Origin of the sequence: Pseudomonas sp. NPDC087598, assembly GCF_044743525.1 — a bacterium.
Taxonomy (GTDB): Bacteria; Pseudomonadota; Gammaproteobacteria; order Pseudomonadales; family Pseudomonadaceae; genus Aquipseudomonas.
Genome location: NZ_JBIUWQ010000044.1, coordinates 1 through 52787 on the forward strand (window position 1 = coordinate 1; position 52787 = coordinate 52787).

General features: G+C 59.2%; 52 protein-coding genes and 1 riboswitch. Of the genes, 36 read left to right on the forward strand and 16 right to left on the reverse strand.

What is annotated here, in order from left to right:
• The 4 genes from ACIOWE_RS21390 to ACIOWE_RS21405 all read left to right on the forward strand — a co-directional run.
• Positions 1–92 (forward strand): hypothetical protein (locus tag ACIOWE_RS21390; protein ID WP_400755829.1); only part of this gene is annotated, 92 nt, incomplete at its 5' end.
• Positions 93–555: 463 nt separating this feature from the next.
• Complete coding sequence (brnQ, locus tag ACIOWE_RS21395; RefSeq protein WP_401395499.1) at positions 556–1869, forward strand: branched-chain amino acid transport system II carrier protein; 1314 nt, start codon at positions 556–558, stop codon at positions 1867–1869.
• 187 nt (positions 1870–2056) lie between these two features.
• On the forward strand, positions 2057–2794 hold the full coding sequence (locus tag ACIOWE_RS21400) for a DUF599 domain-containing protein (protein ID WP_401395502.1): 738 nt from the start codon (positions 2057–2059) through the stop codon (positions 2792–2794).
• Entirely contained in the window at positions 2794–3195 is a 402-nt protein-coding gene (locus ACIOWE_RS21405; protein ID WP_401395505.1) for an MAPEG family protein, read from the forward strand. The genes ACIOWE_RS21400 and ACIOWE_RS21405 overlap by 1 nt, the downstream gene beginning before the upstream one ends.
• Positions 3196–3272: 77 nt before the next feature.
• Here ACIOWE_RS21405 and ACIOWE_RS21410 read toward each other — a convergent pair whose 3' ends face one another.
• A complete protein-coding gene (locus tag ACIOWE_RS21410) occupies positions 3273–3509 on the reverse strand; it encodes a hypothetical protein (protein ID WP_401395508.1) in 237 nt (78 codons plus the stop codon).
• A gap of 158 nt (positions 3510–3667) precedes the next feature.
• Here ACIOWE_RS21410 and ACIOWE_RS21415 point away from each other — a divergent pair, with 158 nt between their 5' ends.
• From ACIOWE_RS21415 to ACIOWE_RS21430, 4 genes are all read left to right on the forward strand, one after another.
• Positions 3668–4144 carry a PaaI family thioesterase gene (locus ACIOWE_RS21415; RefSeq protein WP_401395511.1) on the forward strand — a complete coding sequence of 159 codons (477 nt, stop codon included), beginning with the start codon at positions 3668–3670 and terminating at the stop codon, positions 4142–4144.
• Positions 4141–4593, forward strand: coding sequence for a PaaI family thioesterase (locus ACIOWE_RS21420; protein ID WP_401395514.1), 453 nt, complete (start codon positions 4141–4143; stop codon positions 4591–4593). The genes ACIOWE_RS21415 and ACIOWE_RS21420 overlap by 4 nt, the downstream gene beginning before the upstream one ends.
• An 81-nt stretch (positions 4594–4674) precedes the next feature.
• Positions 4675–6579 (forward strand): molecular chaperone HtpG, encoded by a 1905-nt coding sequence (gene htpG / locus ACIOWE_RS21425; RefSeq protein WP_201239320.1) that lies wholly within the window; start codon positions 4675–4677, stop codon positions 6577–6579.
• Positions 6580–6647: 68 nt separating this feature from the next.
• Positions 6648–7376, forward strand: a complete 729-nt coding sequence (locus ACIOWE_RS21430; protein ID WP_401395517.1) for a dienelactone hydrolase family protein — start codon at positions 6648–6650, stop codon at positions 7374–7376.
• A 133-nt stretch (positions 7377–7509) separates the two neighbouring features.
• On the opposite strand, the gene ACIOWE_RS21435 is transcribed toward ACIOWE_RS21430, so the two are convergent.
• Together ACIOWE_RS21435 and ACIOWE_RS21440 are read right to left on the reverse strand one after the other, a co-directional pair.
• Positions 7510–8373 (reverse strand): pirin family protein, encoded by an 864-nt coding sequence (locus ACIOWE_RS21435; protein WP_401395520.1) that lies wholly within the window; start codon positions 8371–8373, stop codon positions 7510–7512.
• A gap of 61 nt (positions 8374–8434) precedes the next feature.
• Entirely contained in the window at positions 8435–8851 is a 417-nt protein-coding gene (locus ACIOWE_RS21440; RefSeq protein ID WP_401395522.1) for an OsmC family protein, read from the reverse strand.
• A gap of 128 nt (positions 8852–8979) precedes the next feature.
• Between ACIOWE_RS21440 and ACIOWE_RS21445 the strand changes: the two genes are divergently transcribed.
• Positions 8980–10035, forward strand: a complete 1056-nt coding sequence (locus ACIOWE_RS21445) for an amidohydrolase family protein (RefSeq protein ID WP_401395525.1) — start codon at positions 8980–8982, stop codon at positions 10033–10035.
• A 130-nt stretch (positions 10036–10165) separates the two neighbouring features.
• A complete protein-coding gene (locus ACIOWE_RS21450) occupies positions 10166–11791 on the forward strand; it encodes a methyl-accepting chemotaxis protein (RefSeq protein ID WP_401395527.1) in 1626 nt (541 codons plus the stop codon).
• A gap of 192 nt (positions 11792–11983) precedes the next feature.
• Here ACIOWE_RS21450 and ACIOWE_RS21455 read toward each other — a convergent pair whose 3' ends face one another.
• The 3 genes from ACIOWE_RS21455 to purM are packed head-to-tail and all read right to left on the reverse strand — an operon-like array spanning position 11984 to position 14414.
• On the reverse strand, positions 11984–12697 hold the full coding sequence (locus ACIOWE_RS21455; protein WP_201239324.1) for a DUF3108 domain-containing protein: 714 nt from the start codon (positions 12695–12697) through the stop codon (positions 11984–11986).
• An 8-nt stretch (positions 12698–12705) separates the two neighbouring features.
• The gene (gene purN, locus ACIOWE_RS21460; protein ID WP_201239325.1) at positions 12706–13356 is read right to left on the reverse strand and encodes a phosphoribosylglycinamide formyltransferase; all 651 of its coding nucleotides are present in this window, start codon (positions 13354–13356) and stop codon (positions 12706–12708) included.
• On the reverse strand, positions 13356–14414 hold the full coding sequence (purM, locus tag ACIOWE_RS21465; protein ID WP_103306611.1) for a phosphoribosylformylglycinamidine cyclo-ligase: 1059 nt from the start codon (positions 14412–14414) through the stop codon (positions 13356–13358). The genes purN and purM overlap by 1 nt, the downstream gene beginning before the upstream one ends.
• A gap of 373 nt (positions 14415–14787) precedes the next feature.
• On the opposite strand from purM, the gene ACIOWE_RS21470 reads away from it, so the two are divergent.
• The 5 genes from ACIOWE_RS21470 (at position 14788) to ACIOWE_RS21490 (ending at position 19464) form a co-directional block, all read left to right on the forward strand.
• A complete protein-coding gene (locus ACIOWE_RS21470) occupies positions 14788–15846 on the forward strand; it encodes a DUF2066 domain-containing protein (protein ID WP_401395532.1) in 1059 nt (352 codons plus the stop codon).
• Positions 15847–15880: 34 nt separating this feature from the next.
• A complete protein-coding gene (locus ACIOWE_RS21475; protein WP_401395534.1) occupies positions 15881–16951 on the forward strand; it encodes an AI-2E family transporter in 1071 nt (356 codons plus the stop codon).
• A gap of 207 nt (positions 16952–17158) precedes the next feature.
• Positions 17159–17863 carry a DnaA regulatory inactivator Hda gene (hda, locus tag ACIOWE_RS21480; protein WP_003223042.1) on the forward strand — a complete coding sequence of 235 codons (705 nt, stop codon included), beginning with the start codon at positions 17159–17161 and terminating at the stop codon, positions 17861–17863.
• Positions 17864–18089: 226 nt separating this feature from the next.
• Complete coding sequence (locus ACIOWE_RS21485; RefSeq protein WP_201239329.1) at positions 18090–18707, forward strand: C40 family peptidase; 618 nt, start codon at positions 18090–18092, stop codon at positions 18705–18707.
• A 220-nt stretch (positions 18708–18927) separates the two neighbouring features.
• Positions 18928–19464, forward strand: a complete 537-nt coding sequence (locus ACIOWE_RS21490) for a C40 family peptidase (protein WP_103306924.1) — start codon at positions 18928–18930, stop codon at positions 19462–19464.
• A 133-nt stretch (positions 19465–19597) separates the two neighbouring features.
• Here the strand turns inward: ACIOWE_RS21490 and ACIOWE_RS21495 are convergent, their stop codons facing one another.
• Together ACIOWE_RS21495 and ACIOWE_RS21500 are read right to left on the reverse strand one after the other, a co-directional pair.
• On the reverse strand, positions 19598–20911 hold the full coding sequence (locus tag ACIOWE_RS21495; protein WP_401395538.1) for a PQQ-dependent sugar dehydrogenase: 1314 nt from the start codon (positions 20909–20911) through the stop codon (positions 19598–19600).
• Positions 20912–20977: 66 nt separating this feature from the next.
• Entirely contained in the window at positions 20978–21562 is a 585-nt protein-coding gene (locus ACIOWE_RS21500; RefSeq protein ID WP_401395541.1) for a hypothetical protein, read from the reverse strand.
• A 162-nt stretch (positions 21563–21724) separates the two neighbouring features.
• Positions 21725–21956: riboswitch (cobalamin riboswitch) on the forward strand.
• An 80-nt stretch (positions 21957–22036) separates the two neighbouring features.
• Between ACIOWE_RS21500 and cobO the strand changes: the two genes are divergently transcribed.
• The 14 genes from cobO (at position 22037) to ACIOWE_RS21570 (ending at position 33634) form a co-directional block, all read left to right on the forward strand.
• Complete coding sequence (gene cobO, locus ACIOWE_RS21505) at positions 22037–22648, forward strand: cob(I)yrinic acid a,c-diamide adenosyltransferase (RefSeq protein ID WP_003223053.1); 612 nt, start codon at positions 22037–22039, stop codon at positions 22646–22648.
• The gene (locus tag ACIOWE_RS21510; RefSeq protein WP_401395544.1) at positions 22645–24045 is read left to right on the forward strand and encodes a cobyrinate a,c-diamide synthase; all 1401 of its coding nucleotides are present in this window, start codon (positions 22645–22647) and stop codon (positions 24043–24045) included. The genes cobO and ACIOWE_RS21510 overlap by 4 nt, the downstream gene beginning before the upstream one ends.
• A complete protein-coding gene (gene bluB, locus ACIOWE_RS21515; protein WP_401395547.1) occupies positions 24042–24692 on the forward strand; it encodes a 5,6-dimethylbenzimidazole synthase in 651 nt (216 codons plus the stop codon). The genes ACIOWE_RS21510 and bluB overlap by 4 nt, the downstream gene beginning before the upstream one ends.
• Positions 24689–25597, forward strand: a complete 909-nt coding sequence (gene cbiB, locus ACIOWE_RS21520; protein ID WP_401395550.1) for an adenosylcobinamide-phosphate synthase CbiB — start codon at positions 24689–24691, stop codon at positions 25595–25597. Before bluB ends, cbiB begins: the two co-directional genes overlap by 4 nt.
• On the forward strand, positions 25590–26582 hold the full coding sequence (cobD, locus tag ACIOWE_RS21525; protein WP_401395553.1) for a threonine-phosphate decarboxylase CobD: 993 nt from the start codon (positions 25590–25592) through the stop codon (positions 26580–26582). Before cbiB ends, cobD begins: the two co-directional genes overlap by 8 nt.
• Positions 26579–28030 (forward strand): cobyric acid synthase, encoded by a 1452-nt coding sequence (locus tag ACIOWE_RS21530; protein ID WP_401395556.1) that lies wholly within the window; start codon positions 26579–26581, stop codon positions 28028–28030. The genes cobD and ACIOWE_RS21530 overlap by 4 nt, the downstream gene beginning before the upstream one ends.
• 149 nt (positions 28031–28179) lie before the next feature.
• Positions 28180–28701: a bifunctional adenosylcobinamide kinase/adenosylcobinamide-phosphate guanylyltransferase gene (gene cobU / locus ACIOWE_RS21535; RefSeq protein WP_401395559.1), complete on the forward strand. Its 522-nt coding sequence runs from the start codon at positions 28180–28182 to the stop codon at positions 28699–28701.
• On the forward strand, positions 28698–29753 hold the full coding sequence (cobT, locus tag ACIOWE_RS21540) for a nicotinate-nucleotide--dimethylbenzimidazole phosphoribosyltransferase (RefSeq protein WP_401395562.1): 1056 nt from the start codon (positions 28698–28700) through the stop codon (positions 29751–29753). Before cobU ends, cobT begins: the two co-directional genes overlap by 4 nt.
• The gene (gene cobC, locus ACIOWE_RS21545; protein ID WP_401395565.1) at positions 29750–30325 is read left to right on the forward strand and encodes an alpha-ribazole phosphatase family protein; all 576 of its coding nucleotides are present in this window, start codon (positions 29750–29752) and stop codon (positions 30323–30325) included. The genes cobT and cobC overlap by 4 nt, the downstream gene beginning before the upstream one ends.
• 1 nt (position 30326) lies before the next feature.
• The gene (locus ACIOWE_RS21550) at positions 30327–31058 is read left to right on the forward strand and encodes an adenosylcobinamide-GDP ribazoletransferase (protein ID WP_401395568.1); all 732 of its coding nucleotides are present in this window, start codon (positions 30327–30329) and stop codon (positions 31056–31058) included.
• Positions 31059–31234: 176 nt separating this feature from the next.
• Complete coding sequence (locus tag ACIOWE_RS21555) at positions 31235–31639, forward strand: MarR family winged helix-turn-helix transcriptional regulator (RefSeq protein WP_401395571.1); 405 nt, start codon at positions 31235–31237, stop codon at positions 31637–31639.
• Between the two features lie 52 nt (positions 31640–31691).
• On the forward strand, positions 31692–32900 hold the full coding sequence (locus ACIOWE_RS21560; RefSeq protein ID WP_401395574.1) for an MFS transporter: 1209 nt from the start codon (positions 31692–31694) through the stop codon (positions 32898–32900).
• Entirely contained in the window at positions 32897–33019 is a 123-nt protein-coding gene (locus tag ACIOWE_RS21565) for a hypothetical protein (protein WP_256583597.1), read from the forward strand. Before ACIOWE_RS21560 ends, ACIOWE_RS21565 begins: the two co-directional genes overlap by 4 nt.
• A gap of 54 nt (positions 33020–33073) precedes the next feature.
• A complete protein-coding gene (locus ACIOWE_RS21570; protein WP_401395577.1) occupies positions 33074–33634 on the forward strand; it encodes a glutathione peroxidase in 561 nt (186 codons plus the stop codon).
• Between the two features lie 119 nt (positions 33635–33753).
• Here ACIOWE_RS21570 and ACIOWE_RS21575 read toward each other — a convergent pair whose 3' ends face one another.
• From ACIOWE_RS21575 to ACIOWE_RS21585, 3 genes are all read right to left on the reverse strand, one after another.
• Positions 33754–35025 carry an OmpP1/FadL family transporter gene (locus tag ACIOWE_RS21575; protein WP_401395580.1) on the reverse strand — a complete coding sequence of 424 codons (1272 nt, stop codon included), beginning with the start codon at positions 35023–35025 and terminating at the stop codon, positions 33754–33756.
• 146 nt (positions 35026–35171) lie between these two features.
• Positions 35172–35654, reverse strand: coding sequence for a hypothetical protein (locus ACIOWE_RS21580; protein WP_401395583.1), 483 nt, complete (start codon positions 35652–35654; stop codon positions 35172–35174).
• Positions 35655–35929: 275 nt separating this feature from the next.
• Entirely contained in the window at positions 35930–36154 is a 225-nt protein-coding gene (locus tag ACIOWE_RS21585) for a hypothetical protein (RefSeq protein WP_108589715.1), read from the reverse strand.
• Positions 36155–37117: 963 nt separating this feature from the next.
• Between ACIOWE_RS21585 and ACIOWE_RS21590 the strand changes: the two genes are divergently transcribed.
• On the forward strand, positions 37118–37441 hold the full coding sequence (locus ACIOWE_RS21590; protein WP_103306941.1) for a hypothetical protein: 324 nt from the start codon (positions 37118–37120) through the stop codon (positions 37439–37441).
• A 175-nt stretch (positions 37442–37616) separates the two neighbouring features.
• Entirely contained in the window at positions 37617–38981 is a 1365-nt protein-coding gene (gene rmuC / locus ACIOWE_RS21595; RefSeq protein ID WP_401395612.1) for a DNA recombination protein RmuC, read from the forward strand.
• A gap of 156 nt (positions 38982–39137) precedes the next feature.
• Here the strand turns inward: rmuC and ACIOWE_RS21600 are convergent, their stop codons facing one another.
• Positions 39138–42608, reverse strand: a complete 3471-nt coding sequence (locus tag ACIOWE_RS21600; protein ID WP_401395587.1) for a NahK/ErcS family hybrid sensor histidine kinase/response regulator — start codon at positions 42606–42608, stop codon at positions 39138–39140.
• Between the two features lie 246 nt (positions 42609–42854).
• Positions 42855–43397 carry a TetR/AcrR family transcriptional regulator gene (locus tag ACIOWE_RS21605; RefSeq protein ID WP_401395589.1) on the reverse strand — a complete coding sequence of 181 codons (543 nt, stop codon included), beginning with the start codon at positions 43395–43397 and terminating at the stop codon, positions 42855–42857.
• Positions 43398–43488: 91 nt separating this feature from the next.
• Between ACIOWE_RS21605 and ACIOWE_RS21610 the strand changes: the two genes are divergently transcribed.
• The 5 genes from ACIOWE_RS21610 (at position 43489) to ACIOWE_RS21630 (ending at position 50255) form a co-directional block, all read left to right on the forward strand.
• A complete protein-coding gene (locus tag ACIOWE_RS21610) occupies positions 43489–44691 on the forward strand; it encodes an MFS transporter (RefSeq protein ID WP_401395591.1) in 1203 nt (400 codons plus the stop codon).
• Positions 44692–44765: 74 nt separating this feature from the next.
• On the forward strand, positions 44766–46706 hold the full coding sequence (locus tag ACIOWE_RS21615; protein WP_401395594.1) for a membrane-associated oxidoreductase: 1941 nt from the start codon (positions 44766–44768) through the stop codon (positions 46704–46706).
• Between the two features lie 9 nt (positions 46707–46715).
• Positions 46716–47027 carry a cupin domain-containing protein gene (locus ACIOWE_RS21620; RefSeq protein WP_401395597.1) on the forward strand — a complete coding sequence of 104 codons (312 nt, stop codon included), beginning with the start codon at positions 46716–46718 and terminating at the stop codon, positions 47025–47027.
• Positions 47028–47132: 105 nt separating this feature from the next.
• Positions 47133–48284: a TDT family transporter gene (locus tag ACIOWE_RS21625; RefSeq protein ID WP_401395600.1), complete on the forward strand. Its 1152-nt coding sequence runs from the start codon at positions 47133–47135 to the stop codon at positions 48282–48284.
• Between the two features lie 96 nt (positions 48285–48380).
• The gene (locus ACIOWE_RS21630) at positions 48381–50255 is read left to right on the forward strand and encodes an MFS transporter (protein ID WP_401395603.1); all 1875 of its coding nucleotides are present in this window, start codon (positions 48381–48383) and stop codon (positions 50253–50255) included.
• Positions 50256–50358: 103 nt separating this feature from the next.
• Here ACIOWE_RS21630 and sugE read toward each other — a convergent pair whose 3' ends face one another.
• From sugE to rdgC, 3 genes are all read right to left on the reverse strand, one after another.
• Entirely contained in the window at positions 50359–50673 is a 315-nt protein-coding gene (gene sugE, locus ACIOWE_RS21635) for a quaternary ammonium compound efflux SMR transporter SugE (protein WP_008077894.1), read from the reverse strand.
• Positions 50674–50791: 118 nt separating this feature from the next.
• Entirely contained in the window at positions 50792–51757 is a 966-nt protein-coding gene (locus ACIOWE_RS21640; protein ID WP_401395606.1) for a bile acid:sodium symporter family protein, read from the reverse strand.
• Between the two features lie 148 nt (positions 51758–51905).
• On the reverse strand, positions 51906–52787 hold an 882-nt coding region (gene rdgC, locus ACIOWE_RS21645; protein WP_401395609.1), incomplete at its 5' end, for a recombination-associated protein RdgC.

The following is a 52787-nucleotide window of genomic DNA, read 5'->3' on the forward strand; positions in this document are numbered from 1 at the left end:
CTGCACTGCAAGACGCAGGCGTAAAAACCGTGCGTTCGCTGGCAGACATCGGCAAGGCCTTGGCCGAGCTGACTGGTTGGGCTGTCAAGTAAGCCTCGCGCTTAGCTGACGCTTCACCAAACAAAGGCCACCTTCGGGTGGCCTTTGTCGTTTCTGGCTTAAAGGGTTTTGAGCAGGCTTTTGTGGCGAGGGAGCTTGCTCCCGCTGGGCTGCGAAGCGGCCCCAACTCAGGCGACGGAGTTTTGTCTGGTACCAAAAGGTAACTGGTTTTTGCGCCTGCTGCGCAGTCGAGCGGGAGCAAGCTCCCTCGCCACAGGGTTCCGGTTATGAAAAATAGATACGTAAACGCGACAAAGACACGTCGCGTATCGGATAGTTCGCCCTCTAACAGTGCGTTTGTCAGACAAATTCGTTAGGCTAGCAGCCATTTTTGCGTCTGCCGCCCACAAGGCATGCAACGCGCTAAACGGGTTGATCCCATACGGATCGACAGCATTTCCCTAACCTCACAGGGAAATCCCCTCCTAAATTCCGATTCAGAGTGTGGTTTCCTTAATGAAAGTTTTGAAAGGTCAGGACATCCTGGCACTTGGTTTTATGACATTTGCCCTGTTCGTCGGGGCCGGCAACATCATCTTCCCGCCTATCGTCGGTTTGCAGGCCGGACCGCACGTCTGGATGGCGGCGCTGGGCTTTCTGATCACCGCGGTCGGTTTGCCGGTGATCACCGTCGTTGCACTGGCCAAGGTCGGTGGGGCGATGGATGCACTGAGCAGCCCGATCGGCAAGGTCGCTGGCGGCATTCTGGCTGCCGCGTGCTATCTGGCGGTCGGTCCGCTGTTCGCGACACCGCGTACCGCGACCGTGTCGTTTGAAGTGGGCCTGGCGCCGCTGGCCGGCGAAAGTCCGCTGGCGCTGTTCCTCTACAGCTCGGTGTACTTCCTGCTGGTGTTCTTCATCTCGCTCTACCCGGGCCGTTTGCTGGACACCGTCGGGCGCTTCCTCGCACCGCTGAAGATCATCGCGCTGGCGGTACTGGGCATCGCTGCATTCGCCTTGCCGGCCGGCGACATCGGTCAGGGCACAGCGGAATACGTGGCGGCACCGTTCTCCCAGGGGTTCATCAATGGTTACCTGACCATGGATACCCTCGGCGCCCTGGTGTTCGGTATCGTCATCGTTAACGCGATCCGCTCCCGTGGCGTCGAGTCGCCTGCGCTGATCACCCGTTACGCGATCATCGCCGGGTTGATTGCCGGTGTTGGTCTGGCGCTGGTGTATGTCAGCCTGTTCCGTCTCGGTTCCGGCAGTCATGAAGTGGCGGTCGGTGCCACCAACGGCGCGGCGGTACTGCACGCTTATGTGCAACACACCTTCGGTTCGCTGGGCAGTGGTTTCCTCGCGGTTCTGATTTCGCTGGCGTGTCTGGTGACGGCAGTTGGTCTGACCTGCGCCTGTGCCGAATACTTCAGCCGTGTGGTGCCGCTGTCCTACAAGACGCTGGTGATCATCCTGGCGGCGTTCTCGTTGCTGGTGTCCAACCTGGGCCTGACCAAGCTGATTGCGTTCTCGATCCCGGTGCTCACCGCGATCTATCCGCCGTGCATCGTGCTGGTGGCGCTGAGCTTCTGCAAAGACTTCTGGCATGAACATGGGCGCATTCTCGGCCCGGTGATGCTGGTGTCGTTCCTGTTCGGCACCATCGATGCGCTGAAAGGCGCCGGTCTCGCTGACTGGATGCCTTCGCAACTGTCCCACCTGCCGCTGAGCGAGCAAGGTCTGGCATGGCTGGTGCCGTGCGTGATGACCCTGGTCGTCGCAGTCATTTGCGATCGCCTGCTGGGCAAGCGCAGCGAAGCCATTGCTTAAAGCATCGTGACCCGCCACAAGCGGGTCTTGAACGCTTAAACAGAAATGCCCCGTATCAATCGATACGGGGCATTTTTTATGGGCGTCAGGGAGTGTCTTTTTCCTTGAGCTAGCGTCGAAGCAACTGCATCGCTTTTATGCAGGCTCACCCCCACAGGTCCCGTGTTCACACTCCACAAGGAATTGCATGTCGTTCATCCAAGCCAACCTGATCCACCTGCTCGCCGCACTCTGGTTTGTCATCTGCTGGGGCGGTTACACCCGTTACGCCAGCTGGAAGGCTCGCGACACCGCGTGTCTGGCCAGCGTGTTGCATCTCTACCGTGAAGACTGGATGCGCCGGATGTTGCTGCGTGATAACCGTATTGCCGACGCCAGTGTGATCGGCAACCTGGAGCGCAACGCCTCGTTCTTCGCTTCCAGCACCCTGATTATCCTTGCCGGTATTCTCACCGTGCTCGGTGCATCCGAGCGGGCGGTGTCGCTGCTGGCTGACATCCCGATGGTGCAGCAGGCCTCGCAGGGCATGTCGGAGATCAAGTTGCTGTGCCTGGCGCTGGTGTTTGTCTACGCGTTCTTCACGTTCAGTTGGTGCATGCGTCAGTACAACTTTGCCGCCGTGCTGGTGGGGTCGGCGCCGATGGTGGGTGAGCGGCATGTGTCGGAGCAGGAGCGCAAGGCGTTTGCGTCACGGGCGGCCCGGGTGATTTCCATGGCGGCCAACCAGTTCAACTTCGGTCTGCGTTCCTATTATTTCGGCATGACCATGCTGGCGTGGTTTGTCAGCCCGTGGCTGTTCATGCTGATGAGTGCGGGCGTGGTGCTGGTGTTGTACCGCCGCGAGTTTCATTCCGACGTTCTTGATGTAATGGTCTATACCCCTACAGAGGCGCCCATCCCCGAGGCGAACAAAGAGGTCGTTTGATGAGTATTCCGTTCTGGTGTGTGTTTATCAGTGCATTGTTGATCTACATCGCGCGCCTGCCGGTGGGCAAGGCCATGAAAGAGCAGGGTGGTTACAACAATCACTTGCCACGCCAACAGAAGGCGCAACTCACCGGTTATGGGGCGAGGGCGCTGGCGGCGCACCAGAACAGTATCGAGGCGTTCATCCTGTTCGCAGTTGGTGTGCTGATGGCGCATACCACGCAAACCCAGGGATGGTTGATCGATGCCTTGGCGATCATTTTTGTTATCGCCCGGATCATCTACTTGTGGTTCTACCTGGCTGATCTTCCCAAACTGCGCAGCCTGGTCTGGTTAGTTGGCTTAGTGTGTTCGTTGCTGCTAATGATTAGTCCGACTTTTAGAACGGTTTTGCTCTAACCAGGCATTACCGAAAAATGACAGACAAAAGAAAACCCGCACCAGGCGGGTTTTCTTTTTTGAGCAGCAGAAGCGAATTATTGCTTCTTGGCAGCTTCTTCTTGAGCAGCTTGATTCGATTCAGCCTGATCTTTGGCGGCTTCGGCGTTTTCTTTCGCCGCGTCGTTCACTTTATTCTGAGCGTCATTCATTTTCTGCTGAGCCTGCTCAGCATGTTGGTTGGCATCTTGAGCTTTGTCCTCGGATTTTTTATCGCAGGCAGCGAGACCGAGGGAAGCGGTCAACATCAAGGCAATAGCTAAAGTCTTACGCATGGGGTGTTTCTCCTTATGGAAAATAACTACTGGCCTTAAGAACGTTGCCCGCAACGTTAAGTTCCTCATTTCTTTCAGATATATAAGTTTGTTTTTACACGGAACTTTTGTTGTATTTGTTACTACTGGCACAAGGCTCTAACGAGAGTAATTATCAAATGGCCGAAAACCCCGTTTTTGAGCGTGCGACACGATTTCTTTCGGCGTTGCGCCACTGTCAGGTACTGGGTCTGAGGGTGCACAGCGCCTCCAGCGAAGGCCTTACCGTGATCCTGCCGTACAGTCCGCAAATCGTCGGCAATCCGCAGACTGGCGTCATTCACGGTGGGGCAATCACCTCCTTGATGGACACGGCCTGCGGCATGTCCACGCTGTGTGTGCTGGCGGAATTCGAAGTCTGTCCGACCCTCGACCTGCGCATCGACTACATGCACGCCGCCGAGCCCGACAAAGATGTCTACGGCTTCGCCCAGTGCTATCGGGTCACGACTGATGTGATCTTTGCCCGCGGCTTTGCCTATCAGGATGATCCCGAACAGCCGATCGCCCATGTCGTCGGCACCTTCATGCGCATGGGCAAAAATATAAAAGGCACCAAAGGTTTCGGCGGCGCGATCAAGGGAGAAGGTCAATGAGCAACGATCTCAAGGATCAACTGCAACAGGCCCATGCACAGGGCGACTATGCGCCGTTGCTGAAATTGATCCCGTATGCCGGACTGATCGGCATTGAATGCTCACGCGTCGGTGACGAATTGCTGTTCAAGCTGCCGGCAAACAAGGACAACATTGGTAACCCTTTATTGCCGGCGATTCACGGCGGTGTGATCGCCGGGTTCATGGAGCTGGCGGCGGCCCTGCATCTGTTGATCTTCACCGGGACACCGGGGGTGCCGAAGATCATCGACTTCTCTCTCGATTACCTGCGCGCCGGGCAGTTTCGTGACACATGGGCCAAATGTCAGGTGTGCCGCCAGGGGCGGCGGGTGGCGAACGTGGCGGTCACGGCCTGGCAAAGCACCGAAGGCGAACCGATTGCCACCGCCCGCGCGCACTTCAAAATTGAAGAGCCCTTGAAATCCTGAACACTGCCCCAAACTCTGATGACAACCCGCCGCCGACCATTTGGGTCGCGGCCACTGCCATCTGATTGGAGTTTGATGACCATGAGTGTGGAAACTCAAAAGGAAACCCTGGGCTTCCAGACCGAGGTAAAGCAGCTGCTGCACCTCATGATCCATTCGCTGTATTCCAACAAGGAAATCTTCCTTCGCGAATTGATCTCGAACGCCTCTGACGCTGTCGACAAGCTGCGCTTCGAAGCCCTGGCCAAGCCTGAGTTGCTCGAAGGTGGTGCGGATCTGAAAATCCGCGTGAGCTTCGACAAGGACGCCAAGACCGTCACCCTCGAAGACAACGGTATCGGCATGAACCGTGACGATGTGATCACCCACCTGGGGACCATCGCCAAGTCGGGCACCGCCGATTTCATGAAGAATCTGTCGGGCGATCAGAAGAAGGATTCGCACCTGATCGGTCAGTTCGGTGTGGGCTTCTACTCGGCGTTCATCGTTGCCGACCAGGTTGACGTGTATAGCCGTCGCGCCGGCACCCCGGCCAGCGAAGGCGTGCACTGGTCGTCGAAAGGCGAGGGCGAATTCGAAGTCGCCACCATCGAAAAACCAGAGCGCGGCACCCGCATCGTTTTGCACCTGAAAGCGGCTGAAGACGAGTTCGCTGATGGCTGGCGCCTGCGCAACATCATCAAGAAGTACTCCGACCACATCGCTTTGCCAATCGAGCTGCCGAAAGAAGTGACGGCCGCCGAGGGTGAAGAGCAGCCAGCCGTTGAATGGGAAACCGTCAACCGCGCCAGCGCCCTGTGGACCCGTCCTCGCACTGAAGTGAAGGACGAGGAATACCAGGAGTTCTACAAACACATCGCTCACGACTTTGAAAATCCGTTGGCCTGGAGCCACAACAAAGTCGAAGGCAAGCTCGAATACAGCTCGCTGCTGTACGTGCCGGCCCGTGCACCGTTCGACCTGTATCAGCGTGAAGCGCCGAAAGGCCTGAAGCTCTACGTGCAACGCGTGTTCGTGATGGATCAGGCCGAGTCGTTCCTGCCGCTGTACCTGCGTTTCATCAAAGGCGTGGTCGATTCCAACGACCTGTCGCTGAACGTGTCGCGTGAGATCCTGCAGAAAGACCCGATCATCGATTCGATGAAGACTGCGCTGACCAAGCGTGTGCTCGACATGCTGGAAAAACTGGCGAAGAACGAGCCTGAGCAATACAAAGGCTTCTGGAAAAACTTCGGTCAGGTCATGAAAGAAGGCCCGGCAGAGGATTTCGCCAACAAGGAAAAAATTGCCGGTCTGCTGCGTTTCGCATCGACCAACGGCGACGACGGCGAGCAGATCGTCGGTCTGGCTGACTACCTGGCACGCGCCAAGGAAGGTCAGGACAAGATCTACTACCTCACCGGCGAAACCTACGCGCAGGTCAAGAACAGCCCGCACCTGGAGGTCTTCCGCAAGAAAGGCATCGAAGTGCTGCTGCTGACCGACCGTATTGACGAGTGGCTGATGAGCTACCTCAGCGAGTTCGACGGCAAGACTTTTGTCGACGTGGCGCGCGGTGACCTCGATCTGGGCAACCTGGACTCGGAAGAGGACAAGAAGGCTGCAGAAGAAGTCGCCAAGTCCAAAGAAGGTCTGGTCGAGCGTCTGAAAACTGCGCTGGGCGATTCCGTGGCTGAAGTCCGCGTCTCCCATCGTCTGACCGACTCGCCGGCCATTCTGGCCATTGGCGAACAGGACCTGGGTCTGCAAATGCGTCAGATCCTCGAAGCCAGCGGTCAGAAAGTGCCGGATTCGAAACCGATTTTCGAATTCAACCCGAGCCACCCGCTGATCGAGAAACTCGACGGCGAGCAGAGCGAAGAGCGTTTTGGCGACCTGTCGCACATCCTCTTCGATCAGGCAGCCCTGGCGGCTGGCGACAGCTTGAAGGATCCGGCCGCGTATGTGCGCCGTCTGAACAAGCTGCTGGTTGAACTGTCGGTTTAATCAAGTTGTAGAAAAACCCGCTTCGGCGGGTTTTTTCATTCTGGTGTTTAAGCAATCAGGAGTCAGAAATGAGCCAAGTCACTGTACGTTCCGTGATCTATCAGATTGACGGCCAGCCGTATGAAGGTCGTCTGGCGTTCGACGCCGAGCACAAAGGCGCGCGCCCGGGCCTGTTGATGGCGCCGAACTGGATGGGCGTCAGCGCCGGTGCCGAAGAGATCGCCAAGTCGGTGGCGGCCAAGGGCTATGTGGTGTTGATCGCTGACATTTACGGCCAGGCCGTACGCCCGCAAAACGCCGATCAGGCTGGCGCGGCGATGATGCCGTTGAAGAACGATAGGGCGCTGTTGCGCAAGCGTATGCAGGCTTCTTTCGAGCAATTGCAGAAGCAGGGCGAAGCGGCAGTCGATACCTCGAAACTGGCAGTCTTCGGTTTCTGTTTTGGCGGTTGCTGTGCGCTGGATCTGGCGCGCACTGGCGCGGCGGTGAAAGCGGCGGTTGCGTTCCACGGCACACTGGATTCGCCGAATCCTGCAGATGCGCAGAACATCAAAGGCTCGGTGCTGGTGCTGCACGGTGCTTCCGATCCGTTGGTGCCGAAAGAGCAGTTGCCGGCATTTGAAGACGAGATGAACGCCGCGAACGTCGATTGGCAGTTGCTGAGCTACGGCGGTGCGGTGCACTCGTTTACCGATCCGCACGCCAATGTGCCGGGCAAGATGATGTACGACGAGAAGACCGCCAAGCGCGCATTCAAGTCGATGCATGATTTGCTGGATGAAGTCTTCAAGGGCTGATTCAGTTGTCAGGCGCCCATTCTGTGGTGTCTGACCTGGCCTCATCGCGAGCAGGCTCACTCCTACAGTTGGAATGCGTTCCCCTGTAGGAGTGAGCCTGCTCGCGATGGCGATTTTTCAGGCGATACAAAACTCAGGGCAATTCAATCCGCTCGACTTCACCCGGCACCGTCGGCCAATCCCCGGCCGCCCACTTGCGCCGTGCCTCATCAATCGCCGCCGGATCGCTTGCAACAAAATTCCAGTTGATCCGCCGAGGCCCGTCCAGCGACGCACCGCCGAATACCACGGCATGAACATCGCTGTCGGCAAACAGGCTCATCTCTTCCCCGGCCGGCAACACCACCAGCGCGTGCGGCTCGATCGCTTCGCCATTCAACTGCGCATCACCACTCAACACGTACACCGCGCGTTCTTCATGTTCGGTGGGGATCAGCAGTGTGGTCGCGGTTTGCATCTTCACTTCGGCGTACAGCGTAGGAGAAAGCACCGGCACCGGTGATTCCAGACAAAAGCCTGACCCGGCAATCATGCGGATCTGCACGCCGAGGTTATCGCTGACCGGCAAGGTTGCTGCCGGGTGATGGCTGTAATACCCGGGACCTTGCTCATGATCCCTGGGCGAAGCCAGCCAGATTTGCAGACCGTGCATGGTGAAGCTCTGATCCCACAGCGGCCCAGGCGTGCGTTCAACATGAGCGATGGCGCTGCCGGCGGTCATCCAGCTGACATCGCCGGCGCTGACCACCTGATCGGAGCCGAGGCTGTCCTTGTGCTGGATCTGCCCTGCAAACAAATACGTGAGGGTCGACAGACCAATGTGCGGGTGCTGTCGGATGTTCATGCCTTTGCCGGTCGGATACACCGTTTCGAGCATGTGGTCGAAAAACACGAAAGGCCCGACGCTGCGGCATTTGGCTGACGGCAACGGGCGCAGAATCGGCTGGCCTTCGACGTCTTCGGCGCGCGGGCGGATGATCAGAGGTTGCGTGTCCATGGTGCATTCCAGGCTGAGCGGGTGATGCCAGAAGCATAACCCGCCGCTGGCGCTCTAGTGATTACTGGCTGTCAAAGCCTTGTGGGGCGTGGGTTTCGATGGTCACTTCGCTGGTGGTCATCAGCTTGTGGATCGGGCAACGGTCGGCGACACGCAGCAGTTCTTCACGCTGGGAATCAGTGAGTACACCTTTCAGGGTGAGGGTGACGTGCAGGGCGTATTTGCCTTTCTGTTCCTCACTGTTGTCGCGTTTCACTTCGACGCCCACGCCGGTCAGCGGGATGTCTTTCTTTTTTGCGTACATCTTCAAGGTCAGGGCCTTGCAGGCACCGAGGGCGGCGTCGAAGTAATCGTGCGGCTCAGGTGCCGAGCCTTCGCCACCGGCAGATTTCGGTACGTCGGCAAACAGTTCGTGGTCATCAATCTGTACGGTGTGACGAAAACCTTCAGCGGAGACGGTATTGACGGTAACAGTCATGTGAACCTCGCAAGCAGTAGGAAAAGTCGTTCGATCAAAAAAGACCTTGAAGTTATAGAGCATTCCCACCGGCACGCGTTCCACTTTCCTGCGGGATGAACCCTTGTCGTCAGGGCGGGGTCTAGGCTATGCCTACTTGTCGGAGATTAATTGTGTCCCTGTTTCGTTTGAGTCTCGCCTGCCTCCTGGTGTTCTCCGGTCATGTCAGCGCCCGCGAATACACCTACAGCGATGCGCACCTGCACTACGTGGATTTTTTCCAGGAAACTGCCGGCATGGCGAAACTGCTGACGGCGATGAAAGAAAGCTCAGTCGAGCACGTGATGATTTCCGGCATCCCTGTGGCGAAGAAGTGGCACGAAGACGAACCCAAGCGCCCGCGTTATTACGCCGGTGATGACGCTGATGCCTATTGGTACAGCGCCACCGACGTGATCGTCGCCGATGCAGTGCAAAAACTGACGCCTGAGCAGCGCCGGTACTTTCATCCATTTCTTTCCGGCTTCAACCCCAACGACAAGAATTCCGCCGCGCACATTCAGCGCATGCTCGATCTGTATCCGGGATTGTGGCAAGGCATTGGCGAAGTGTTTACCCGGCATGACGACCTGACGGCGCTCACCGCTGGTGACACGCCGCGCGCCAACAATGAGGCGATGACCAGGATTTATCACTTGGCGGCGGAAAATGATCTGCCGGTGATGCTGCACTCCAATATCACCTCCAAGCGCGAGAAGAATCCGCTGTATTTGCAGGAAGTCGAAGAACCGCTGCGCAATCACCCGCACACACGGTTTATCTGGGCCCACGCCGGTACCAGTGCCGAAATTCATCGGCATCAGACGCAACTGGACTTTCTCCTGCCCACCCTCACGCGGATGCTTGAGGCTTATCCGAATCTGTTTATCGACTTGTCGTGGAGCATGCTCACGCCCTATCTGCTGGACGAACAGGGCAAGCCGCGTGCGGAATGGCTGGCGCTGGTGGAGAAATACCCGGAGCGTTTCATGCTCGGTTCGGACGTCGTAGGGCGTTTCAACAAGCTCGGTCAGGAAATGCGCAGCTTCACGCCTTTCCTTGACGCATTGCCGGAAGACGTCGCCCGCAAAGTGGCGCGGGACAACTTTCTGGCGATCTTGCCGCGAACGGAGTTCAAGTCCGGCAAAACCGCGCTGAATCGTTAATGCCGAGTGTTCGAAGTATTAAGGCCTTTTGATATCACTTTTTCGTCTTACGCAAATTCTCGCCGGGCCGATACCTTCTACAGCAACCAGCTGCAGGGTTGATGCAGCGCTTTTGGAAGGAACCAGAGCAATGAGTATTCGTAGTCTCAATATTGCCCCGCGCGCCGGACTGGGTTTTGGTCTGTTGGCCCTGATGGTATTTGCCCTCGGCGCGTTCGCCCTGCTGCAAATGTCGAACATGCGTGCGCAGTCCGATGAGGTCGACAACAACTGGCTGCCGAGTGTGATGGCCGTCGGCGAGATGAGTCAGGACATGTTGCGCCTGCGGGCGCTGACCATGCGCCTGTTGCTCAATCGCGATCCGCAGGCATTGGCGCAGAATGTCGCCAAGCTCAATGAACTGCGCGGCGTGCTGAGTGAAGCCCAGCAGCGTTATGACGTGCTGATAGTGCTGCCCGAGGAGCGCAAGCTGTTTGATCGCTTCAAGGTCGCCGAGCACAAGTACCTCGAGTTCCAGGCGCAAGTCATGCAGCTGTCTGCGCAGAATCGAGTGGAAGAAGCCGCAGCGATTCTCAATGGTGAGATGAGCCCGTTGGCCGACGACATGGCGGTTACCTTGAAAGAGCTTGTCGAACTCAATAAGCACAATGCCAACCTGGCCACTGAAGCTGCGCGGCTGGTGTTCACCCATTCGCGGGTGTGGGTCGGGGTCATGATCGGTGTCACGGCATTGATCACCATCGGTCTGGCGCTGCTGTTGACCCGCAGCATCGTGCTACCGCTGGCGCAATCGTTGGGTGTGGCGGAAGTGGTGGCGGGCGGCGATCTGACTGGCGACATCAATATCTCCGGCAAGGACGAACCGGCGCGGCTGCTGCAAGCGCTGAAAAGCATGCAGCACAATCTGCGTGACACCATTCGGCAGATTTCGGAGTCTTCCAGCCAACTGGCCTCGGCTTCGGAAGAGCTGAGCTGCGTTACCGAAGACGCCACGCGCGGATTGCATCAACAGAGTCTGGAAATCGAGCAAGCGGCCACGGCAGTGAATCAGATGACGGCGGCGGTGGAGGAGGTGGCCAGCAACGCGGTGGCGACCTCTGAGGCGTCGCGTGAATCCGATCGGATTGCCCAGCACGGCCGTGAGCAGGTGCAGCAGACGGTGTCGTCGATTGAGCTCCTGGCTGAGGATGTGACCAGCAATGCCGGTCAGGTGGAGGACCTGGCACAGAAGGTTCATGGCATCAGCAAAGTGTTGGACGTGATTCGCTCGATTGCCGAGCAGACTAATCTGCTGGCGCTGAACGCGGCGATTGAAGCGGCGCGGGCTGGTGATGCCGGGCGCGGGTTTGCGGTGGTGGCGGATGAGGTGCGGGCGCTGGCGCATCGCACGCAGCAATCGACGCAGGAAATCGAGCAGATGATTGGCGGCATTCAGCAAGGCACCGATTCGGCGGTCAGTTCGATGCAGCAGAGTAATGTTCGGGCGCGTTCGACGCTGGAGTTGGCCAAGGCTGCCGGGACTGCGCTGGAGGAGATCGCATCGGCGTTCACGCTGATCAATGAACGCAATCTGGTGATCGCCAGTGCTTCTGAGGAGCAGGCGGCGGTGGCGCGGGAGGTGGATCGCAATCTGATGAATATTCGTGATCTGGCCATGCAGACGTCGGCGGGGGCGAATCAGACCAGTGCGGCGAGTCAGGAGCTGTCACGGCTGGCGGTGGATTTGAACAATATGGTGGCGAAGTTCTCGGTCTGAGGTCGCTTTCTGAGCTGTAACTGCTCTTTGTGGGAGCGAGCCTGCTCGCGAAGGCGTCCGTTCGGTCAAATTTTTCAGTGGCTGGCACTCCGCTTTCGCGAGCAGGCTCGCTCCCACAGGGGATTGGTGTCGTTGCAGAAATCGCAGGCAATAAAAAGCCCCGCATCTGCGGGGCTTTTCACATCCATCGGATCAGCTGCCTTTGACAGCCTTGCCGTTGACCGTACCGTCCTGGAGCATGATGTTGTACTCCTTGCCGTCGGTTTCAACCTGTTGCAGGCGGACCAGCAGGTAATCCCAATCCTTGGCGAACCAGAGGACGGTGGTGCGCTTGCTTTGTGTCGGGTCGCGCACGCGCTCGACCTTGATTGCGTCGATCTTGCCAGCCTTGGTCTCGACTTTTTCCGAGCCCAGGACGCGGAAGTCGTAGGTATCGACTTCGCCGTCATCAACCACTTGATAGCTCATGGTCTTCTTGCCGGCAGCCACGTCATGTTGCAGTGCCAGTTGATAGGTCGACTTGTCGACCATGCCACGGTTCAGCGGGATTTTCACCGCGTCGCCACGGTCGGTGCCGGTGACCATTTTGCTGTTCCAGTCGAAATCCAGATCAGCTTTCTTGGCTTTGCCCAGACCACCACGTTCAAAGTGGTAGGACTGCGGCAGCAAGGTGTCCTTGTCCAGGGTCAGGGTGCTTTCTTCACTCAGGCTGGCGATCATCATCGATGCCTTGAAGCTGAGTTTCCAGACGCCGTTGGCTTCCTTGGTCAGGCTGCGTTCAGCGGTACCGCTCATGGGCAACTGCTTCCAGTCGGCGGTGTAGCTGGCGGAGAACGGTTGAAGGTCTGCAGCCTGCGCGAAAGGCAGGGCGAGCAGTGCGCAAGCGAAGAGCAGGGCGCGACGCATAATATCTCCTAGTGTCGAATCAAGTGGCCGCTGGCCGCGAGTAACTGGCCATCCAGTAAAGCACCTTGCTCACCGAGTGCCAGTCGCCCTTCGGCAAACCAGCGTACTGCCATCGGATAGATCAGGTGTTCCTGAACATGCACTCGCTGCGCCAGACTCTGCGGCGTGTCGTGCAACTCTACCGGTAATACTGCCTGTACGACCAGTGGTCCGCCATCGAGTTCCTCGGTGACGAAGTGTACGGAGCAGCCGTGTTCCGTGTCGCCGGCCTCCAGCGCGCGCTGATGAGTGTGTAACCCTTTGTATTTGGGCAGCAGCGACGGATGGATGTTGAGCAGGCGACCCTGATAGTGGCGAACGAAGTCAGCGCTGAGAATGCGCATGAAACCGGCCAGTACCACGAGCTTCGGATTGAATTCGTCGATCAGTTCGATCAGGGCAGCGTCGAAGGCCTCGCGACCTTCGAATGCCTTGTGATCCAGCGAGCGGGTGGCGATACCCGCGTCACTGGCGCGTTGCAGGCCGTAGGCGTCGGCGCGGTTGGAAATCACCGCAGCGATGCGAACCGGGCTGTCGCCGGTCCGCGTGCTGTCGATCAAGGCCTGCAAGTTACTGCCGGTGCCGGACAACAGCACCACGACATCACAGGTTGCGGACATTAATGAGCCTTAAGGTTTTTCAGCTCGACCTGAGCAGCGCCTTCAGCGGCTACGGCGATCTGGCCGATGACCCAAGGTTGCTCGCCAGCGTCACGCAGGGTGTTCAGGGCGACTTCAACGTGCTCCTGAGCCACACAGATGACCATGCCGACGCCGCAGTTCAGGACGCGGTGCATTTCGGTCTCGTCAACGTTGCCTTGCTCTTGCAGCCAGTCGAAGACGGCCGGGCGAGTCCAGCTGGCCACGTCAACCACGGCCTGAGCGCCTTTTGGCAGAACGCGCGGGATGTTGTCGAGCAGGCCACCACCGGTGATGTGGGCCATGGCTTTGACGGCGCCGGTGTCCTTGATCAGCTTGAGCAGCGGCTTCACGTAGATGCGGGTCGGGGCCATCAGCAGGTCGGTCAGCGGTTTGCCGTCGAGCTGGATGGTTTCGATGTCGGCACCGGACACTTCGATGATCTTGCGGATCAGCGAGTAGCCGTTGGAGTGCGGGCCGGACGATGGCAGCGCGATCAGCGCGTCACCGGTGGCGACTTTCGAGCCGTCGATGATTTCGGCTTTTTCCACGACGCCGACGCAGAAGCCGGCCAGGTCGTAGTCTTCGCCTTCGTACATGCCTGGCATTTCAGCGGTTTCGCCGCCGACCAGCGAGCAGCCGGACAGTTCGCAGCCAGCGCCGATGCCGGTAACAACCTGGGCAGCCGTGTCGACGTTGAGTTTGCCGGTGGCGTAGTAGTCGAGGAAGAACAGTGGCTCAGCGCCGCAAACGACGAGGTCGTTCACGCACATCGCAACCAGGTCGATACCGATGCTGTCGTGCTTGTTCAGGTTCAGCGCCAGACGCAGCTTGGTGCCGACGCCGTCGGTGCCGGAAACCAGTACAGGCTGCTTGTAGCCGGCCGGGATTTCGCAGAGGGCGCCGAAACCGCCCAGGCCGCCCATGACTTCCGGGCGCGCAGTGCGCTTGGCGACGCTCTTGATGCGTTCGACCAATGCTTCACCGGCGTCGATGTCTACACCGGCGTCCTTGTAGCTCAGGGAGGGTTGCTTGCTCATGATCCAGGCCTTTAGGGGAGGGGATTCAGGGGTAACGACCGAGTTCAGCGGGAACATCGAAATCGAGAGGGCGATGGCCTCACGCGAGTTTCGAGGTGCCCGGCTGTTGCCGGTCTGCGAAGGCGCGCGATTTTATCAGGCTTGAGGGGCAGCGGCCATCCTCGCACCGACGGGCAGGGGCATATCGGTGGAAATTTTTTGCAATTGAGGCCCTTGGCTGCCTGTATAAGGTGTGGCAATTAACCGTCTATCGTTATCACTGTGCAAAAACTTACCGCCGCCGTGTGAATGTTTTGCAACGGCCGAGGGTCACAGCCTTGCTCAACCGGTTCACGCGGCCTGTTCCAGCCGCTCCTGTCGACGGGAATTTTCCATGCGTTTTTGTAAATTGTTGTTTGTGGGCTGTTTGTCTGTGGTCAGCCTGGCAAGTCATGCCGAAAACCTCAAAGGCCTCTTTCAAGTGCGTGAGCCGGTCCACGGCCAGGCACCGGAAGAACGTGATCGCGCCACCCAGGCTGCGCTGGATACGCTGGTGCTGCGCCTCACCGGTGATCCAAAGGCCCCGCAGAATCCAGGGCTGGCGGCGATTCGCAAAGATCCGCAGCAGATCATCAGTCAGTTCGGTTTTGATGCCGGGCCGCCGGAAGTGCTGAAGGTCGATTTCGACCCGAGCACCACCGAGCAGGCCCTGCGCCGCGCCGGGTTGTCCTTGTGGGGCGCCAGTCGGCCGTCGATCCTGAGCTGGTGGCTGAACGATTCCACCGAAGGTTCAAGCCTGGTCGGTGACGGTCAATCCGCAGCCGCACCGTTACGGGCGGCGGCGCAGCACCGGGGTTTGCCGCTGCGTTTGCCGCTGGCCGATCTGAGTGAGCAACTGGTTGCCACCGCGCCGGCATTGGAAGGTAGTGATCCGGCACCGTTGCGCGGGGCTTCGGAGCGCTACAACGCAGATGCCTTGCTGGCCGTGCATGCGCGGGAAGAGGGCGGGCAGTGGCAGGCCAAATGGCACTTGTGGCTGGGTGATCAAAAGGAGGCAGGCAGCGTGCAGGGCGCCGATCAGGCTGCCGTGGCCGATGCGGTGATGCTGGCGGTGGCCGAGCGTCTGGCACCACGTTTTGTTGCCAAGCCCGGGGCTTCGGGGCAGCAGACCCTGGAAGTGCAGGGCATGAATCTTGAGCGTTATGCGACGCTGCTGCGGTTACTCGAACCGTTCGGCATGCGTCTGCAAAGTGTTGATGGCGATCGCATCGTCTATCGGGTCAATGGCAGTGCTGATCAGATGCGTGCGCAGTTGTCGCTGGCGAAGTTGCAAGAGCTGCCCGCCGAAGCGCCAGCTCCAGTGGCGGCGCCACAGCCAGCAGTGGCGGGTGCTCCGCCAGTTGCAGCGCCGGCCCCGACACCGGCGGCGCCGTCGTTGCGGTTTCGCTGGTAAGTCTTTCCTTATATAGAAGCATCAGGAGTGGTACATGGCCGATTCGCGGCGTTGGTTCTGGCTCGGTGGGGTAGTCCTGCTTTGCGCGTTTGTATGGTTGCTGCATCCGATCCTCACGCCGTTTCTGGTGGCACTGCTGCTGGCGTATCTGTTCGATCCGCTGGTGGATCGTCTGGAGCGGCTCGGTCTGTCGCGAACCTGGGGCGTGATCGCCGTGTTTGCCTTGTTTACCCTGATCGTCACCGCGCTGTTGCTGGTGCTGGTGCCGATGCTCGCCAAACAGTTGCTGCGCCTGTACGAACTGGCGCCGCAGATGCTCGACTGGTTGCAGCACACGGCATTGCCATGGGCGCAGGCGAAACTTGGCTTGGCGGATGGCTTCTGGAAATTCGACAAGGTCAAAGCGGCCATCAGTGAGCACATGGGCCAGACCACCGACATTGTCAGTGTGGTGCTGAGTCAGGCAACGGCTTCGAGCCTGGCGCTGATCGGCTGGCTGGCCAATCTGGTGCTGATCCCGGTGGTGAGTTTCTACTTGCTGCGCGACTGGGACGTGATGATGGCGAAGATCCGCAGCCTGCTGCCGCGTGATCGTGAAGCAACCATCGTCTCGCTGGCAGGTGAATGTCATGAAGTGCTCGGGGCATTTGTGCGTGGTCAGTTGCTGGTGATGTTGGCGCTGGGTGTGATCTACGCCGCGGGCCTGATGATTGTCGGTCTCGAGCTGGGGCTGTTGATCGGCCTGATCGCGGGCCTCGCGGCGATCGTGCCGTACATGGGCTTCGTGATCGGTATCGGCGCGGCACTGATTGCCGGGTTGTTCCAGTTCGGCGGGGACCTTTACCCGATGATCGGGATTGTCGCGGTGTTCATGGTCGGGCAAGCGCTGGAAGGCATGGTGCTCACACCTTTGCTGGTGGGTGACCGGATCGGTCTGCACCCGGTGGCGGTGATCTTTGCGATTCTGGCCGGTGGCGAGCTGTTCGGGTTTACCGGTGTCCTGCTGGCGCTGCCGGTGGCGGCGGTGATCATGGTGCTGGTGCGCCACGTACACGACTTGTACAAGGATTCCGACATCTACAAGGCGGACGAGCCCGAGTTGTAATGGCGATGACGGCCACCCGGTGAATCGCCGGGTTGGCCCGTGTCATGCAGGTGTTGGCGTCAGAGAATCTGTCATAAAACCAGTGTGTTAACGCAAACCTTTGATTTGGCTGGACTCTGTTGCATTGTGCGCTCAGCTTCACGGGTATAAACTTCGCAAACTTTACACAGAGGCCACTAACGGTTCCTTGGGAACTGTTCAGTCAGCATGAAACCGATTCAGCTGCCCCTAGGTGTGCGTCTGCGTGACGACGCCACCTTCATCAACTACTACCCAGGCGCCAATGCCGCTGCACTCGGCTATGTCGAGCGCCTATGCGAAGCCGACGCCGGCTGGACAGAAAGCCTGATCTACCTGTGGGGCAAACACGGCGTAGGGCGTACGCATCTGTTGCAGGCCGCGTGCCTGCGCTTCGAGCAGATGGGCGAGCCGGCGGTGTATCTGCCGTTGGCCGAGTTGATGGATCGCGGTATCGAAATTCTCGACAACCTTGAGCAGTATGAACTGGTCTGTCTGGACGACTTGCAGGTGATTGCCGGCAAGGCGGACTGGGAAGAGGCGATGTTTCATCTGTTCAACCGTCTGCGTGACAGCGGTCGGCGCCTGCTGATCGCGGCTTCAACCTCGCCGCGTGAACTGCCGGTCAAACTGGCGGACTTGAAATCGCGTCTGACCCTGGCGCTGATCTTTCAGATGCGCCCACTCTCCGATGAAGACAAATTGCGTGCCTTGCAATTGCGCGCATCACGTCGAGGTCTGCACCTGACTGACGAAGTCGGGCATTTTATTTTGACTCGCGGCACCCGCAGCATGAGTGCGCTGTTTGACCTGCTCGAGCAGCTCGATCAGGCCTCGTTGCAGGCGCAACGCAAGCTCACCATTCCCTTCCTCAAAGAAACCCTCGGCTGGTAGCCATCCCTTTGGTTCTGCGGCTTTCAGCGCGTTTCGGCATATTTCAGGCGCCAGAAAATCCGCTTTCCTGCACCGGGTGCAGGCCGCGTATTCATTCAAATGGGCTTAAGCGCTTAGATGTAAACGAGAAACCGAGAAGTCACAAAAAGATCGATTGAATTTGCAAATGAGGTCGATAGCGGGCATAGTCTCGGCTTCTTTACAACTATCAGCCACGGTCGTGCCCATGCTAAAGCGCTTCGCACCCCTCGTGCCTCTCGCACTCGTCACCCTGTTGTACGGTTGCGCTGCTCATTCTCCAGTTCAAGAGCAGCCTCAACAGGTTAAAAATTCTGCCACTGCCCAGTCTTCCGTTATTTACCAGGAAGAGCTGGACACCGAAAAAGAACTGTCGGACTTCAACGGCAACAAGCCTTACCAGCTTCCAGTTCTGGCCGACAGTATCCTCGAACGCGGCATGTCCCTGATCGGTACCCGTTACCGTTTCGGTGGTACTTCTGAAGCCGGTTTCGATTGCAGCGGTTTTATCGGTTACCTGTTCCGCGAAGAAGCCGGCATGAACCTGCCACGCTCCACTCGCGAAATGATCAACGTTGACGCGCCGCTGGTATCGCGCAGCAACCTCGAGCCGGGCGATCTGCTGTTCTTCGCCACCAACGGTCGTCGCGGTCGTGTCAGCCACGCCGGGATCTACCTGGGCGACAACCAGTTCATCCACTCCAGCAGTCGTCGCAGCGGCGGTGTTCGCATCGACAGCCTGGGTGACAGCTACTGGAGCAAGACCTTCATCGAAGCCAAGCGTGCACTCGCCATGGCCCCGACCGTGGTCACCGCTCGCAAGTAATTCCCCCGTTGTCGCCACGTCCGTGGCGACAAAACGGTTTCCGGCAACGGAGTAGACCTAGACTTTACAAGGTGAAGTTAAAGTCTTACTTGAAGTTTGCCGCGTAGCCGCTAGAATCCTGAATCTATATTGATGGCAAACCGCCTGCGTGCTGCGCAGGCGGTTTTGTTTTCTGTCCATCCGGCAGAGAAAGCCGCAGCCAGATCAGGATGTTCTGCTTATGACCATGTCGGCCCGCCTCGCATTGATCTTCTTCGCAGCGCTGCTCAGCGCCTGTGCCAGCCGTACACCGCCGCCTGCGCCTGTGGTTCGCGCGCCGGTCGTGTTCGGCCCCTCGCAATCTTTCTCGCCGGCTGCTGAAGACGTGCTGTTCCGCGCGCTTGGCCTGGTGGGTACGCCTTATCGCTGGGGTGGCAACACGCCGGATTCAGGGTTTGATTGCAGCGGACTCATCGGTTTTGTCTACCGTGATGCCGCAGGTATCTCTCTGCCGCGTTCCACTCGCGAGCTGATCGTGATGCAGGCGCCGAATGTCGGTAAGGAAGGCTTGCAGACGGGAGATCTGATTTTCTTCGCCACCAATGGCGGCTCGCAGGTCAGTCATGCGGGGATTTACGTCGGAGAAGGGCGCTTCGTGCATGCGCCGGCCACTGGCGGCACGGTGAAGCTGGACAGCTTGTCGAAGGCGTATTGGCAGAAGGCTTATCTGAGTGCGAAACGGGTGTTGCAGCCTGAGCATCTGGCGCATAACCCGTAAGAAAAATCGCAGCAATCTTAATGTGGGAGCGAGCCTGCTCGCGAAAACGGTGTATCAGTCAACTCGATGGAGGCTGACACACCGCATTCGCGAGCAGGCTCGCTCCCACAGTTGTTTCAGGTCAAATTCAATATCACTTCGTGGCAGACACCCGCCACACCTTGTTCCCCACGTCATCCGCCACCAGCAAACCACCTTGCTGGTCGATCACCACGCCCACCGGGCGGCCCAGCGCATTCTCGTCCTTGTCGAGGAAACCGGTCAGCACATCCACCGGTGCGCCGTTCGGCTTGCCGCCGGTAAACGGCACGAAAATCACTTTATAACCACTGTGCGGCTTGCGGTTCCAGGAGCCGTGCTGGCTAATGAACGCGCCTTCCTTGAACTGCGCCGGCAGCGTGTTGCCCTCGGCGAAGGTCAGGCCCAGCGAAGCAGTGTGCGGGCCGACCGCGTAATCCGGGGCAATGGCTTTGGCGACCAGGTCGAGGTTCTGCGGATTCACCCGCACATCAACATGCTGCCCGTAATAGCTGAACGGCCAGCCATAAAATCCACCGTCCTTGACCGAGGTGATGTAGTCCGGCACCAGGTCGCTGCCGATCTCGTCACGCTCGTTGACCGCCGTCCACAGCGCGCCGCTGGTGGGTTCCCAGGCCAGGCCGTTGGGATTGCGAATGCCCGAGGCGAAGATGCGGTGATTGCCGGTCGCCCGGTCGACTTCCCAGATCGCCGCGCGACCTTCCTCTTTATCCAGGCCGTTTTCGCCGACGTTGCTGTTCGAGCCGACTGTGACGTATAGCTTGTTGCCGTCCTTGCTGGCGATAACGTTCTTGGTCCAGTGATGATTCAGCGTGCCGCCGGGCAGGTCCGTCACCTTGATCGGTTGCGACTTGATTTCGGTCGCGCCGGGTTCGTAATGGAAGCGCAGCAGGCGATCGGTATCCGCCACATACAGATCATTGCCGACCAGGGTCATGCCAAACGGCGAATTGAGGTTCTGCAGGAACACCGTACGCGTCTCGGCGACACCGTCATGATCGGCATCACGCAGCAGAGTGATGCGATTCGGGCTCGGTACGCCGGCGCCAGCCTTGCCCATGACTTTCTTCATCACCCAGCCACGAATGCCGCTGCTGTCGTCAGGTTTCGGCGGGGCATTGGTTTCTGCCACCAGCACATCACCATTGGGCAACACGTAGAGCCAGCGTGGATGATCAAGGCCTTCGGCGAACGCAGCGACCTGGGTGCCTGCCGCTGCGGTCGGTTTGCCGCCCTCGGGCCAGCCGATCGCCGGGGCAATATTCACTGTCGGGATCAGGGTCTTGTTCGGTTCAGGCAATTTCGGTGACGGGCCGGTGCCGTCGGAAACTTGCAGGCTGGAGGATTCACCACAGGCGGCGAGCCCTCCGGCGAGGGCGATGACAAAAGCGAGCTGGGACTTGCGCATTACTGATCTTCCCTATGAATGCATTCCTAATCATAGAGGAGCGCGCAAGCCCGATGGTTCAACTGCTCAACTGCGGGCCTCTTTGAACAGCACGGCAATGCCCGGGTGATAGTTGCCGGCTTCGTTGCGCAACTTGCGGTAGGCGTAGGGGAAATACCAGGCGACGGCGCAGGTGTGTTCTTTTTGCAGGTCGTCGACCATGTCTTGCAGCTCTTCGGGGCTGGCGCTGTGCTGGGCTTTTTGCGGGGCGACAAACAGGCAGCCGAGTTTGAGGTCGCTGGCAAAGCTGATGCGTCTGGCGTCGCTGGTGATCTCCTGCAATGCTTGGGTCAGGTTGAGGTTGTTGACCCGTGGCCAGCGTTGCGTGGCCTGGATGTAAGCGCGGTCATCGCTGCCTGCGAGGAACAGGTCGGCGCGGGCATTGCGCTCGCCTTCTTCGTTTTGCTTGCGGGTGGCCGTCTGTTCCAGCGTCACCAGCTCGGCCATCCATGCCGCTGCCGAGAGCAAGCCGAGATTGGCTTTCTCGTCATGCCAGTAAGGCGTGTCGCTGTCGCCGCGCACGGCGTTGTAGCGGTCGATACAGTCAAACCAGCGTTCAAGCACCGGGCGCAGGAATTCCAGGCGCGGATTGCTGATGATCATGCCTTGCATCGTAATCATCCTTATTGTTGTGATGGCTTTTTCGAGAAAAGCATGGCTCTTTGATATCACTTGTTTCAGCATGGCACAAGATTGGCGCCAGATAATTGATCGACGGCAGTTATTCGCTCGACGGCCCCCTCTTTAATTGACGCTCCACCCCCAACCCTCTAACCTTCGCGGCTTGTTTCAGGTGCTCTGTGACCTGCGTCGACAGAGTGAAACAGGGAAGCCGGTGAGGGTTGTCTTCGCGCGAAGAACCACTACGATCCCGGCGCTGCCCCCGCAACGGTAAATGAGTAAAAGCTGCGCCTTGAGCCACTGCCTCGAAAGAAGCGGGAAGGCGCGCAGCCAGGCCTTGCGCCGCTCATGAGCCCGGAGACCGGCCTGATCCATCCAGCGGCATCACGGTGGGCGATGCCAGGCTTTTTGCCGTCTATTCTTGTGCCTGCCCGCCGTTATCCAGCCTCAACGGAGAGCTCCCCCATGACTGATTCCCCCGAGCGTGACGAACGCCATCTGGCGCGTATGCAACGCAAAAAAGCCGTCATCGACGAACGCATCGCCAACTCGCCTGACGAATGCGGCCTGGTGTTGGTGCTGACCGGCAATGGCAAAGGCAAAAGCAGCTCGGCGTTCGGCATGCTCGCCCGCGCCATGGGCCACGGCATGCAGTGCGGCGTGGTGCAGTTCATCAAGGGCCGTAACAGCACCGGTGAAGAACTGTTCTTCCGTCGCTTCCCCGAGCAAGTGCGTTTCCATGTGATGGGCGAAGGTTTCACCTGGGAAACCCAGGACCGTCAGCGCGACATCGCCGCCGCCGAAGCCGCTTGGGCCGTCTCCCGCGAACTGCTGCGCGATCCCTCGATCGGTCTGGTGGTGCTCGATGAACTGAACATCGCCCTCAAGCACGGCTACCTCGATCTTGATCAGGTGCTCAGCGACTTGCAGGCGCGTCCGCCGATGCAGCACGTAATCGTCACCGGTCGTGCGGCCAAACCGGAAATGATCGAGATGGGCGACACGGTCACCGAAATGGGCATGCTCAAACACGCCTTCCAGGCCGGCATCAAAGCGCAGAAAGGCGTCGAACTTTGAATCAACCACGTCACTGCCCGGCGGTCCTTATCGCCGCACCGGCCTCCGGTCAGGGCAAGACCACCGTCACCGCTGCGTTGGCCCGTTTGCATCGCAATCAGGGGCGCAAGGTTCGCGTGTTCAAATGCGGACCGGATTTTCTCGACCCGATGATTCTTGAGCGCGCCAGCGGTGCGCCGGTCTATCAATTGGACATGTGGATGGTCGGCGAGCAGGAAAGCCGTCGCCTGTTGTGGGAAGCCGCAGCCGATGCCGACCTGATTCTGATCGAAGGCGTGATGGGATTGTTTGACGGCACGCCCTCGAGCGCCGATCTGGCGCGGCATTTTGGCGTGCCGGTACTCGGGGTGATCGACGGCACGGCTATGGCTCAGACGTTCGGTGCATTGGCATTGGGTCTGGCACGCTATCAGCCGGACTTGCCGTTTGCCGGCGTCCTGGCCAATCGCGTCGGCACCTTGCGCCATGCGCAATTGCTCGAAGGCAGCCTCACCGAAGGTTTGCGCTGGTACGGCGCGTTGTCCCGCGAGACCGGGATCGAGCTGCCGAGCCGCCACCTCGGCCTCGTGCAAGCCAGCGAACTGAATGACCTCGACATGCGCCTCGACGCGGCCGCCGCAGCCCTCGCCAGCAGTTGTGAGGTAGCGCTGCCACCGGCCGTGGAGTTCGCCGCGCCTGACGTAATCGCCGCCGAGCCGTTGCTCAACGGCGTGCGAATTGCCGTTGCCCGTGATGAGGCGTTTGCCTTCACTTATGGCGCGAGCCTCGATCTGTTGCGCGCGATGGGGGCTGAGTTGAGCTTCTTCTCGCCAATCCGCGATACACAATTGCCCGAGGCGGACAGTTTGTATCTGCCCGGTGGTTATCCGGAGTTGCATCACGTTGCGCTGTCGCAGAACACCGCGATGCTCGACGCGATCCGAGCGCATCACGCCGCTGGCAATCCGTTACTCGCCGAGTGTGGCGGCATGCTTTACCTGCTCGATTCCCTGACCGACGTTGAAGGCACTCGTGCTGAACTGGTCGGTTTGCTGGCGGGCGATGCGGTAATGCAAAAGCGTCTCGCGGCGTTGGCGCTGCAAGCGGTGGAGCTGCCGGAAGGTTCGTTGCGTGGCCACACGTATCACCATTCCCTGACAACCACTGAACTGACGCCGATTGCCCGTGGCCTGAGCCCGAATGGCGGGCGCGGGGCGGAGGCGGTCTATCGGGAAGGGCGGATGACGGCTTCTTACGTGCACTTTTATTTCCCGTCGAATCCTGCGGCTGTTGCTGCACTGTTTCTGCCCGACCTTGAGGCCGCCATCGCGAGCAGGCTCACTCCTACAGTGGACGGTGTGCAGTCTGAAGAAATGCGATCTCCTGTAGGAGCGAGCCTGCTCGCGAAGGGGCCATGACCGACAACGCATTCACCGAAACCGAGCGCGCAGCGGTTTATAGAGCCATCGCCGAACGCCGCGACATGCGCCACTTCACTGGCGGCACCGTCGAGCCCGAACTGCTGCGCCGTTTGCTCGAAGCCGCCCATCAGGCGCCGAGCGTCGGCCTGATGCAGCCCTGGCGCTTCATCCGCATCAGCGATCGCAACCTGCGCCAGCAGATCCAGCATCTGGTGGAAGAAGAGCGCGTGCGCACTGCCGAAGCCTTGGGCGAGCGCAGCGACGAGTTCATGAAACTCAAGGTCGAAGGCATCAACGATTGCGCCGAAGTGCTGGTTGCCGCGCTGATGGATGATCGCGAAAAGCACATTTTCGGTCGCCGCACGCTGCCGGAAATGGACATGGCCTCGTTGTCCTGTGCGATTCAAAACCTCTGGCTGGCCTCACGCGCTGAAGGCCTGGGCATGGGCTGGGTCTCGCTGTTCGAGCCGCAGGCACTCGCCGATCTGCTGAAGCTACCGGTCGGAGCCAAGCCGCTGGCAGTCCTTTGTCTTGGCCCGGTGAAGGAATTCTATCCGGCGCCGATGCTGGTACTCGAAGGGTGGGCGCAGGCGCGTCCGCTCAATGAGTTGCTGTACGAAAACTATTGGGGAGTGAATCAATGAGTGTGGCGTTGTTGAGTGTCGCCGCGGTCGCGCTGGATGCGCTGCTGGGTGAACCGAAACGCTGGCATCCGCTGGTGGCGTTCGGCAATTTTGCCGGGCGCATCGAGCAACGTTTCAACGCCGGGGGGCGTGGCTGGCGCAGCCATGGCGTCACCGCGTGGGTGATCGCGGTCCTGCCGCTGACCTTGCTTGCCACCGCGTTTTCCTGGGCGCCTTACATGGGTTGGCTTGTCGAAATTCTCGCGCTGTATTGCGCCCTCGGCATGCGCAGCCTTGGTGAGCATGTTGCTCCGGTTGCCGCTGCATTGCGCGCCGATGATCTGGAAGAGGCGCGCAAGCGAGTCGGTTATCTGGTCAGCCGCCAGACCAGCGAACTCGATAGCACTGCCGTCGCCCGCGCCGCCACTGAATCGGTGCTGGAGAACGGCAGCGATGCAGTATTCGCCGCGCTGTTCTGGTTTGTCGTGGCCGGTGCGCCGGGCGTGGTGCTCTATCGCTTGAGCAATACGCTCGACGCGATGTGGGGCTATCGCAACGAACGCTTCGAGCGATTCGGCTGGTGTGCGGCAAAAATCGACGATGTCCTCAACTACATTCCTGCACGGTTGGTGGCGTTGACCTACGCACTGCTCGGCAAAACCCGACTTGCCTTGAAATGCTGGCGTACCCAGGGACCGCAGTGGGACAGCCCCAACGCCGGTCCGGTGATGGCGGCGGGTGCCGGTGCGCTCGGCGTGGAGTTGGGTGGCCCGGCGATCTATCACGGCGAACTGCATGAGCGTCCGCAACTCGGCGAAGGTCCGGCGGCCGATGCAGATTCCATCGACCGTGGCTGGCAATTGGTCCAGCGCGGCGTATGGTTATGGCTGCTGATTCTCTGCGTGGGGGCAGAATTCTATGCTTGAGCACGGTGGCCGGCTGCGCAAGGCCGCACTCGATTACGGCATTGCCGAGGCTGACTGGCTCGACCTGTCCAGCGGTCTGGCGCCGTGGCCGTTTCCAGTCCCGGAGATCCCGCTGCGCGCCTGGGCGCGATTGCCGGAAACCGATGATGGTCTTGAGCAGGCCGCGTGTGATTACTACGGCGCGGCGCAGGTGTTGCCGGTGGCCGGTTCGCAGATGGCCATCCAGTTGCTGCCGCGTCTGCGTCGCGCCGGCAAGGTCGGCGTGTTGTCGCCGTGTTACGCCGAGCATGCCGAAGCCTGGCGGCGCAGCGGCTACATCGTGCGCGAAGTGCTGGAGCAGGAAGTCGATTTCTTTCTCGACAGTCTCGACGTGCTGGTGGTGGTCAACCCGAACAACCCGACCGGCCTGAGCCTGACCCCGGCACGTCTGCTCGATTGGCATGCACGGCTCGCGCAACGCGGTGGCTGGCTGGTGGTCGATGAAGCGTTCATGGACAACACGCCGCAATTGAGTCTTGCCGCGCATACCCATCGGGTCGGTCTGATTGTGTTGCGCTCGTTCGGCAAATTTTTTGGCCTGGCCGGGGTGCGGTTGGGCTTTGTGCTGGCCGAGCGCAAGTTACTCAAACTGCTCGCCGAACAGGTCGGGCCGTGGGCGGTCAGCGGGCCGACGCGGGTGCTCGGTCAAGCCTGTCTGCAAGACACTGAAAACCACACACGTCAGCGAATTCGCAGCGATGAGGCGAGCGAGCGGCTGGCGCTGTTGCTGGAACGCTATGGCTTCAAACCGCACGGCGGTTGCGCGCTGTTTCAGTGGCTGATCACCGAGCAGGCGCAAGCGCTTCACGAATTCATGGCCCGACGCGGCATCCTCCTGCGCATCTTCACTCACAACAGCAGTTTGCGTTTCGGCCTGCCGGCCGATGCGGCAGAAGAGGCGCGACTCGAACAAGCATTGCAAGCATTCGCCAAGGAAAACCAATGACCACCCTGATGGTGCAAGGCACCACCTCCGATGCCGGCAAAAGCACCTTGGTGACGGCGTTGTGCCGCTGGGCAACGCGTCAGGGCGTTGCGGTGGTGCCGTTCAAACCACAGAACATGGCGCTGAACAGCGCGGTGACCGCCGACGGCGGTGAGATTGGTCGCGCGCAAGCAGTGCAGGCGCAAGCGGCGAATCTCGAACCGCACACCGACATGAACCCGGTGCTGCTCAAACCCAACAGCGACACCGGCGCGCAGGTGATCATCCATGGCCGTGCCGTCACCAGCATGAACGCCGTGGCGTATCACGATTACAAAGCCATCGCGATGCAAGCGGTGCTGGCCTCGCACGAACGACTCAGCGCGGCGTATCCGCTGGTCATGGTCGAGGGCGCGGGCTCGCCGGCAGAGATCAATCTGCGTGCCGGTGACATCGCCAACATGGGCTTTGCCGAAGCGGTGGATTGCCCGGTGTTGCTGATCGCCGACATTAATCGCGGCGGGGTTTTCGCCCATCTGGTCGGCACGCTGGAGCTGCTGTCGCCAAGCGAACAGGCACGCGTCAAAGGTTTCATCATCAATCGTTTTCGCGGCGACATCGCCTTGCTGCAACCGGGCCTCGACTGGCTTGAGCAACGCACCGGCAAACCGGTGGTGGGCGTGTTGCCGTACGTGATGGATCTGCACCTTGAGGCCGAGGACGGCATCGATCAGCGCCAGACCGACAAGGCTGAGCAGGTATTGAAAGTGGTGGTGCCGGTGTTGCCACGGATCAGCAACCATACCGATTTCGATCCGCTGCGTTTGCATCCGCAAGTCGATCTGCAATTTGTCGGTCCGGGCCAGGCGATTCCTCCGGCGGACTTGATCATCCTGCCCGGTTCGAAAAGCGTGCGCAGTGATCTGGCGTATCTGCGGGCCAACGGTTGGGAAACCGCGATCAGCCGTCACCTGCGTTACGGCGGCAAAGTGCTGGGGATTTGCGGCGGTCTGCAAATGCTCGGCGAGCAGGTGCATGACCCGCTCGGTCTGGAAGGCGCCCCCGGTTCCAGTGCCGGCCTGGGTTTGCTGGCGTTTGCAACGACGCTGGAAGCCGAGAAGCAACTGCGCAATGTGCGCGGGCGTCTGGCGCTGGAAGAGGCCGAGGTCAGTGGCTATGAAATTCATGCTGGCGTGACCAGCGGGCCGGCGTTGGAGCATGCGGCGGTGCATCTCGATGACGGTCGTTGCGACGGTGCGCAAAGTCTTGATGGGCAGGTGTTTGGCACGTATCTGCATGGCTTGTTCGAATCGCCGGCAGCCAGTGCGGCGTTGTTGCGCTGGGCCGGGTTGAGCGACGTGCAGGAGGTGGATTACCACGGCTTGCGCGAGCGCGATATCGAGCGGTTGGCGGACCTGGTGGAGAAGCATCTCGATACCGGTTTGTTGCGTCAGCTCTGTGGAATTTGAATGGCCTGTGCCGGCCCCATCGCTGGCAAGCCAGCTCCCACAAGTATTGATGTAGGTTGCAAATTTTGTGAACACCTTTGAACCCTGTGGGAGCTGGCTTGCCAGCGATGAGGCCGCTTGCCTCACGACACATTTTCCTGGATGAACCGATGCTCCAACTGATCCTCGGCGGCGCCCGCTCCGGCAAAAGTCGCCTGGCGGAAAAACTCGCCAGCGAAAGCAATTTGGCGGTGACCTACATCGCCACCAGCCAGCCGCTGGACGGTGAAATGAGCGACCGCGTCGCCCATCACCGCGCCCGCCGTCCCGCTGAATGGGCGCTCATCGAAGAGCCGCTGACGCTGGCTCGCGTGCTGCGCGAAAACGCCAGCGCCGAGCGCTGCCTGCTGGTCGATTGCCTGACCCTGTGGCTGACCAATCTGCTGATGCTCGACGATGCCGAGCGCCTAGCCGCCGAGCGCGAAGCCTTGCTCGAATGCCTGGCGTCACTGCCGGGGGAAATCATTTTTGTCAGCAACGAGACCGGAATGGGTGTCGTGCCGCTGGGCGAATTGACTCGCCGCTACGTCGATGAAGCCGGTTGGCTGCATCAAGCTCTGGCCGAGCGTTGTCAGCGTGTTGTCCTGACCGTCGCCGGCCTGCCCCTGACCCTGAAAGGACCTGCGTTATGAGCCAAACCTGGTGGCTGAACCCGTGCAAACCGGTGCACGCCGATATCGTTGAGCAAGCAGCGGCGCGGCAACAGCAATTGACCAAACCGGCGGGTTCGCTCGGTCGACTGGAATCTGTAGCGGTGCAACTGGCCGGTCTGCAAGGCCAGGTCAAACCGACGCTTGAGCAGATCTGGATTGCGATTTTTTCCGGTGATCACGGCGTGGTCGCTGAAGGTGTTTCCGCGTTTCCACAGGAAGTCACCGGGCAGATGCTGCTCAACTTCGTCAGTGGCGGGGCGGCGATCAGCGTGCTGGCGCGCCAGCTCAATGCGCAACTGGAAGTGGTGGATCTGGGCACGGTGACGCCGTCGCTGAACCTGCCAGGCGTACGTCATTTGAACATCGGTGCGGGTACGGCGAATTTCGTTGAGGGCGCAGCGATGACCCAGGCGCAAGGCGAACTTGCGTTGCAGGCCGGTCGCGACAGCGTACTGCGGGCGAAAGCGGCGGGCGCGCAGTTGTTCATCGGCGGCGAAATGGGCATTGGCAACACCACCGCTGCGAGCGCGCTGGCGTGTGCGCTGCTCGACTGCCCGGTGGTGCATCTGACTGGTCCGGGCACTGGATTGAATGCCGAAGGCGTCAGCCATAAAGCGCAAGTGATCGAGCGTGCTTTAGCCTTGCACGCGGCGCAACGGGGTGATGCGTTGCGGACGCTGTTCAATCTGGGTGGCTTTGAAATCGCCGCGCTGGTCGGCGCGTATCTGGCCGCAGCGCAGGAAGGTGTCGCAGTGTTGGTCGACGGTTTTATCTGCACCGTCGCCGCGCTGGTGGCGGTACGCCTGAATCCCGCCAGCCGCGAGTGGCTGTTGTTCGGTCATCGCGGCGCGGAACCGGGGCACCGGCATGTGCTGGAAGCCCTGAGCGCCGAGCCGTTGCTGGAGCTCGGCCTGCGTCTGGGCGAGGGCAGCGGAGCAGCGTTGGCGGTGCCGCTGTTGCGTCTGGCCTGTGATCTGCACGGGCAGATGGCGACATTCGCCGAAGCAGCGGTGGCGGATCGGCCGGCATGACCTTGCGTCTGGATCTGCTGCGCCACGGCGAGACTGAGCTGGGCGGTGGCTTGCGCGGCAGTCTTGACGATGCACTCACTGAAAAGGGCTGGGCGCAGATGCGTGCGGCGGTCATCGCGGGCGGGCCGTGGGAGCGTCTGGTCAGTTCGCCGTTGCAACGTTGTGCACGCTTTGCCGCAGAACTCGGTGAGCAACTGAATCTGCCGGTGCAACTGGACAAGGATCTGCAGGAGCTGCATTTCGGCGCGTGGGAAGGTCAGAGCGCGGTGACGTTGATGGAAACCGATGCCGAGGCCTTGGGGCTGTTCTGGGCGGATCCGTATTCGTTTACGCCGCCGCAAGGCGAGCCAGTCGACGAGTTTTCCACTCGAGTATTGGCGGCGGTCGCGCGGCTGCACGCGGCGTACGCGGGTCAGCGGGTGCTGCTGATCAGTCACGGCGGTGTGATGCGTTTGTTGCTGGCGCGGGCGCGCGGGTTGCCCCGTGAGCAACTGCTCAATGTCGAAGTCGGTCATGGGGCATTGTTCTCGCTGACCGTCGAAGCTGATGGCTCGCTCAAGGAAGGCCACTGATATGTTGCCACTGTGGATCGCCCTGCAATTTCTCAGCAGTCTGCCGATTCGTTTGCCGGGGATGCCGGAGCCTGAACAGCTCGGACGTTCGCTGCTGTTTTATCCGCTGGTCGGGCTGTTGTTCGGGGTGATTCTCTGGACGCTGAATCTGGCGTTGTCCGGCGCGCCGCTGTTGCTGCACGCGGCGTTGTTGTTGACGATCTGGGTGTTGCTCGGCGGGGCGTTGCATCTGGATGGACTCGCCGACAGCGCCGATGCCTGGCTTGGCGGATTCGGTGACCGCGAGCGCACGCTGACGATCATGAAGGATCCACGCAGCGGGCCGATTGCGGTGGTGACCCTGGTCTTGGTGTTGTTGCTGAAGTTTGCGGCGGTGCTGGCGTTGATCGAACAGCAGCAGACGCTGGCACTGATCATCGTGCCGCTGCTGGGGCGGGCGGCGTTGCTCGGGTTGTTTCTGACTACGCCGTATGTGCGGGCGGGCGGTCTGGGGCAGGCGTTGGCCGATCATCTGCCGCGTAGGGCCGGTTGGTGGGTTTTGGCGATTAGCGCCGTGGCCTGTGTGGTGATTGCCGGGTTCAAGGCAATGATTGCGCTGCTGGTGGCGGTCGTTGTGTTTGTCTGGCTGCGGCGGGTGATGGTGCGGCGGTTGGGTGGTACGACCGGTGATACGGCGGGGGCGTTGCTGGAATTGCTGGAGATGGCGGTGCTGGTTGGGTTGGTTCTGGTCTGACAGATTTATGTTGAATCTGCTGGCCTCATCGCGAGCAGGCTCACTCCTACAATTTGAAATGCATTCCCCTGTAGGAGTGAGCCTGCTCGCGAAAGCGATGTGTCAGGCACCACAAATGTTATGGGTAAACTTATCTGTAACTTGATTTAACACAGTCGCGGGTATATACACGCATCATGCTTCCTTCTCAGTGTTTGTGCACTAACCTGCGTCGCGCCGCTCGTGGCGTCAGCAGGCATTACGACGGCGCTCTCGACGGCTTCGGGATCAACGTTGCCCAGTATTCTCTGCTGTGCAATCTGCAGCGTCTGGATCAACCGAGCATCTCGGAACTTGCCGAAGCCATGGGCCTGGATCGCAGCACTCTGGGGCGCAATCTGCGCGTGCTGGAAGGCGAAGGGCTGGTGGCGCTGGCCGAAGGCGCAGACATGCGTAACCGCATCGTCCGGCTCACCGAAACCGGCGCCGAGCGTCTGACAGCGGCCTTGCCGGCCTGGGAGGCGGCGCAGCAGCGATTGATTGATCGCCTGGGTGCCGAGAAGCGTGAAACCTTGCTCAAATTGCTGGATGAACTGGCTTGATGCCAGTTTTTTCGGATTCAAGCGGGTATATACCCGCGACTGGAGAATAACAATGACATCGATGTGGCGTACGTGCGGTTGGGTGTTGCTGGGAAGTGCGCTGATCCTGGCGTTGTCATTGGGCGTACGGCACGGCTTTGGTCTGTTTCTGTCGCCAATGAGCGCACAGTTTGGCTGGGGGCGTGAAGTGTTCGCCTTTGCCATCGCCTTGCAGAACCTGATCTGGGGTCTGGCCCAGCCGTTCACCGGTGCACTGGCCGATCGTTTCGGCGCGGCCAAAGTGGTGCTGATCGGTGGTGTGCTTTACGCCTTGGGCCTGGTGTTCATGGGCCTGTCCGACTCAGCGCTGACGTTGTCGTTGAGCGCCGGTTTGCTGATCGGTATCGGCCTGTCCGGCACGTCCTTCTCGGTCATCCTCGGCGTGGTTGGCCGCGCCGTTCCGCCGGAGAAGCGCAGCATGGGCATGGGCATTGCCAGCGCTGCCGGGTCTTTCGGCCAGTTCGCCATGTTGCCGGGAACGCTGGGGCTGATTGGCTGGCTCGGCTGGTCCGCAGCGCTGTTGGTGCTGGGGCTGTTGGTGGCGATGATCGTGCCGCTGGTGAGCATGCTCAAGGACAAGCCGCTGCCATTGCTCGGTCATGAGCAGACGCTGTCTGAAGCCTTGCGTGAAGCCTGCTCACATTCGGGGTTCTGGTTGCTGGCGTTCGGCTTTTTCGTCTGTGGTTTTCAAGTGGTGTTCATTGGCGTGCATTTGCCGGCGTACCTGGTCGATCAGCACTTGCCGGCCACGGTCGGCACCACGGTGCTGGCGCTGATCGGCTTGTTCAACATCTTCGGCACCTACACCGCCGGCTGGCTCGGCGGGCGCATGTCCAAGCCGCGTTTGCTGACCGCGCTGTATCTGTTGCGTGCGGTGGTGATCGCGCTGTTCCTGTGGTTACCGGTGACGACGACATCCGCTTACCTGTTCGGCATGGCCATGGGCTTCCTGTGGCTGTCGACGGTGCCGTTGACCAACGGCACGGTGGCGACCTTGTTTGGTGTGCGAAATCTGTCCATGCTCGGTGGCATCGTGTTCCTGTTCCATCAGCTCGGCTCCTTCCTCGGCGGCTGGCTGGGCGGGGTGGTGTATGACCGTACCGGGAGTTATGACTTGATCTGGCAAGTGGCGATTCTTCTCAGTCTGTTGGCGGCGGCATTGAACTGGCCGGTGCGCGAGCGTCCGGTGGCGCGCCTGCAAGCTGCTGCGAGCGCCGCATGAGCCGATTCTGGCCACGAATTGCCATCACCGCACTCGGCGCTGCCCTGCTGGCGCTGGTGTGGTGGGGCTGGCATCAGGGCGGGCTGGCCCTGATGCAACTGGGCATGAGCATTTGCTAGAAGGCTGTCCGGCGAGTAACGTCGAAGTCCGACGACTGCTCAAGGATGCTCGACATGCTGATGCGCTGGTGTGCTGTTCCCGCGTTGCTGATGGCGTTGACCGGCCTGGCTCAGGCTGCGGATTGCCCGGAACTGTTGCAAGGTTCGCTACCGAAATTGCGCGCCAAGGAATCCATCGATCTGTGCCAGCGCTACGCCGACAAGCCACTTGTGGTGATCAACACCGCGAGTTTCTGTGGTTTCGCGCCACAGTTCGAAGGCCTTGAGGCGCTCAATCAGCGTTACAAGGCGCAAGGACTGGAAATGCTTGGCGTGCCGTCGAACGACTTCAAGCAGGAGTCCAAGGACAGCGCCGAGACGGCCAAGGTCTGTTACGCCAATTACGGCGTGACCTTCACCATGACCGAACCACAGAAAGTTCGCGGTGATGACGCTACGCATCTGTTTCAGGTGCTGGCCGCGCAGAGCAGTGCGCCGAAGTGGAATTTCTACAAATATGTGGTGGATCGTCAGGGCAAGGTAATTGCGAATTTCTCCAGCCTGACCAAACCCGATGATCCGGAATTTCTCGCGGCGATCGAGAAAGCCATCGCCTCGAAACCCCTCAAGCACTGAGTCTTTTGTGTGGAACTGTGTCGTGTCTGAGAGCAAACGCGAGGCACAAAAAAAGCCCCGCTTTCTGCAAAGAGAGCGGGGCTTTTTCGTGGGCGAGGGGTTAGCCTCGCCGTGCAGCATCAGAAGCGGTAGGTCGCGCCGACACCGAAACCGTTTGCCGAGTTTTCATACTTGGCGTCGTAGGTCTGGCCACGATCGTTTTCGTTGCGGATCTTGACCGACTCTTCCTTCAGGTACGAGTAGGCAACGTCGATGGTCAGGTCTTCGGTCGGGCTCCAGCCAGCACCGATGCTGAAGATGGTCCGGTCGCCGGTAGGAATACGTGGCGAACGGTCGACGTTGTTGGTCGGCGACTGGTCGAAGGTCAGACCGGTGCGCAGTACCCATTCCTTGTTCAACTGGTACGAAGTACCCACGGCGTAAGCCCAGGAGTCGTGCCAGTTCTGGTCTTCGGTGATTTCACCAAACTGACCGGCCAGCAGCGGTTGCACGCCGGAGTTCTTGACGGTGATTTTCTCCAGCTGGCTCCAGCGGGTCCAGGTCGAACCGGCGTAAACGTTCCAGCGGTCGTTGATCGCTTGAGTGACCGAGAAGTCGATCGATTCAGGCGTGGTGATCTTCAACGAAGCATCGTACTTCTGGTTGGCGCCCAGACCGATTGCACCGAGCACACCGTAGTTGACCTTGGTGTTGCCTTCCAGCTTGTAGTCGACTTTCGAGTGGTAAGTCAGACCCAGGCGAGTGGTGTCGGTGGCTTGGACCAGTACGCCGACGTTGTAACCCAGCGCGGTGTCGTCACCCTTGATCTTGACCTTGCCATCCGGCGCAGCCTGAGTGATCGACAGGTTGGATTCCAGCGTACCGTCGATACGGTTGATGGTCGGACCGAAACCGATCGATACCTTGTCGTTGAAGGCGTAGCTGACGGTCGGCTGGAAGGTGATGACTTGTACTTCCGACTTGCTGCCGAAGTAACGGCCGGCAAAGTTGTTTTCGTAGTCGGTAATCAGACCGAACGGAACGTAGACACCCAGACCGAATGCCCAGTGATCATCGATCGGTTTTACATAGAAGCCCATAGGTACGGAGGTGAAGGGCACCATGTCGCCTTTGTTGCTGCCGCCGTTCGGGCTGGAGCTGGCATCGCTGATATCGGTTTTTGCATCGAGGAACGCAACACCACCGGTGACTTGTTCACGCTTGATGCGCGACATGCCGGCAGGGTTGCCATAAACAGTGCTTGCGTCGTCGGCAGAAGAAGATCGCCCAGCGTAACCAGTTCCCATCCCGCTGATACTGTGTTCGTTGATGGCAAAGCCAGCTGCGAAGATCTGGGTGGATGCCATGGTAACGGCGAGGCTAAGGGTGGTTTTGAGCATTACTTTTTTCATTATTAGAACTCCTGGTGATCACCGGGGCGAAAATTACCAACATTTTCGTCCCAGCGCTATAGTCCGTATGCCTTGAGTTAGAGCGGTTTTGTAGGACAATCCGACCAAAATAGCGACCTGTTGTGCGATCTTGTGAAACTGCTCGGTCAGCAAGCGACCTGATTCAGCGGTGAAACACAAGTTTGCCAGGCGCAGGTGAAGTCACGCAGACGACCCTGGGGTTGAAAGGTCTGACGCCAGATACGCGCCATACCGAGCAGATCATTCGGGTTGGGGAGGGTGGGGTTTTGCTCTTCCACCAGAAGCCAGGCGATTGCCGTGGCGTAACGCAGATTGACGGTCAATTCCAGATGCGGGCCGCTGAGAAAGGCATGCTGGCTGGCGAGGCCGCGCACTAGGCTTGCCCGCTCCGGATCGAGCGCCAGGTAGTGATCCCAAAGCGCCTGGTGGCGATGCTCGGCGATGCGGTAGAGGCCGTGGCCACGGCGATCATGCAGGGCGGACCCGAGGGCGGACTGGCTGGCGGCAATGCCCAGCAGCAGGGATTCGGCAGTTGCGCAGTGGCGTCCCAGATAAATCAGCGTAGGACGGATCACATAGCGACACAGTTCGCTGGCAGCGATACCCATAAAGCCCTCGGATCTTGTTATTGGGCGGCGATACCTGAAGGGGCCTTGGCAGCGGTGGATCGACTCAGGCTCGCCGGAAGCGGATCACGCCGCTTGAGTTGAAGTGTAGTGTCATATTCGCGACGTAAAGGCCTGTTTTTAAAATATTTCCGCCGACCCGTTATAACCCTTATATCGGAAGGTGCTTAAGCGCTGATGGCGTAAAGTGAAACATCAGGCAATAAAAAGCCCCGCGTTTTAAGCGGGGCTTGGGCTTTTTGCAGCCTTTTCGGCTTTCAGGCAACCAGTGCCTGACGGGTACGATCAATTACGGCCTGCAGCGGTTCGGCGCTGGAGTACTGATCGGGGTACAGACGCTCGCTGTGGCGGGCGATCCCGTGTTCATTGACCACGGTGAAGCTGAAGCAGCCTTTGCGAGCGGCCATGATCAGGCAGTTCATTGGTGCAAAAGCGTTGGTTAGGGTGCGAATGGCATCCTGAGTCTGGATTTGAGTAGACATAGTTATTAGGTGTTCCTACAAATGACACGGATAAGAACCGTGCAACGTTAAAACGTTCCAGTAATGTCGACCACCATTGGTCGAACAAAGAACCCGACTGGAACAAAGCAGCCAGTTTGAAGCGCTGATAAGTTGGCGCGCTTGGGCTGGCAGGTAGGTACTTAGGAGGACAGGCATCACATCAAGGGCAAAGGTTCTGGGCCCGGGGTGAAGATCCTGATCAATTTGCAGGTTGGTTCGGTCAGAGTAAGTGGTCTTCGCAACACCCTTTGCATCATTCAAAGGCAGTGTCGTCGCAAGATTTACCTGGAAACCATCGAGGGGTCGTTCCCGCTTTTTTCGGCAAATGTTTCGGTTAGGAAACTGACCGTGGGGGATGTGTTCGACCGGAATTGACTTTCAGCTTGGTACTAACGCCGCGGATACTAACGGATCAGATTTTCTAAAGCAAACCTTTGTTGAGAAATTATTGAAAAGCATGGCCAGGTCTGCTCTGCATTCCAGCGGATTGCCCCGAATTGGCTCATATCCCGACCATCGGTCGGTGAATGTTTTTTCATCAAACCGTGATTTAGAGCCGTTTATCCCCAGGCAGACAGCCAAAACGACCCGAAAAAGCGCATCGATATAATCGGGTAACAGGTACTTGTGCACATTAGTTGCGCGGGCCGTAACGACACTGTCACATCAATCCTGACTCCGGTGGCTGCCTGCAACGAAAGTTTAAGTCAATGAAAAACATCGCTTTTTTTTGTTGGTGAAAAAATCGTCAGTTTGACTGCGAGCCCCATTCCACAAGGCTTTGCGAGGGTTGAAGGACGGTTGTCCACTGAGTTATCCACAGCTTCTGTGGATTGTCCCGAGCGCTTGCTCTAGGACGGGCGTGCCGGGTTGTTTTTCGACTTTACCTGTAAGAAAAAGAGAGTAGAGTGGCGCGCCTTCCGATCTGTCCCACAGTGCTTTATGAAGTTTCGCTCAGTATCAGACTCTGTTACCTCAGAACCTCCTCGTGTTACCTCGCCAAAGCGATTTTCCGTACGTGTGGCCGAATGGCTGCTCGACAGCCCGCGCCTGAGCGACAGTCACAATGCCAAGCACCTTGCGGGGCGCTTGCTCAAGCAACCAGCGCGCGAAGGCGTGGTTGCCGCGCAAAGCCGTCTCGGCCAGTTGATGTGCCGCGAATGCGGGAATGCCCGCGATCGCCGCATCGGTCACGATCTGTTGCGTCAGGCCGCACGCGCCGGCGACCTTCGTGCACAACAGGAACTTGGTCTCATCGAAGACTGAGCTGTCCAAGTTCTGACACCTTGGTTAACCTTCAGGCTTTATCGGATCGGCAGGAATCGCTATGGCTATGGACTTGACCAGCTTATTGCTGGGGCTCGCAGGGGCAGGGCTGCCGCTGCTGGCACTGGCCTGGCAACTGCAACGCCGGGCGAGCAGCGGACAAGCCGAAGTGGCCCTGCTCGAAGAGCGACTGGCGATGGCGCAACTGGCGCAGGACGGGCTCAACGCGCAACTGGATAGCAGTCGCGACGAAGTCGCCGACCTCGGCCAGGCCAACGCGGCCAAACAAGCTGAACTGGCAGCCTTGCGTCGCGAAGTCGAGTTGTTGCAGATCGAGCGCGATGACGCCCGTGACGCTTCCCACGCCTGGAACATCGAGCGCGCCGGCAAAGAAGCCGAACTGCGTCGCCTCGACGCTCAGGCGGCTTCGCTGAATGCCGAATTGCGCGAGCAACAGGAAAGCCATCAACAGCGCCTTAACGACCTGCAAGGTTCACGCGATGAACTGCGCGCGCAGTTCGCCGAACTGGCAGGCAAGATCTTCGACGAGCGTGAACAGCGATTCGCCGAGACCAGCCAACAACGTCTCGGACAGTTGCTCGATCCGTTGAAAGAACGCATTCAGTCTTTCGAGAAGCGTGTTGAGGAAAGCTATCAAGCCGAGGCTCGCGAGCGCTTCTCGCTGGCCAAGGAGCTGGAGCGTTTGCAGGCGCTCAATCTGCGCTTGAGTGATGAAGCCACCAACCTGACCCGCGCCTTGAAAGGCCAAAAAACCCAAGGTAACTGGGGTGAGTTGATCCTCGAGCGAGTGCTGGAACACGCCGGCCTGGAGAAGGGCCGCGAGTACCAGACGCAGGTCAATCTCAAAGGCCCGGACGGCGAACGCTTCCAGCCGGACGTGATCATTTACCTGCCAGGCGACAAGCAGGTCGTGGTCGACTCCAAGGTCAGTCTGACTGCGTATCAACAGTACGTCGCCGCCGAAGACGATACCCTCGGGCAGATTGCGATCAAGCAGCACGTGCTGTCCCTGCGTAATCACGTCAAGGGCTTGTCCGGCAAGGACTATAAACGTCTGGAAGGCTTGCACAGCCTCGATTTCGTTCTGCTGTTCGTGCCCATCGAAGCGGCTTTTTCGGCGGCACTGCAGGCTGAGCCGACGCTGTTTCAGGACGCGTTTGATCGCAACATCGTGATCGTCAGCCCGACCACGTTGCTGGCGACGCTGCGGGTCATCGACAGCCTGTGGAAGCAGGAACGCCAGAGCCAGAACGCCCGGGAAATCGCCGAAAGGGCCGGGTGGCTGTACGACAAGTTCGTGTTGTTCATTCAGGATCTGGACGAGGTCGGCAATCGCCTGCAACAACTGGACAAAGCCTACAGCTCGGCGCGCAACAAGCTGACAGAAGGACGCGGCAATCTGGTCAGCCGCAGTGAGCAGCTCAAGCTGCTCGGTGCGCGGGCGAGCAAAAGCTTGCCGGCGGATCTGCTTGAGCGGGCGATGACGGATGTCGACGGCTTGGTCGAGTTACCTGAGTAAACCCGATTTTTGTGGCGAGGGAGCTTGCTCCCGCTGGGGGGCGAAGCACCCCTGAAAACCTGAGATTCCGGAAACACTGCTTTGAATGGATTGGCGCCTGCTGCGCAGCCGAGCGGGAGCAAGCTCCCTCGCCACAGGTCTTGTGCTGTCCAGGTTTTATAAGGGCAAATAGCGACTCAACAGCGCTCGCAGCGCCGCCGGTTTCACCGGTTTGGCCAGATAATCCAGCCCCGCTGCGTGCACCTGCGCGACCATCTCCGGCCGCCCGTCGGCACTGATCACCACGCCTGGCACTGGTTCACCCAGATTCGTGCGTAACCACGCCATCAACTCGGTCCCGGTATCCCCGTGATCGAGGTGATAGTCGACCAGCGCCAGTTGCGGCCGCACGCCGTCACTGAGCAACGCTGCACATTCCTCACGATTGCGTGCCGTCCAGACCTGACAGCCCCAGCGGCTCAACAGGCTGTTCATGCCAATCAGAATGCTGTCCTCGTTATCGACGCACAGCACCTGCGCGCCGCTCAGCATCTTGCCGTTGATCTCGACGGCAGCGCTGGCCGGCACGGTCTGCGAGCGTGCCAACGGCACACTGACGCTGAACACACTGCCGCGTCCCGGCCACGAGCGCACACGCAGCGTATGACCGAGCACGCGGCACAAGCCGTCGGCGATCGCCAGCCCGAGTCCGAGGCCTTTTTCGGCGCGGGTCTGATGGCTGTCGAGGCGTTTGAATTCCTCGAAAATCACCTGCTGCTTGTCTTCCGGAATGCCCGGCCCGCGATCCCACACCTCAAGGCACAACTCGCCGGCGCGACGCCGCACGCCCAGCAGTACCGGGCCTTTGGCGTAGCGGAAAGCATTGGTGAGGAAGTTCTGCAGGATCCGTCGCAGCAGTTTGATGTCGCTGTCGATGCGCAAATGGCTGCCGCGTACGCGAAAGGTCAGACCCTGTTCCTGAGCCTGCGCCTTGAACTCGGCGCCGAGCGTGTCGAACAGCTCATCGACCGCAAATGGCTTGCGATCCGGATTGATCTTGCCGTTTTCCAGGCGGGAAATATCCAGTAGATCGCTGATCAGGTCTTCGGCCGAACGCAATGAACTGTCAAGGTGCTGCACCAGTTTCTGCGCCTCACTGCTCAAGCCGTCATCCTGATGGGAGAGGGCGGCGGAGAACAGGCGAGCGGCGTTCAAGGGCTGCATCAAGTCATGGCTGACGGCGGCGAGGAAACGGGTTTTCGACTGGTTGGCGGCCTCGGCGGTGCCTTTGGCTTCGGTCAGCGCGACGTTGAGTTGTGACAGCTCCTGAGTCCGTTCGCTGACCCGTTGCTCCAGCCCTTCGTTGGCTTCGGTCAAGGCCTGCTCGGCTTCGCGGAACGCAGTAATGTCGGTGAAGCTCATGACAAAGCCGCCGCCGGGCATCGGGTTGCCGATCAGCTCGATGACCCGGCCGTTGGGGAACAGACGTTCAGACGTGTGCGCGCGGCCCTGACGCATCCAGTGCAAACGGCGGGCGACGTGGACTTCCGCCTCGCCCGGACCGCACAAGCCGCGCTCGGCGTTGTAGCGAATAATGTCGGCAATCGGCCGGCCGACGCTGATCAGTCCGTCCGGGTAGTTGAACAGCTCCAGATAACGCCGGTTCCACGCCACCAGTTTCAGCGACTGGTCGACCACGCTGATGCCTTGGGTGATGTTCTCGATGGCGCCTTGCAGCAGCGCGCGGTTGAACTGCAACACCTCGGAAGCTTCGTCGGCGATGCGCACGACATCCTCCAACTGCATTTCCCGACCTTCAATGGCGGCTTTTACCACGGCTCGCGTCGAAGAGGCGCCCAGCACACCGGCCAGCAAACGCTCGGTATGGGCAATCCATTCACCGTCGGCGTTCTGGTTGGGGTTGAAGCCTTTGCCTTGGCGGTAAGCGAATCGAATGAAGCTCTGGCGGGCGCGTTCTTCACCGACAAACCGCGCCGCCAGTTGCAACAGATCGTCTATCTGTACCGCCAGCATTGAACGCGCACTCGGGCGGGCACTGATTTCCTGACCAATGAAACGCCCGGCCTGCCAATGCTCCGACACCCGGGTGCGGGACAACACCGAGACCCAGGCGAACAAGGTGAAGTTGCCCGCCAGCGACAGCACCACACCTTGGGTCAATGGCGTGATCGGCAGGTTCAGCGGGTTGCTGTGCAGCCACGCCAGGCCGGGAAAGGTGTCCAGCGACCAGCCGAGACTGCGCGCGGCAATCGGCAGGATCAGCGTGTAAAACCACAGGAATGTGCCGGCGGCGAGGCCGGCAAACACGCCCCGTCGGTTGGCCTGTTTCCAGTACAGCGCGCCGAGCATCGCCGGTGCCAGTTGCGTCACCGCGGCGAAGGCGATCTGGCCAATGGTTGCGAGACTTGCCGTGGAGCCCAGCAAGCGATAGCTGACGTAAGCCAGCAGCAGAATCAGCACGATACTCACGCGGCGTACCGACAGCATCCACTGCCGGAACACTTCGAACGGGCGCTCGGCGTTGTTGCGCCGTAGTAACCACGGCAAGAGCATGTCGTTGGAAACCATGGTCGACAGCGCCACGCTGGCGACGATGACCATGCCGGTTGCGGCTGAAGCGCCGCCGATAAACGCCAGCACTGCCAGCGCCGGGTGCGCCTGGGCCAGGGGCAGACTGATCACGAACGAGTCCGGCAACACGTCTTTGGGGAGCATCATCTGACCAGCGAGGGCGATCGGTACTACAAACAACGCGGCCAAGGCGAGATACGCCGGGAACACCCATTTGGCCAGACGCAGATCCTGCGGATCGATGTTCTCCACCACGGTGACGTGGAACTGCCGTGGCAGGCAGATGATCGCCATCATGGCCACGCCGGTCTGCACCACCATCGATGGCCAGTTGATGGTTTCTTTCCAGTATTCCTCAAGGCGCGGGGCGAGCATCGCCTGATTGAACAGGTCGTCGAAACCGTCATACAGGCCAAAAGTGACGAAGGCGCCGACGGCGAGAAAGGCGAACAGCTTGACCAGCGATTCAAAGGCAATCGCCAGCACCATGCCGCGGTGGTGTTCGGTGGCGTCGAGGTTGCGCGTGCCGAAGACGATGGTGAACAGCGCCAGCACCAATGACACGATCAGCGCGGTGTCTTGGGCGCGGGTGCCCATCGCGTCGGCTCCGGCGCCGATCAGCAGGTTCACGCCAAGGACGATGCCTTTGAGTTGCAGAGCGATGTAGGGCAGGACGCCGACCAGGCAGATCAACGCCACCACCACCGCCAGCGATTGTGATTTACCGTAGCGTGCGGCGATAAAGTCAGCAATGGAGGTGATGTTCTCCTGTTTGCTGATCATCACCATTTTTTGCAGGACCCACGGCGCACAGACCAACAGCAGGATCGGGCCTAGGTAAATCGGCAGGAATGACCAGAGCTGTTCGGCGGCCTGACCGACCGCACCAAAAAACGTCCAACTGGTGCAATAAACCGCCAGCGACAAGCTGTACACCCAGGCACGCATCCGTGGTGGCAGCGGCGTGCTGCGACGGTCGCCGTAGAAGGCGATGGCGAACATGATGGCCATATAGGCCAGGGCGACGGCGGCGATCAGCCCGGTGGACAATGACATGCAACACTCCCGACAGAAGACTCCCCGGCACTCCTGCCCGGGCGGACAGTCTCGCATGAGTGCGGCGGTTAGTCAGTGTCGACCAAGGTCGTGGCGTGGCGGGGTGTCGCAGGGGTGGAACCGGGTGGTTTTATGGTGACTTGGCGGGCCTCATCGCTGGCAAGCCAGCTCCCACAATTTTGCGGGCGTATACAAAATTTCCATTCGCTGGAGATCTCTGTGGGAGCTGGCTTGCCAGCGATGGCGTCAGCCCTGTTGCAACGCGATATCGATCAGCCGATGCAACTCTTCCACTTCCAGAGCCGCCGCCGAAAACAGAATGCGAAACACCACCGGCGCCACCACCAGATTAATCAAATGATCAACGCTCGGTGCCTGCTCATCGGGATGCCGCTGGATGATCGTCTGCAACTGCGCCCCGATAATCGTCACGCAATACCCCGGCGTAGCACTCGCCTGCACGTCGCGCATCATGTTGCGTCCGGGCTCGGAACTCATCTCGTCGAGATATTGCTCGGCCCAGGCGCGGATATCGCTGCGCAGGCTGCCGGTTTGCGCCGGTTCGCTGTCAGGGCGCATGCGGGCGAGGGCGACATCCGCCAGCAAGGCCGCCAGATCCCCCCAGCGCCGATAAATCGTCGATGGCGTAACACCTGCGCGTGCGGCGATTTGCGGGACGGTCACGGTCGAACGCTCCTGTTCTTGCAGGAGCGCGCGGACTGCCGAATGAATCGACTCTTGCACCCGGGCACTGCGACCGCCGGGGCGTAAACCTTCTTTAATAGCCATGCGCCAGACCTTAACACAAAGAATTTGCTTTAAGCGAAGGCCGAGAGCACACTCCGCAAAAGCAAAAAATTAGCTTTTGCGGAGTGTGCACATGAACAGCCTTGCTTCCAATCGTCCCAGCCTGTGGTTTCTGGCGATCACCTTACTGAGTTTTCTCGCCGCTTCCACTGCGCCGACGCCGTTGTATCACCTGTATCAGGATCAACTGCATTTCTCGGCAGCGATGCTGACCCTGATTTTCGGCGTCTACGCCCTGAGTTTGCTGGCGGCGCTGTTAACCGTCGGATCACTGTCCGATCACCTCGGGCGTAAACCAGTGATCTTCGCCGCGGTATTGCTCAATGCGCTGGCGATGCTGCTGTTCATCAGCGCCGACAGCGTCACTTGGCTGATCAGTGCGCGGGTGCTGCAAGGTTTCGCGACCGGGATGGCCACCGCCGTATTGAGTGCGACGCTGCTCGACACCGACCGCCAGCAAGGACCGCTGATCAACAGCGTTGCGCCGTTGCTGGGCATGGCGCTGGGCGGTATGGGCTGTGGCCTGCTGGCCGAGTTCGCCCCGGCGCCACTGCAACTGACTTACTGGCTGCTGCTCGCGCTGTTTGTGCTGCAAGCGCTTTATGTCTGGCGCCTGCCGGAGAGCGTCAGCCCGCAGGCCGGGGCATGGGCGTCATTGCGTCCGACACTACACGTCCCGGTTCAGGCGCGTTCAACGTTGTGGCGAGTGCTACCGCTGAACACTGCAACTTGGGCTCTCGGCGGTTTTTACGCCTCGCTGGCGCCGTCGCTGGTGCGCACGGCCACCGGTTCCACTTCCAACCTGATCGGCGGCGCCACCGTCGCGGCACTGACCGTCACCGGCGCACTGATGATCTTCACCCTGCGCAATCGTCCCGCCACACGCGCCTTGCAACTCGGCGCAAGCTTGCTGCCAAGTGGTCTGGTGCTGATTCTGCTCGGTGTGCACAGCGCCAGTCTGTCGCTGTTTTTCCTCGGCACGCTGGTTGCCGGTTGTGGTTTTGGCTCAGGCTTCCTCGGCGCCGTGCGCAGCCTGGTGCCGCTGGCGTTACCGCATGAAAGAGCCGGGTTAATGTCAGCGTATTACGCACTCAGTTACCTGGCGTTCTGTCTGCCGGCATTGTTGGCCGGGCATTTGACTAGCAGTTTTGGTTTGCTGGCGACTACAGACGTCTATGGCTTGGCATTGGTAGTCCTTTCGGTGGGCGGTCTAATTTTGATATCGCGTCAGATCCTGGTTTCACGCATTAACCTCAATCGTTCAGCGAGTGAATAGTTGATTGATGGCAAAACGCCTGTTCACTACCATGCCCACCATTATCCGCAGTGAAATGATTTGAGTGAACGATAATGGATGAAAGCTTGGATTTGCTGGGACGCTTGCAGAAAGGCAAGGGCGGATTACGTCCTGCCGAGAAGCGCTTGCTGGATTGCTTCAAGCGGGGAGTGATTGCCACCATCACTGACGAGTTGCCCGTCTCGTCGACTGCGGAGAATGTGGTACGAGCAACTTTTCTGCGTGCTCTGATCCTGACGTATTCCAAAGGAGCATTTCTCGGGGAGAGTCTTTACCTGCAGGGCGCCGTTATCGAGGGGACACTTTTTTTAGTGGGCATTTCCGTGAGTACCCCGGTCACTTTTCAGAATTGCTTGTTCGATCAGGATATCAATGTCCGCGGTGCCAGCTTTGATCGTATGCTCAAGTTCGACGGTTGCTCGCTCAATTCTTTTTTAGGTGAGCGAATTGTTGTCAATGACAGCCTAGTCTTTTCATCCTCTACTACCAACGGTCTAGTCGAGCTCGATTCGGCCCGGATAGCCGCCGGGCTGTTTTGTTTAGGAGCACAATTTGATGGTGGGGGAAAGACGTGCCTCGACGCCTCTTTCGCCGAGATACGCACGGGTGTTTATCTCAAAGGCGGGTTTTCTGCCAAGGGCTTAGTGCGTTTCAGATCTGCCGTAGTTGGGGGACAGTTCAATTGCGTAAATGCAAGTTTTACCGTTGATAAAGAGCAGTCCCTTGACCTGGATTTTGCCTGTATCAATGGTCCTGTCTTTCTCAGGGACGGTTTTACTTCGACAGGCATTGTTAATCTGCTGGGTGCAAGGATTTCTGGCCAGTTGAGCTGTAGGCATTCGAAATTTTTTGCGATTGGAAACGCTCATGCGATGACCATTGAGCGCGCTTTTATCAGTGGTAACGCGTTATTCAGTCAAGGCTGTGAAATCCAGGGGAGACTGCAACTGGCCGGTTTGGAGGTTGAAGGAAATGTTGAGTTTGATGGCGCTGCCATACAGGAACTAAGAGCAAATGAAATGAGAGTGAAAGGGAGGCTCGATTTGCGCGACCTCAAGTCCGCTCCCAAACAAATCTCGTTTTTAGGCACCAGGGTCTCGACCATCAATGATGATCTTGCTTCCTGGGGAGAGCGTCCGATTCTCAACGGCTTTGTCTATGACTCTGTGGATGTGCATAAGCCGATGCCTGTTAGTGATCGCATTACATGGTTGAAAAAGCAGAAAGCCTGTTTGGAAAAAGACGAAACGTCGCCTATGTCATCGAAGGAGCATTTTCGTCCCCAACCATGGCGCCAATTGCAGCAGGTCCTTGAATCTAGTGGCCACACCGAAGAAGCCAAGGAGGTGGGTATAGAATTTGAGCAGTGCTTGCGTGCATCTGGTCGCATCGGTCAGTCACCGAGTAATTGGTCTCCGTCTTTTCGAAAGCTCTACGCAGCCTCGGCGAGGTTCTTGCATTTTCTTTATGGTTATCTGACTGGCTTCGGCTACCGCCCGATGCTATTGCTGCCATGGTTCGCACTGGTTTGGGGATTTTGCACATTGGTTTACTGGAGTGCCGCCAGTTTCGGGGTCTTTGCTCCAAGCAATCCACTTATTTTTCAAAACGAAGCTTATGACACCTGTCGCCCGGACAGGGAGCAGGTGTGGCTCGACAAAAGTCGTTATCGCACGCAGGCAGAGCTGCCAGAGAAGTTCAAGGGGGCGGGTAATTGGTATTTATGTGAGAAGCTCCGTGAGGAGTACACCGGGTTCAGTCCGATTGCGTTCTCACTGGATCTACTACTGCCTCTGGTCGATTTGCATCAGGAAAATGACTGGGCTCCGCTGATTGAAACCCCAAAAGCCAATCCAGTTTTTGAGTTTTTCAGCTTCTTTATCAGTGGCAAACGCTGGGTCCGATTTGTGATGTGGTGCGAAATCCTCGCCGGATGGGGATTCAGCCTGCTGTTTGTGGCTGTGGTTTCTGGTTTAGCGCGCCGCAAGGAATAGGTGATATTCATGAAGATTATTCGCAGCAAGACCTTCACCGCCGACCGCGCCTGGGGCGCGCTCGATATCGCCAACATGAACGGCATCACCACGCGCCTGCACTGGACCGATCAGCCTTATAAGTGGCACGTCAATGACGGTGAGGAAGTGTTCGTGGTGCTCGACGGCGAAGTGTCGATGCATTACCGCGAGGAGGGTGAAGAACAACAGGTGCAGTTGGCGGTTGGTGACATTTTCTACGCCTCGGTCGGCACCGAGCATGTCGCTCACCCGCAGGGCGTGGCGCGAATTCTGGTGATCGAAAGCGAGGGCAGTGTTTAACTGCTTATCTGCAAAATAGATAACAGTTAGAGAAATTACCTGTTATATAGATATTCGATTCAGATCTACCATGGACTCAACCTCACCTGAGGACAGGAGTTCATGATGACTTGCCCCAACAGCAGCAAACCCGGCATCAAGCCGCTCAGCCAACTTCAGCATCCGCGTGAAGTGATTCGCCAATTCACCCCGAACTGGTTCGCCGCCACCATGGGTACCGGGGTGCTGGCACTGGCGTTGGCGAATTTGCCGGTAGCGATTCCCGGGATGCATGCCGTGGCCGAAGGGCTGTGGTTGTTCAACATCCTCTTGTTCACTCTGTTTACCGCTGCTTATACCGCCCGTTGGATTTTGTTCTTCGACGAGGCGCGGCGGATTTTCGGCCATTCCACCGTGTCGATGTTCTTCGGCACCATTCCCATGGGCCTGGCAACGATCATCAACGGCTTTCTGCTGTTCGGTCTGCCACGTTGGGGTGACGGCGTCATTCAACTGGCCGAAGTGCTGTGGTGGCTGGATGTGGCGATGTCGCTGGCCTGTGGCGTATTGATTCCCTACATGATGTTTACCCGCCAGGAACACAGCATCGACCAGATGACGGCGGTTTGGCTGTTACCGGTGGTGGCCGCCGAAGTCGCCGCCGCCAGTGGTGGATTGCTCGCACCCCACTTGACCGATGCCCACTCGCAACTGGTGGTACTGACGACAAGCTACGTGCTCTGGGCGTTTTCCCTGCCGGTGGCGTTCAGCATTCTGACCATCCTGTTGCTGCGCATGGCCTTGCATAAACTGCCTCATGAAAACATGGCCGCCTCGAGCTGGCTGGCCCTCGGCCCGATCGGTACCGGTGCGCTGGGTATGTTGCTGCTGGGAGCGGATGCCCCGGCGATCTTCGCGGCCAACGGCCTGCCGGGCATTGGCGAAATCGCTTCCGGCATTGGCCTGGTGGCCGGGATCACGCTGTGGGGCTTTGGTTTGTGGTGGATGCTGATGGCACTGCTGATCACCGTGCGTTATCTGCGCGACGGTATTCCGTTCAACCTCGGCTGGTGGGGATTCACCTTCCCGCTGGGCGTGTATTCGCTGGCAACTCTCAAACTTGCAAGCACGCTCAACCTCGGGTTTTTCAGTGTGGTTGGCTGCGTGCTGGTGACATTGTTGGCGGTCATGTGGCTGATCGTCGGCAAGCGCACCGTGCAAGGGGCATGGCGTGGCGAACTGTTTGTTTCGCCGTGCATTGCAGGTTTGAAGAAATAACCTGAAAGTTTTAGGTAATGTGTGGCCTGGATCGCGGTTCGAGATTCCAATACAAGAACCCAGGCCTCTCTACCCAACATCAGGAAAACACGGAAGATGAGTCACCCCTCACAGTTCAACCTGCTGCGCACCCGGCGCTTCCTGCCGTTTTTCATCACACAGTCGCTCGGTGCGTTCAACGACAACGTATTCAAACAGTCGCTGATCCTCGCCATTCTCTATCGACTGACCATCGAGGGTGACCGCTCGATCTGGGTCAACCTGTGTGCGCTGCTGTTTATTCTGCCGTTCTTCCTGTTTTCGGCACTGGCCGGACAGTTTGGCGAGAAGTTCGCCAAAGACGCGCTGATCCGTCTGATCAAGCTCGCGGAAATCGCCATCATGGCGGTGGGATCGGTCGGTTTCCTTTTCGATCACTTGTCACTGATGCTGGTGGCGCTGTTCGCGATGGGCACCCATTCGGCGCTGTTCGGGCCGGTGAAATATTCGATCCTGCCGCAAGCCTTGCGTGAGGAGGAATTGGTCGGCGGCAATGGTCTGGTCGAGATGGGCACGTTCCTCGCGATTCTGGCGGGGACCATCGGTGCCGGGGTCATCATGTCCTCGACCCACTACGCGCCGCTGGTCTCGACGGCCATCGTCGGCATCGCCGTGCTGGGTTATCTTGCCAGCCGCAGCATTCCCCGCGCGGCGGCTTCGTCGCCGGATATGCGCCTGAACTGGAACATCTTCAGCCAATCCTGGGCGACCCTGAAACTCGGTCTGGGTCAGACGCCCGCCGTGTCGCGCTCGATTGTCGGCAACTCGTGGTTCTGGTTTGTCGGGGCGATTTACCTGACGCAGATCCCGGCCTACGCCAAAGAGTGGATGCACGGCGATGAAACCGTGGTCACGCTGATTCTCACGGTGTTTTCGGTGGGTATCGCGCTGGGTTCGATGCTCTGCGAGAAGCTTTCCGGGCGCAAAGTTGAGATCGGTCTGGTGCCGTTTGGCTCATTCGGTCTGACGGTGTTTGGTCTGCTGTTGTGGTGGCACTCCGGTGGAATTCCCGATAGCGTCACTGGCCACAGCTGGACTGAAGTACTGGGCTTTGCCCACACCTGGGCAGTGCTGGTCGACATTCTCGGTCTCGGCATCTTCGGTGGCTTTTATATCGTGCCGCTTTACGCGCTGATCCAGTCGCGCACCGCCGAGAACGAACGCGCGCGAGTGATTGCCGCCAATAATATTCTCAACGCGCTGTTCATGGTGGTGTCAGCCATTGTCTCAATCGTGTTGTTGAGCGTGGTCAAGCTGTCGATCCCGCAGTTGTTCCTCGTGGTGTCGCTGCTGAACATCGGCGTCAACGCCTACATCTTCAAGATCGTCCCCGAGTTCAGCATGCGTTTCATGATCTGGTTGCTCAGCCATTCCATGTACCGCGTCGAGCATCGCAACCTGGAAGCAATCCCCGATGAAGGCGCGGCATTGCTGGTGTGCAACCACGTGTCGTTCGTCGACGCCCTGCTGATTGGCGGCGCGGTGCGTCGGCCGATTCGCTTTGTCATGTACTACAAGATCTACAACTTGCCGGTGTTGAACTTTATCTTCCGCACGGCGGGTACTATTCCGATTGCCGGGCGCCATGAAGATATTCAGATCTACGAAAAAGCCTTCACGCGGATTGCCCAGTATCTGAAGGACGGTGAGCTGGTGTGCATCTTTCCGGAGGGCAAACTGACTGCCGACGGTGAGATCAACGAATTCAAGGGCGGGCTGACGCGGATCCTCGAGGAAACGCCGGTGCCGGTGATTCCGCTGGCGTTGCAGGGCTTGTGGGGAAGTTTCTTCAGTCGCGATCCGAACAAGGGAGTGTTCCGTCGCTTGTGGTCGCGGGTGACGTTGGTGGCGGGTTCGCCTGTTGCTGTTGAAGGGGCGGAACCGGCGAAGTTGCAAGGTTTGGTGGGGGAGTTGCGCGGGGCTGTCAGATAGTTGTTGTCTGATCTGGCCTCATCGCTGGCAAGCCAGCTCCCACAAGGATCGTGTACACCGTCGAACCTGTGGGAGCTGGCTTGCCAGCGATGGGGTCAGAGGCTTAAGCGCTGACCTTGAGGCCGATCAAACCAGTGATGATCAACGCCACACTGGCCAGCCGAATCAACGCCATTGACTCACCAAACAGAATGATCCCGGCGATCACCGTGCCCACGGCGCCGACACCGGTCCAGATCGCATAGGCCGTGCCCAGCGGCAATTCCTTCATCGCCAGGCCTAGCAGGCCAAGGCTGATGGCCATGGCTGCAACGGTCAGGGCGGTAGGGAGTGGACGGCTGAAGCCATCGGTGTATTTCAGGCCGACGGCCCAGCCGACTTCGAACAGGCCGGCGAAAAACAGAATGATCCAGGACATGAGAGACCTCCATCGATTGACGGGGTCGTCCCCAGATTAAAAACTCGATCGAGCCGCAGGGTCGTCCCCGCGTAGCGCAATAGTTTGACGAGCATTAACCCGGGGATCAAGTTTCAGCTCAGTCGGCGGCCTGTTGCGCCAAGGCTTCACGATCTTCCTTCTCGCTCATGCGTCGGAAGTAGGTTGAAAGCAGCGCCCCGGAAATATTGTGCCAAACACTGAACAACGCGCTCGGCACCGCCGCCAATGGCGAGAAATGCGCACTGGCCAAAGCGGCGCCCAATCCCGAGTTCTGCATGCCGACTTCCAGCGCCAGCGACTTGCGTTGCGCCAACGGCAGCTTGAACAGCCGGCCGGTGAAGTAACCGAGCAAGTAACCGAAGCTGTTGTGCAGCATCACTACCGCCATGATCAGCAGGCCGGATTCGGCGATTTTCGCCTGACTGGCCGCTACCACCGCGGTGACGATGATCACGATGCTGACCACCGACACCAGCGGCAATACCTCCACCGCATGCCGAACCTTGTCACCCAGCAAACGCTGGGCAACCACGCCAAGAATGATCGGCAGCAGCACCACTTGCAGGATCGACCAGAACAACTCCATGAACGACACCGGCAACCACGCCGAGGCCAACAGCCAGATCAACGCCGGGGTCAGCAACGGGGCGAGGAGGGTGGTCACGGCAGCAATGGCCACCGACAACGCCAGATCGCCACGGGCCAGCCACGTCATTACGTTGGAGGAGGTGCCGCTTGGGCAGCAACCGACCAGAATCACCCCGACGGCGATTTCCGGCGGCAGGTGAAACACCTGACAAAGCAACCACGCCACACCGGGCATGATCACGAAATGTGCGACGACGCCCAGCGCGACACGCCACGGGTGGCGGGCGACAGCGGCAAAATCATCGAGTTTGAGGGTTAGCCCCATGCCGAACATTACCAGGCCCAGCAGCGGCACGATCGCGCCTTTGAGGCCAAGGAACCATGCCGGTTGCAGGAACGCGATAACCGCAAAAATCAAAACCCAGTAAGCGAAGGTATTGCCGATAAAACGGCTCAGTGCAGCCAGTGCGCGCATGGCTTGTTCCTTATTATTGAATGAACACCACAAAACAAATGTAGGAGTGAGCCTGCTCGCGATCGCGGTCTTACAGTCAACATCTCCGTTGAATGTCGGTCCCTTATCGCGAGCAGGCTCACTCCTACATTATGAAGCTCGTCGGGCTTTAGATCCCTTGCGGAGTCTCTTCGCCACCCAACGCTTCAACCAGCGCCGGCAGGAAATCACCGAACGTCAGCATCATCAGGGTGAAGCTGGCGTCCAGTTGACCCAGTGCCTCATCGCCGCCGTCCTGTTCCGCCTGATCCTGCAACAGATCTTCGAACTTCAGGCGTTTGACGGTCATCTTGTCATCAAGCATGAACGACAGCTTGTCCTGCCAGGCCAGCGACAATTGCGTAACGACTTTGCCGGTGCTCAGGTGCAACTGGATTTCTTCGCTGGTCAGGTCCTGACGCTTGCAACGGACGATGCCGCCATCTTCGTGGGTGTCGCGCAGTTCGCACTCGTCCAGCACATAGAAGTCGTCGGCGGCTTTCTGCGTGGTGACCCAATCGGTCATGACCGCTGTCGGTGCCATTTTCACGGTCAACGGACGGACGGGCAGGGTGCCGATCACTTCACGCAGGGTCGACAGCAAGTCTTCGGCGCGTTTCGGGCTGGCCGAGTTGACCAGGATCAGGCCTTTTTTCGGCGCGATGGCGGCGAAGGTCGACGAGCGACGGATAAATGCACGCGGCAGGAAGGCCTGGATGATTTCATCCTTGATCTGGTCGCGTTCCTTCTTATAGACCTTGCGCATCTGCTCGGCTTCGATCTCTTCGACCTTTTCCTTGACCGCGTCACGTACGACGCTGCCCGGCAGAATGCGTTCTTCTTTACGTGCAGCGATCAGCAGGAAATCACCGCTGACGTGCACCAGTGGAGCATCTTCGCCTTTGCCGAATGGCGCGACGAAACCGTAGGTGGTCAACTCCTGGCTTGCACATGGACGCGCCAGTTTGGTGGCCAGTGCAGTTTCCAGCGCCTCGGCATCGACAGGAAGGTC

Excerpts from the sequence above, each read along its gene's own strand:
- ACIOWE_RS21475 (WP_401395534.1), top strand. The coding sequence starts at position 15,881 with ATGGCCGATTCGCGGCGTTGGTTCTGGCTCGGTGGGGTAGTCCTGCTT.
- ACIOWE_RS21415 (WP_401395511.1), top strand. The coding sequence starts at position 3,668 with ATGGCCGAAAACCCCGTTTTTGAGCGTGCGACACGATTTCTTTCGGCG.
- cobC (WP_401395565.1), top strand. The coding sequence starts at position 29,750 with ATGACCTTGCGTCTGGATCTGCTGCGCCACGGCGAGACTGAGCTGGGC.
- ACIOWE_RS21590 (WP_103306941.1), top strand. The coding sequence starts at position 37,118 with ATGAAGTTTCGCTCAGTATCAGACTCTGTTACCTCAGAACCTCCTCGT.
- ACIOWE_RS21570 (WP_401395577.1), top strand. The coding sequence starts at position 33,074 with ATGCTGATGCGCTGGTGTGCTGTTCCCGCGTTGCTGATGGCGTTGACC.
- ACIOWE_RS21500 (WP_401395541.1), bottom strand. The coding sequence starts at position 21,562 with ATGCAAGGCATGATCATCAGCAATCCGCGCCTGGAATTCCTGCGCCCG.
- ACIOWE_RS21405 (WP_401395505.1), top strand. The coding sequence starts at position 2,794 with ATGAGTATTCCGTTCTGGTGTGTGTTTATCAGTGCATTGTTGATCTAC.
- ACIOWE_RS21485 (WP_201239329.1), top strand. The coding sequence starts at position 18,090 with ATGCTAAAGCGCTTCGCACCCCTCGTGCCTCTCGCACTCGTCACCCTG.
- ACIOWE_RS21490 (WP_103306924.1), top strand. The coding sequence starts at position 18,928 with ATGACCATGTCGGCCCGCCTCGCATTGATCTTCTTCGCAGCGCTGCTC.
- ACIOWE_RS21625 (WP_401395600.1), top strand. The coding sequence starts at position 47,133 with ATGACTTGCCCCAACAGCAGCAAACCCGGCATCAAGCCGCTCAGCCAA.
- ACIOWE_RS21440 (WP_401395522.1), bottom strand. The coding sequence starts at position 8,851 with ATGACTGTTACCGTCAATACCGTCTCCGCTGAAGGTTTTCGTCACACC.
- ACIOWE_RS21600 (WP_401395587.1), bottom strand. The coding sequence starts at position 42,608 with ATGTCATTGTCCACCGGGCTGATCGCCGCCGTCGCCCTGGCCTATATG.
- ACIOWE_RS21605 (WP_401395589.1), bottom strand. The coding sequence starts at position 43,397 with ATGGCTATTAAAGAAGGTTTACGCCCCGGCGGTCGCAGTGCCCGGGTG.
- ACIOWE_RS21470 (WP_401395532.1), top strand. The coding sequence starts at position 14,788 with ATGCGTTTTTGTAAATTGTTGTTTGTGGGCTGTTTGTCTGTGGTCAGC.
- brnQ (WP_401395499.1), top strand. The coding sequence starts at position 556 with ATGAAAGTTTTGAAAGGTCAGGACATCCTGGCACTTGGTTTTATGACA.
- cbiB (WP_401395550.1), top strand. The coding sequence starts at position 24,689 with ATGAGTGTGGCGTTGTTGAGTGTCGCCGCGGTCGCGCTGGATGCGCTG.
- purM (WP_103306611.1), bottom strand. The coding sequence starts at position 14,414 with ATGAGCAAGCAACCCTCCCTGAGCTACAAGGACGCCGGTGTAGACATC.
- ACIOWE_RS21565 (WP_256583597.1), top strand. The coding sequence starts at position 32,897 with ATGAGCCGATTCTGGCCACGAATTGCCATCACCGCACTCGGCGCTGCC.
- ACIOWE_RS21410 (WP_401395508.1), bottom strand. The coding sequence starts at position 3,509 with ATGCGTAAGACTTTAGCTATTGCCTTGATGTTGACCGCTTCCCTCGGT.
- ACIOWE_RS21585 (WP_108589715.1), bottom strand. The coding sequence starts at position 36,154 with ATGTCTACTCAAATCCAGACTCAGGATGCCATTCGCACCCTAACCAAC.
- ACIOWE_RS21615 (WP_401395594.1), top strand. The coding sequence starts at position 44,766 with ATGGATGAAAGCTTGGATTTGCTGGGACGCTTGCAGAAAGGCAAGGGC.
- cobT (WP_401395562.1), top strand. The coding sequence starts at position 28,698 with ATGAGCCAAACCTGGTGGCTGAACCCGTGCAAACCGGTGCACGCCGAT.
- ACIOWE_RS21640 (WP_401395606.1), bottom strand. The coding sequence starts at position 51,757 with ATGCGCGCACTGGCTGCACTGAGCCGTTTTATCGGCAATACCTTCGCT.
- ACIOWE_RS21445 (WP_401395525.1), top strand. The coding sequence starts at position 8,980 with ATGCCTACTTGTCGGAGATTAATTGTGTCCCTGTTTCGTTTGAGTCTC.
- ACIOWE_RS21610 (WP_401395591.1), top strand. The coding sequence starts at position 43,489 with ATGAACAGCCTTGCTTCCAATCGTCCCAGCCTGTGGTTTCTGGCGATC.
- ACIOWE_RS21560 (WP_401395574.1), top strand. The coding sequence starts at position 31,692 with ATGACATCGATGTGGCGTACGTGCGGTTGGGTGTTGCTGGGAAGTGCG.
- ACIOWE_RS21420 (WP_401395514.1), top strand. The coding sequence starts at position 4,141 with ATGAGCAACGATCTCAAGGATCAACTGCAACAGGCCCATGCACAGGGC.
- ACIOWE_RS21575 (WP_401395580.1), bottom strand. The coding sequence starts at position 35,025 with ATGAAAAAAGTAATGCTCAAAACCACCCTTAGCCTCGCCGTTACCATG.
- cobO (WP_003223053.1), top strand. The coding sequence starts at position 22,037 with ATGACTGATTCCCCCGAGCGTGACGAACGCCATCTGGCGCGTATGCAA.
- ACIOWE_RS21455 (WP_201239324.1), bottom strand. The coding sequence starts at position 12,697 with ATGCGTCGCGCCCTGCTCTTCGCTTGCGCACTGCTCGCCCTGCCTTTC.
- cobD (WP_401395553.1), top strand. The coding sequence starts at position 25,590 with ATGCTTGAGCACGGTGGCCGGCTGCGCAAGGCCGCACTCGATTACGGC.
- sugE (WP_008077894.1), bottom strand. The coding sequence starts at position 50,673 with ATGTCCTGGATCATTCTGTTTTTCGCCGGCCTGTTCGAAGTCGGCTGG.
- ACIOWE_RS21495 (WP_401395538.1), bottom strand. The coding sequence starts at position 20,911 with ATGCGCAAGTCCCAGCTCGCTTTTGTCATCGCCCTCGCCGGAGGGCTC.
- ACIOWE_RS21400 (WP_401395502.1), top strand. The coding sequence starts at position 2,057 with ATGTCGTTCATCCAAGCCAACCTGATCCACCTGCTCGCCGCACTCTGG.
- ACIOWE_RS21580 (WP_401395583.1), bottom strand. The coding sequence starts at position 35,654 with ATGGGTATCGCTGCCAGCGAACTGTGTCGCTATGTGATCCGTCCTACG.
- ACIOWE_RS21550 (WP_401395568.1), top strand. The coding sequence starts at position 30,327 with ATGTTGCCACTGTGGATCGCCCTGCAATTTCTCAGCAGTCTGCCGATT.
- cobU (WP_401395559.1), top strand. The coding sequence starts at position 28,180 with ATGCTCCAACTGATCCTCGGCGGCGCCCGCTCCGGCAAAAGTCGCCTG.
- htpG (WP_201239320.1), top strand. The coding sequence starts at position 4,675 with ATGAGTGTGGAAACTCAAAAGGAAACCCTGGGCTTCCAGACCGAGGTA.
- bluB (WP_401395547.1), top strand. The coding sequence starts at position 24,042 with ATGACCGACAACGCATTCACCGAAACCGAGCGCGCAGCGGTTTATAGA.
- ACIOWE_RS21430 (WP_401395517.1), top strand. The coding sequence starts at position 6,648 with ATGAGCCAAGTCACTGTACGTTCCGTGATCTATCAGATTGACGGCCAG.
- ACIOWE_RS21620 (WP_401395597.1), top strand. The coding sequence starts at position 46,716 with ATGAAGATTATTCGCAGCAAGACCTTCACCGCCGACCGCGCCTGGGGC.
- ACIOWE_RS21435 (WP_401395520.1), bottom strand. The coding sequence starts at position 8,373 with ATGGACACGCAACCTCTGATCATCCGCCCGCGCGCCGAAGACGTCGAA.
- purN (WP_201239325.1), bottom strand. The coding sequence starts at position 13,356 with ATGTCCGCAACCTGTGATGTCGTGGTGCTGTTGTCCGGCACCGGCAGT.
- ACIOWE_RS21630 (WP_401395603.1), top strand. The coding sequence starts at position 48,381 with ATGAGTCACCCCTCACAGTTCAACCTGCTGCGCACCCGGCGCTTCCTG.
- ACIOWE_RS21450 (WP_401395527.1), top strand. The coding sequence starts at position 10,166 with ATGAGTATTCGTAGTCTCAATATTGCCCCGCGCGCCGGACTGGGTTTT.
- hda (WP_003223042.1), top strand. The coding sequence starts at position 17,159 with ATGAAACCGATTCAGCTGCCCCTAGGTGTGCGTCTGCGTGACGACGCC.
- ACIOWE_RS21555 (WP_401395571.1), top strand. The coding sequence starts at position 31,235 with ATGCTTCCTTCTCAGTGTTTGTGCACTAACCTGCGTCGCGCCGCTCGT.
- ACIOWE_RS21530 (WP_401395556.1), top strand. The coding sequence starts at position 26,579 with ATGACCACCCTGATGGTGCAAGGCACCACCTCCGATGCCGGCAAAAGC.